Source organism: Leptolyngbya sp. UWPOB_LEPTO1 (assembly GCF_017302695.1).
GTDB lineage: Bacteria > Cyanobacteriota > Cyanobacteriia > Leptolyngbyales > Leptolyngbyaceae > Leptolyngbya > Leptolyngbya boryana.
Window position 1 is genome coordinate 1 of record NZ_JAFLCJ010000017.1, and the last position, 57,671, is coordinate 57,671.

A 57,671-nucleotide genomic window follows, 5' to 3' on the forward strand; every position below is an offset into this window, starting at 1 on the left:
TTGCCAGATTTTTAGGAGTAGGGTCGCTCAAGAGGATGCCCTCACGACAACTTTGAATAGTTTGAACTTTACTGTTATTTGCGTACTTGCCTACAATTCCTTACGATCTTTTAACCTGAGTAGTTACAAATGAACTATCCATCACGCCCAGTAAAGCCTGTTCTGGCTCGGTTGCAGCATCCATCACACTCAGATTCAAGTTCAGAAAATCGAAGTCTTTCTCAAACTGTCGGCGATACGTCTTCTCGTTCAAATTGCTGTACCGACTCAAATTGCTGAAGTTTACCTTGCCGCAAACAATCCAGATCGTCGTGAACAACGTCATGAAGAATTTCAGTTGCGGTTTGCGAAATTGCCCACTTTGGTCAGTTGGCTTTGTACAATTTCCATACAGCTATTCGTCCGGTGCGGTTTTTTCTTATCAGCACCTTAAGCGACGGGTAGCTTTCCTGTCGAGCCTCTCAAAAACTGTCCGAAGTATTGATTTAAGAAGAGATTGTGAAATGTCACCCCAAATTTGCACAGAGCACTAAGAGTAGTATCCTTGTTCAATAAAGGACAAATGGAACGAACAACAGAAGTAGCAATGTGGTAGAAAGTAGTCACGCTTAAACTGTTTGTGCTTCTGTCCGAATTGAAGGGTCATTTCAGGTCCATCGCACTGAACAAAAGTAAGCTCAGTATGAATTCAAGACTTTGTAGAGGCTCTATAACTTCCTTCATATCAAAGGCAAGCTACTTCGCTTTGATTAAATCTATCTCAACCATAAGTCCTTGCCCTCTCACGGTATCAATGCTGCCTAGAATTATCTGATATATCTCGGGACTTCTACTGAATATTTAACCTAAGCTTTACTAAAATTCTCCTATTATAAAGAGTCTATAAGCACTACTTCTCAGTATTACTAACAGTCGTAAGTCACTGTAAGATTTGAACAGACTGCACTCGGCATCTCCACAGTGCATCTATAGCGACGCTGTTGCAATGAAATTGCAAAACTTAAGATAAATCTCAGTATTGGCTTGTTCATCTTCAACTTAAGGCTTAAATCTAATTCGTCTAAGCCTTTAGCGAATCTACCCGTACACTTTATCTATCTGTGTAGACGATGAGACATCATATAGTTTTAAGTAAGCCATTTGATTTAGAGCAATTCAGCGAAGGCGCAAGACAAGGAATAAATCCACGCCATGTCTTAGCAGACTTAAGCCAGAAACTTGATGCGACGATTCACAAAACCGGAAATCACCCGATCACGTTTCTCGATCGAGTGTTTGCGAAGTTCTTCGGCACGTTACCTGAACAATGGGCAATGGCTCGATCGATAGTGCCCCAACTTAGCAATGAAGATATCGTCTTTTGCAATGGGACTGATGTTGGTTTTCCGTTAGCCATGTTGTGTAAGGTTGCAGGCAAGCGCCCGAAGCTCGCGACGCATGTGATGGTTCCCGAAAACAGACGGGTACGTTTGCTTCTGAAGTTGTTTGCGCTAGACACTCATATTGATGCTTTTCAGGTTTACAACCAGAGTCAGGGCGACTTTCTCCAATCGTTTCTCAATCTCAGCAGCGATCGTGTTAGCGTGTTCGCGCTTCACACCGATACGGATTTCTTTTCCCCCGGTGCGACTTCTCCGAGTAAATCCCGTCCTATTATTGCGAGTGCAGGCTTAGAGCAGCGAGACTATGTGACGCTTGCCGAAGCAACCCACGATCTTGATGTGGATGTGAAAATCTGTGCTGCTTCCTGTGCGGCAAAAGCAGCAGGATCGGGGGGGTTTCCGAAAGTCATTCCGGCAAACATGGAAGCGCGATATTATGATTTTGCGGAATTGCGCCAGTTGTACCGCGATGCTGACATTGTGGTGGTTCCCGTCGTGAATCATACCTATTCTGCTGGATCAACGGTTGTCTTAGAGGCAATGGCATGCTGCAAGCCTGTGATTCTCACCAGTACGCCGGGTCGTAACACAGCTTTGAGAGATGAAGGTGTGGTGAGAGGTGTGCCAGTCGGCGATGCAGCGAGTTTAAGAGCAGCGATCGTGTCTTTGCTCAACAACCCCCAAGAAGCTGCGGCTTTAGCACAACGCGGACATGAAAAAGTGCTGCGGGAACATACTACGGAAAGGCACTTGCAGTCCTTAATCTCCCTATTAACTGCCATGGAGACAGAATCAAGTGGCGATCGCGCTGTCACTGCAGAGGCTTGAGTCGTTCGATTACGGGCGCTTTGTCACTAATGCTGTTGTAGCACTTCTGACTTTGCCAGATTGAGCATATTCAGTCTGGCATTACCATTTCCTGTCTCATGCCCTGGCTACTCCCTGTAACTAGAGCCACTTGAAGGTCAAGTGACATTACAATTCTCCGAATTAACTTAATGGAGCAGTCCCAAAAGTTGCATTAAACTTACGACACCAAATTACAGTGGACTGAAAGCTTTTTAGGTCAACATTGGCTGGAATCGCATAGCTTTGAGCACCATTAAACTTTTGTAAAGGTGCGAGAACGACATATTCTCCCTCTTTCAAGGGATAGGAAGGTGGTTTTGCGGATCTCAGTACATTGTTGGAACGATGTAAAACAACAACTAAATCAGGTCCCAAACTGGAGGTTTTAAACCCTTGATCTAGTTCTAGGAAAGATTTGCCATTCTGAGTAACAATTTGCGCTTTCCCCTGGGTTGGATGTTCTCCAGACTGAAAACTGCCTGATTTTACAATGGTTGATGCTGGAGTTTTCGCCTGAGTTGCTAATTCTGGTTTTGCTGGAAGTTCCGGTTCCGTTGTCTGATTCTTAGCCATCGTTCCAACGCACCCAACAAAGATGAGAGAAGCTAGACTGAGTGAAATCCAATGGTTTACTTTCATGATTAAAGTTTGCTTGGATGAATACACCCCTGATTATGATGGTTAGGTTGAGCAGCGAAATGATGAGCGCTTAAACAGTCCAGAACAAAATGCTGATATTTCACAGAGAAAGTTTTCAGGTCATTCTCAGCGAATTCTCATCTTGAGGATTTATGGTGTTAGAGGCAGCAATACTTGAACGATCGTTCCTGTTGTCGCAGAGGATTCGATACTCAATTCACCTTCATGAGCTTCGATGATCCGTTTGACGATCGCGAGTCCTAACCCGGTACCCGCCGTTTTTGTCGTGAAGAAGGGTTTCGTTAAGTTGGGCAGACTCTCTGTAGGAATCGGTTGACCCTGATTCTGAATGTGAATGCAAGCTTGATGATTTCTAAGCGTATAGAGCTTAACCGTTACTGTCTCTCCGGTATTGCTGGCTTCATAGGCATTGATGATTAAGTTAATGAACACCTGTTTCAGCTTATCTTGATCCGCTAAAACTTGAATGGGTGCGGATGCGATGTCCACCTTTAGGTATTTCTCCGACGCAGCAGGAACGGTCTTGAGAGTATCAAGTGTTTCGGTGATCAATTGATCCAAAGCTAACTGCGATCGCTGTAAAGTTTGCGGTTTAGAATACAGCAAAATTTGGTTCAATAATCGCTGTAAACGTTCGGCTTCATCTAATGCAAGCGAAAGATATTCCTGAAACCGCTCTGTCAAATTCAGCCTTTTGAACGTATTTAGTCCCATTGAAATTGTCGTCAGCGGGTTTCGGACTTCATGCACAATCATCGCGGCTAGCTCACCAATTTCTGCGAGCCGTTCTAATGCTTTCTCGGCTTGTTTACGATCGCTAATATCACGGGTTACGCCTACAATCAGCGGTTGTCCGTTTGTATCTTGAGTCAATCCGATATTTGCAGTGAGCCAACGCCAGCCACCTTGTTTATGAGGAGCACGATATTCTGTTCCAGATTGTTTCTGTCCGGTTGAAAGCAATTGTTCGATCTCGCCAATACAAGCTTGAATATCATCGGGATGGATGAACGATGTGATCAAGTTTCCTTCCATTTCCGAAGGCTGGAATCCTAGCACATCAGCAACATTAGGAGAAACATAGGAAAATACATTGTCCGGCGTGATTGCAAAGATAATATCATTCGCATTCTCAACGATTGCTCGAAACTTTGCTTCTGCTTGTTTGAGTTCTGCTGTGCGCTGCTCAACCCGTTGTTCTAATTCAAGGTTAGCAGTCAATAACTCTGATTGGGCGGCGCGGAGTTCGAGTGTTCGTTTCATGACCTCCGCTTCTAACATTTCATTGAATTGTTGCTGCTGTTGGTAAAGCTGATAGTTATCGATCGCCGTTGCAGCCCGCTCAGCAAACAGTTCTGCTAGCTTCACTTCGTTTTCTGTAAAGCAACGGGGCTGCCGTTGGAAAGAGCAAATTGTCCCAATCACGTCACCGCTTGAGGTTCGTAAAGGCACGCCTAAATAAGCCTGATAGCCTTCTGGTGCCTGACCATAGTCCTTACAGGTACTTGCATTCTCGACGACTAACGGAGCGCCCGTTCTTACAACTGTACCAGTCAAGCTACCGTGCAGCGAATACACCTGATTTGCTGCCTCGCCCAGATCGATCGTACTTGCCAGAATCCGCTCGCTAGCCCCTTGGCAATAGGTCACAACCGACCAGTCTAACCCAATCAGTTCGCTAACTCCTTGCGCCACTTCATACAAATAGGAGCTGAGTTCGCCCGTTCGATAACTCAGGGAGGATAGAATTGCTAAGGTTCGCTGCTCCGGTCTCGAAGGAATCGTCATCATTGCTTCCGATACTCCTCAAGGAGCGATGTACATTATGATGCAATTAGTTTGATCAAGTCTGCAAGAAATGGGCATCCTTCAACTTCTGATAAAGTATCCTAAAGTTCTTTTGATGGAGATTGCTGTTCTTTCAGCAAAAATTAACCTTTCTATTAGAACTGCATCATCTATGCAATGTGACTGAATTCAGGGATACAACCAAAATTCTTAGAACTCAGTTTTTTTGAAAAACTCTGAGTTCTCGCATTGTGTAGCCTTTGCCAACGTTAGTGTACGATCGAGGGTTGTCCATAACTTGATCATTCAGCAGCAGCAGCATGGCTGCTCGTAATATCCCAGTAGAGAAGTTTTAGCCCTGAAAGGACACTGTTCGATTAGCCTTTCAACTTGGGTGAGACAGCATCGCAATGCTCCGCTTTAACCCGTCCTGATGGAAATGCTGCTTGAATCAATCGCGTAGCGTATAGCCAACTCCCCGAACAGTATGAAGGAGTCTCGGCTCTTGTTCTTCTTCTAATTTCAGACGTAAATAGCGAATGTAAACTTCAATAATATTAGAATCGCCGATGAAGTTATATCCCCAAACATGCTCAAGAATCTGATCACGAGTAAACACCTGACGCGGATGCCGCAAAAGATACTCTAGTAAATCGAATTCCTTTGCAGTGAGAGAAATCGATCGAGTGCCGCGATATACCTCGCGAGTCTTCCGATTCAGGCGTAAGGTATTGAACTGTAAAATCTCTTCATCACCGTCTTGCACTCGACGCAAATGAGCACGGACTCTTGCGAGCAGTTCCTCAATGCTAAACGGTTTCACCATGTAATCATCGGCTCCTGCATCCAGACCCGCAACGCGATCGCTTACCTCATCGCGTGCCGTTAACAGAATGACTGGAACTTTACTTCCGGTCGATCGCAATCGCCGACAGAGTTCTAAACCAGACAATCCTGGAAGCATCCAATCGAGAATCGCCAGATCGAGCGTCGCCTCGCGAGCAAGCATCAAGCCTGACATGCCATCATGCGCGACACTAACCGTATAGCCCTCACTAACCAGTTCTAGTTCGATAAAACGAGCAAGTTTAACTTCATCCTCAACTAATAGAATATGAGCACTCATGATCGGGTTCCTACTGCTGGAAGTGTTAATGTGAACGTACTGCCTTCACCGGGTTGAGATTCGACAGTAATATTGCCGCCCATCCGTTCTGCTAATGTTTTTGCGATCGTCAATCCTAAGCCAGTCCCACCAGTTGTTCGTGCTCGCGACGGATCAGTTCGGTAAAATGGCTCAAATACAAAGGCTTGTTGAGATGGGGAAATACCGCTTCCGCGATCGTGCACTTGAATAATCGCTGTGTTGCTTTCTTGGTGGAGTGTAATGATGATTGGAATATCTAAATTGGAATGTTTAATTGCATTGCTAATGAGGTGATCTAGAATTTGCATTAAATAGTCGCGATTTGTTTGGACTCGGATTGGCGTTGTGGATAATTTGGTTTCAATATTACAAGACTCAAACTGTTCGGTCATATTGACGACATCGTGAACAAAATCGTTTAAGATAACGACTTCTTCATCAATCGCGATATTAATACTTTCTATGCGCGCAAGATCAATCAAGTCTTTTAAGATGAGCGTCATTCGCTCTGCTTCTGTGATTGCCATCGCAAGTGTTTCTTTTTGCGTATCTGTCAATGTTTGATTTTGTTTTTGACTCCGCTGGAGATAGCCGTAAATTAAACTCAATGGCGATCGCAGTTCATGAGCGACCGCATTCGTAAATTGTCGCTGTTGATCTTTAACCGTTGCTAGTTGAGTAACGATCTCATTCCAACGTTGCGCTAATCCTTTGATTTCGGTCGGTGCAGGGTATAAATTGAGCGGATAGGGATCTAGTCGATGAGTTGAAGAAGTTGTCCATTGATGGAAATGTCGTAATGCTGAAAGCAATCGCCAAACTAATCCGAGCATGATCAACATCAGCACGCCAATAAAAATTAAGCTTAAGGTCGTTAACTGAGCAGCGAGCGTGAGAAATTTTGCAGTGGTTGCTGCATCAAACGAACTCATCGACAGAAAGTTTTGCACATCTCGACGACTGAGAAAAACGAAACTCACAGCAGCGATCGCAGAAAAGATCACGATACAGAAAAACAGCCGAAAATGGAGTGAGTTGGTATCGAGGTGATTCCATCTCAGTCTGAACCTTGTTCTTGAAAATCTACTCAAGCGACGCATGGAGATCACCTACTTTGACGCGGATAGCGTTCAAACTCAGTCTAGAATTATCAACGTCTAGAATTATCAACTCATTGTAGACTAGCTGGAACTCAACGAAGAAGCCAAATCGTTTCGGCTTCTTCAGGGGCACTCAATGCAGGTTAAGGTCGCGCAACTGATTGTCTACGGCATTGAGATAACCGCGATCGTCCAAAGTAGAAGCTGGCAGATGATGAGTATTCACTGCGGCCTGCACAATGTCTTTAGCGCTAACTTTGCCAGTATTATGATCTTGAATCAGGCTGCCATAGCCATTGATGCTCTGAGACTTGAAATAGCCGCGATAAGCAAAATGTGCAAGATCAGCTGGAGATAATCTGACGGTGGTTTGAGTCGTGCCTAGATTGTTGCTCGCGATCTCTTGGTTGATGCGAGGCTGAGCACTTGCGGGAACAGTTGAAGCCGTGGAGACCAGCATGAGCGAGAATGCTGTCAATAAGAAGCGTTTCATCATCACTCTCCTGAAGCTAGTAAGTGTTTGATAACAACAAGCATGACAAACTAGCCTGAATGCGTTCTGATCAACCGCTGAGAATTGACTGAGAAACTGATCTTAGGCGCATCAGCATAGTTTTCTGAGAAAATGCTGAGTTTGGCATGAGTTTTCTACACGGTTAACTTCACAGAAGGTTTAGTTTCAGTTTAGGTTCCTCTCAACGAAGACCTGCATTCTGGAATTAACTGAACTCCTCAGGAATGAACTTCATGAAACTTACTTCTTTACTCACCACAACTTTCACCACGGCTGCTTTAGTTGGCATGGTCACAATTTGGGATGCTCCACTCAAAGCCATCAATCCTCACCTCATGCAGGCATCAGCAGCTCAAGAAATGAAAGATAGTACAGGCTTAACCCCGTCGCAAAAGATCGCTAAAATTGTCCAGCATAAGGGACAGTTTGGGGGTGGTGATGAGTTACGACGCTACTTCTTTGGCGATTTAGAGCCAGTCTCCGTGCAACCTGGTGGTGCAGGTATGGTGGTCAATCTCTACAACAAAGCCAACAATACTACATTTGCTTACTGTGCAACCTATGATGTGGTTGTGGCAGTTAAGTCGGGTCGTGTTACACAATTTGCATCTAGTGAAGTGAAGTAACGGGGCTGTTTCTTCTCGTACTTGGAAAGGCTTCATCAGTGAAGAGACATGATCACCAAAGCACCATCTTACTTCTTGAATCAAATTGTGATGAACTTCAGAAAGGGAACGAGATCGCATCAAAAAGTCCCAGGGCAACTGTACCTCTGGATGGCTATTTTGATTTTCGGTGCTTCAAGTGCGGTCACGCGCAAGCTCGCCGAAATTGGTGCTATCATTCTGCTCGGACTATTCTTCAGTCAAATTGGTATTCGTCAGATCTGCCGACGGACAAAGTGCGATCGAACAATGCAGCAAGCCGAGCAAATGGGCATCGAAATGGATCTGGGCTTTAGAGGAGTCTAATCCTTTAGCTTCTTTGAATATCAGTTTGGGCTTCCTAAATCTGAGTTATTTTCTCAACAAGCTGTCTGGCATGACCTTATCGTTATCGTTTGTGCGCGACTGATGCGCCACTGTCGAGAATGGAAGACGGTGTAGTCGAAACCGTATGGCAGTGGTGCAGAGGAAAAAATCGCACAATCAAGGCTTGCGCCTATAACAGCAAGTTGGGTTGTTGTTGTAGGCGTTGTGTGTATGATTAGAAACAGAATGCTCTGTCAGTGTCAGCATTTCGATGATGCGGCGAACATTGGCGTATATGAATTTGAGCATTAAAAAAACATTTAGGGCAACTGAAGCCGAAACCGAACGCTGCTGAGGTGCATTTGGACATAACGCGATCGCAGCACCATCGTTCGTCTATAGATCTAAAACATTACCGCCCCTGTCACGCTCATTCATGTTCTCAGTCATCCATGCCAAAAATTGAAGCTCAATGGATGATTTCGCGTTGAGAAAGATTTAGAGAAGTTTGAGAATCGAAATCTTGCGCAATCGAGTGTGATATGCTTCATTGGCTTGGATTGGGAAAATCCGGTGCAAATCCGGTACTGTGGCGCAGCTGTGATGATCATCAAATCGAGTCAGAATGCCAATTCCAAGTCAGTCTTCATTCAATTCTCTGCGAACCACGGAGAAGGAGCATATGAGTGAGTTAGTGAGTGCAAACCCCTGTCCAGGGCTATTTTATGAAACGCCTGCCCAAGATGGAATCTTGATGCGAATTCGAGTTCCAGGCGGGATTTTGACTGTAGCGCAGGCAAGTGCGATCGCTGAAATTACCGATCGCTGGAAGACTTCGACGATTCAAGTGACGAATCGTGCGAATCTTCAATTTCGAGCGGTTTCATCGGCTCCAGAAATCTTTGAAATCTTGAAAAATATTGGGCTTGCGGCAAAAAATGCTCAGGTGGATCATCTGCGCAATGTGATGGCAAGCCCAACCGCAGGAATTGATCCAAGCGAATTAATCGATACGCGATCGCTCGTTCAAGACATTGATACTTACATTCAATCTACGCCAGAACTAGCAGGTCTGCCCCCAAAATTTAGTATTGGGATTGATGGCGGTGGGCAAGTGAGTATCGGAACTCGCGCTGCACAGCCCTGGCAACATCGATACAATGAGATTCAACTTTCAGCGATATCATCGAATCAGCTTCAGTTAGCTTTTGCAGCAGATAAACAACTGTATGAAACTGGAGTCGTGATTGATGCAGCGGAGTGTGTTTCTGAGATCGCAACTTTAGCCAAAGTTTATTTGAGCTATGTCCAACAATCTCAGCGTCCGAAAAAGCCAAGGATGAGAGATATGTTGAAAGATTGGGGGGTTCAAGGAATTCTCGATCGTGCAGGATTTACAACCTTCAGCACTGCAATTTCTTTAAAGTCTGGGATTGCTTCCCTTATCGGAGTTCATCCTCAAAAACAAGCTGGATTGTTTTATATCGGGATTGCATTACCTTTGGGGCAACTCTCGATCGCGCAATTTCAACACCTCATCGAACTTGCTAAAACCTACGGTTCAGGCGAAATTCGACTAACACCGTGGCAATCGATCATTCTGCCAAATATTGCCGATCCATCTACCGTATTGCAAGAGCTATCTGGTTTCTCAATTGACCCGATTCAATCCTCGATCGTTGCCTGTGCTGGCAAGCCTGGATGTGCTTCTGCTGAGACACATACGCAAGCTGATGCTCATGCTTTGACTCAGTCCTTAAAGCATCCCATTAATATTCATATTACAGGCTGTCCAAAAGGCTGTGCTCAACCGAGTCCTGCTGATATCACTTTGCTTGGAACTAGGATGAAACAGTCCGAAGCTTACTATCTTTTTGCTGGAGAGGAACTGCTGACAGAACAGCCTGTGTCAGACCTTTCTACGATCGCTCAACTTATCAATGCTCGATATGATTGATTACATTCGCAACGGTGAGGAGATTTACCGTAAATCATTTGCCATTATTCGGTCTGAAGCGAATCTCGAACGGTTGCCTGCGGATCTGGCTCACGTCACAGTGCGATTAATTCATGCTTGTGGAATGACTGATCTCGCGAATGATATTGAGGCTTCTCCAGATGCGGTTCAAGCAGGTCGTCAGGCGTTAGCCAATGGAGCCGCAATTTACTGCGATGCTCAAATGGTGGCAAATGGGGTGACTCGAAAACGTTTGCCAGTCGATAATCCTGTGATTTGCACCCTCAATGACCCAACTGTTCCAGAACTGGCGCAAAAGCTGAACAATACGCGATCGGCTGCTGCTTTAGATCTTTGGGACATGAAAGGAGCCGTGATTGCGATCGGGAATGCGCCGACTGCATTATTTAGATTGCTGGAATTGCTCGATGAAGGTGCACCAAAACCTGCATTGATTTTAGGCTTTCCCGTTGGTTTTGTTGGAGCGGCAGAATCGAAAGCCGAACTTGCAGCCAACAGTCGAGGTGTGCCGTTTATTACCTTGCATGGGCGACGAGGGGGAAGCGCGATCGCAGCAGCGGCAGTCAATGCTTTAGCAAAACAAGAGGAGATATAACTTATGACGGGTCGGCTTTATGGAATTGGAATTGGTCCTGGAGATCCAGAACTACTCACAATGAAGGCGTTTCGCGTGTTGCGATCGGCGCAGGTTGTGGCATATCCGCTCTCAGATAGTGCGTTGAAATTAGCGCGATCGATCGTGGCAGAGTACTTACACCCGGAACAAATCGAAGTTCCCATGTACTTCCCATTTAAGCTCGAAGAATCTGCACAGCCCTACTACGATAAAGCAGCAGAAACCCTTGCTGAACATCTTCAGCAAGGCCGCGATGTCGTCGTTTTGTGTGAAGGTGATCCATTCTTCTATGGCTCATTCATGTATTTGTACAGTCGGTTGTCTGATCGGTTTCCTACCGAAGTGATTCCGGGTGTATCTTGTGTCATGGCAAGTCCAGCGATGTTAGGGACACCTTTGACGTATCGCAATGATGTGTTTATGGTTGTCTCGGCAATTATGTCGGCTGAAGACTTGAAAAAAAGCCTAGCAGTTGCAGATGCAGCCGCGATCATCAAACTGGGACGGCATTTTACAAAAGTTGTGACTGTCCTGAAAGAGTTGGGATTGTACGATCGAGCAAAATACATTGAGCGAGCAACTACCTCTCAACAGCGGATTGTTCCGATTAGTGAGCTTGATCCGGCAGAAGTTCCTTATTTCTCTATGATTGTGATTCCGAGCAAATGGCAACCTTAATTGCAGTCATCGTTTTAGGTCAGGCGAGTGTGCCGATCGCGCGTCAAATTGCCGATGCTCTACCCAATGCGACTTTGTATGGGCTAGAGCATCGCACGACGGGCGTCGATGTTTCCTTTACTCAATTTGGCGAAACCGTTCGAGAGCTATTTACCCAAGGAACTGCGATCGTCGGAATTTGTGCAGCAGGGATCTTAATTCGCACGATCGCTCCCTTGCTGTCAAATAAGTGGCAAGAGCCGCCCGTAATTGCAATGGCTGAAGATGGGAGCGCAGTCGTTCCATTACTCGGTGGATTGCAGGGCGTAAATGATCTCGCTCGCCAAATTGCAACTGTCGTAGAAGTCGTACCTGCGATTACAACAACTGGAGATATTCGATTTCGCACCGCATTGCTGTCTCCGCCTAATGGCTATCGGTTAGTGAATCCCGATGATGCAAAAACATTCCTCGCTGAGCTACTGGCAGGAGCGACGGTTAAAATTGAAGGCTCTGCGCCTTGGTTAGAAAAGAGCCAGTTACCGATCGCGGATGATGCAAAGCTCACGATCAAGATTACAACAGAAGCAGTTCAAGGCAGTTCAGAATGTTTGGTTTATCAATCTTCTAAGCGGCTTGCCATCATTGGAACAGGTCCCGGATCGGCTGAATGGATGTCCCCTCAGGTCAAAGCGGTACTTCGCAATTCAACCGATTGGATTGGCTACCAAACTTACTTGAACTTAGTTGAGCCACTGCGCACCTATCAGAATTTGCATATATTTGATAATCGTGAAGAGCTAGACCGGGCAGCATTAGCACTCGATCTTGCAGCACAGGGCAGATCTGTTGTAATGGTTTCTTCGGGTGATCCGGGAATCTATGCGATGGCAGCGGCAGTGTTTGAAGTGCTAGAACGCGATGCGAAGCCAGACTGGCAGACGATCGAGATTCAAGTGTGTCCAGGGATTTCTGCCATGCAAGCAGCTGCGGCTCAAGTGGGTGCGCCGTTAGGGCATGATTTCTGCGCGATTTCACTTTCGGATATTCTCAAGCCTTGGGACACGATCGCAGATCGAATTTGTGCGGCTGCGAAAGCAGATTTTGCGATCGCATTCTACAATCCGATTTCTAACACTCGCACTTGGCAGCTTGAAAAAGCAAAAGAACTCTTGTTGAATTATCGATCGCCCAATACTCCGGTCGTGCTAGCGCGCAATTTAGGAAGACCTGGACAGCAAACGCAAGTGAAAATGCTGAAAGAGTTAGAGCCAACCGATGCAGATATGAGAACAGTTATTTTGATTGGATCAAGTCAGACCCGAATTTTCAATCAATCAGAAAGCAACGTTTGGGTCTATACGCCTCGTCACTATCGAAAAGATTAATTAAAAATTAAAAAAGTTTTCGCTTCCCCGGTATAGTAATGCTACTCAATATTTTCTCTGAGTCGATTCCTATGCCGCATCGTCGTGAAAACAAGTATCTCCGTCCACCTGTCGGTTATACGCCACCCACCGATCCGCATCAACAGGCAATTCGTCCGCCGATTGGCGGGGTCATCCCTTCTCATGATTTGATGGTGCCTCCTCCGATTGTAACGACTCCTCCTCCTGGCTATTTGAGCTATGAGATTAAGCCGCCGATCGGAGGAGTCGCGATTCAGCCATCTTATTTGCCGCCGATTGGCTCAGAACCTTCAACTTTGGTTCCAAGCGCGTCCGTTCAGCCGCCAATTGGGGCTGAACCGATTGAATGTTGTTCGTTTGCGCCGCCGATTGGCTCAGAACCTTCAACCCTGATTCCAAGCGCGCCCATTCAGCCCCCAACTGGTGCACATGCTGCAACGCTGATTCCGAGTTATCAAATTCAGCCCCCAATCGGGGGCGCACCGATGCCCTATCGAACTCCTTAGCGGATGAGGATTAGGAAGGCGGCACATCACCGCCTGCATAGGGTTTCGGCTGAACGTGCAGTTTGGGCGTGATCGTGTCAAAGAGACGATTCGCGATCGCGCGATTTGCAGTGTCTGTAAGATGAATGGCATCTTGGAAGACTTCACCCTGCGTTCCGTTCGCGATCTCAGCTAAATTCAGCGTCGAGAGCTGAGGTGAGCCTTTTTTCACCTGCTCGATCGAGCCTTGAAGCTTGGTATAACCTGATTTGATCTGCTCTGGGTACTGCGACCCCAACTGCTCTAGAATCTCTTTTTCTCGTCCGGCAGGCTTTGCGCTGCGAATCGATACTTCAGGTTGAAGTCCCACAAATAAAGGAATTTTAGCAGCAGAAGTTAGACGTGCCACTTGTTGGAGATTTTGACGATAGCGATCGGTACGTCTTTCTAGCTCTTTGGAATCTGCCGTGAGGTGATCTTGAACAGATGTATCAAATGCGGGCGGAATCATTTGATGGAAGCTAGCTTGTGGGCGTAAGACCCAATATTGGAACCCCTTAACGAGATAGAACTGATCAAAAAAGTTACGGATTCCATTGCCTAAGCCTGCCATCAAATGCCGAGGCGCACTTTCTAACATCGCGTCTGTCCCAGGCATATCTGCGCCTTCTTGGGCACTCGGAACCAAAAGGTCAGCATAGCCATTCATCAGAACGATCGCATCGGGCTGATAAGGCAAAATTTCAAACGCCAGTTGGGCTAATTCGTTCCCAGAAGCATAGCCGGGAACTGCGGCATTCACCACGCGGTAGCGGGCTTCTCGAATTCGGGGCGGGAGTTTTAGCGCTTTTTCTAGCTCATCTGCGAAGTAAGGCAGCGTATCCGGTCGAAATTTATTCGGACTCGCTTTCTGAGCCGCGACTTGTTGATTGAGTCGAGTTTCGAGTTGACCCGCGATCGTACTTTGATTGTTGGTGCTCAGTTGCCCAAACGCTGCTGACCCGCCCAAAATGAAGACTCGGACTTCATCTTTGGGTTTATCTAAGTTAATCGGCTGATCGGAGCGGAACCCTTGATCATTAATTTTCCAAGCCGAATTTTGCTGATTGCCGACTAAGCGGTAGCCCATGACAGGACTGCGTTTTGCTGCTAATTGCCCATGATCTGGCAACCCGTCAAAAGGTTGCCCTTTCGCATCTAAAAACTTCAAGCGGTAGGCTGTTAAATTCAGCGGTTCGCCTTCAAAGGCGTTCAACTCTGCGGTTTTGCCTGTAGCACTGACGACCAACCGCGTTAATAATTCCAGCCCCAGTAGAACTAGCGGAATGGAGAGTAAGATCCACCGCTTCGGCACCGCCTTCTTCTTTTGGTATAAAGAACGGCTAGACCAGGAGGACTTTCGGCTAGACCTAAAAAACATTCACAATTCCTCTTTACGATCGCGTTGGGGGTTACGAGAGTCCGTATATTACCCAGGGAGATGAAATTTGATCGAGCACCTAAAAAAGCCTCGCTGATGCGATGGGCTTCAGTCAAGTTTGTTCGATCGCACCCCTTAATATGTCAGTACTCGGTCACTCGAATCAAGCTCGTTTGCTAATCAGTACATTCTGGTTGATGTGGTTTCAAATCTTACTACTATCCGATGCAATTTGATGATTTATTTTAAATAAATTTGTTGGCATCTACTGCCCCGATTCGCTAAAACCTCGGCAACAAGAGCAATTCAGAACTAAGAAATATTCGAAAAAATAAAGAATTTTCAACGCGATCGTCATCTCTTTCCTCGTTGATTGCCCGTTGATTTTCTAAAAATGGGTTGATCGACGAGCACCGTTCATAGATTTGCTAGTAGTTCATCACAATAGATTGTGAGATTGTGATAAGGAGATAGCGAGCCATCTGAGCCTGGTTTCTCCCCACTCCAAACTCCCCACTTCCCTACGGCAAGATAATTGGGTACACAGGTGAAATGATCGGGAACGCTAGCGGTAAAGATCTAGAAGTCCCGCTATGGAAATTTCAAAATGTTACGAGGTGTTGGGATTAGAGTTGGGCGCATCGATGGAAGATGTTGACGCGGTTTATTCAGCGCGATTAATGCAAGCAATTCGGCAAGAGGCAAAAGAAGAAAAAGCGTTGCTGAAAGCTGCCTATGAACGAATTCAGGAACATATTTATCAGAGCGTCGAGACTGCCCAGACACGAGATCCCATTACTGAGTTATTGCATCGCTTGAATTTAGAACACTTTCAGGTTCGGATTCAGCAAGAAATACTGCAAATTTATATCAAAACAAATGGGAAAGCCGAGGTCGCTGATCGGTTATATCAGCACCTCACTCAATTGGAATTACCAGAAGGGGTAAGTAAGATCGTGATTTATGGAATGCGATCGTCGAAAGCTGTCCTTTGGAAAAAGCAATTTGATCTGAATGTAATTGAGAAAAATGATTTAGATCTGTATTCGTTTAAAAATCGCTATGTGCTGTTCTTAGCCTTTCCGATCGCAATGAGTTTAGCTGTTTTGCTGCATACGATCGGCTTTCACCGGGTATTCATCTTTTTGCAAATTTGGATCCATGAATTTGGACATGCCACGATCGCTTGGTTTTCAGGACGACGGGCGCTGCCTTTACCGTTTGGCTGGACAACTGTGATTCCTGAGCGATCGCTGTTTGTGTATTTTGGGGGATTGATCCTCTTAGGTTTGCTGTTTCGAGCAGGATGGCGGGAGAAAAAGCGATCGACGATGATTGTGGCGATTGTTTGTGCGGTGATTCAGTTTGGCATGACTTGGTTGTTGCCAGAAGACACCTTTGATATGTGGCTGTCTTTTGGAGGAGTGGGCGGAGAGTTTTATTTGAGTGCTTTGCTGATTGCTGGTTTTTACTTTCGGCTTCCCGATTACTTTCGATGGGATTTCTGGCGATATCCTGCAATGTTTTTGGGAGCAAATACGTTTTGGACAATTTTCTCGTTTTGGCGATCGGTAAAACAGGGAACTGAATCGATTCCGTGGGGATCGCTGATTGCTGGCGATTCAGTTGGCGATATGAATCAACTCAGTGAGGTTCATAACTGGAGCAATGCCCAAATTATCAATACTTATACGGGGTTGGGAAATCTCTGTTGGTTCGTTCTGTTGGGCTTGTACATTTTCTTTGTGATCAAACATCGACGTTGGATTTTGGAACGAATTGTGAGCAAGCCACTTTAGTCGTTATTCTGAGCTTACAAATTGAGCAGCGATCGTGCTAAGAGTACGATCGCTGTTTTTTCTGTTACGACTTGCTAGCTTTATTGAAGCAGGAAGAAAAGCTTAGCTTGGAACTTGTACCAATCGAGAAACTGATTCTCCCAATCGCGTAAAATCCTTAGCGTTCAGGGTTAGAAGCGTATCAACTTCGGCTTTCAAGGCAGCTTGAGCAATCAGCGCATCATAAACGCCTCCACCTGCACGTCCCATATTGACCATTTGAGCTATCGCAGCTTGATAATCCTCTATCGTCAATACGATCGCTTCAAATGAACTCAAAGTTTCTGTGATCAAGCGTTGTGCTTGTGCTGGACTAATCCGAGGACGAAGCGGCAAATTTGTCAAAGTCGAAAAACACTCAGCGTAAGACCGAATCGCAATCACACCTTGAATTTCACCTGACTTAACCTGCTCTAACCAAGGAAGACATTCCGAATGGCGCGGATGCACAGGCACGATCGCTGCAATGACAACAGACGTATCAAATAAAACTCTTACCAAGCTTCTAACTTCCTATCTCGTATTGCTCGATCTTGCTCAACTGCAAACTCAAGGTCTTCAGGTGTTACCCCCTCATCAAGTGTCGCTTTTACGACTAAAACTCCATTCACATACTCAAATAAATCCTCGTCTGCAACATAGTGACTCTCTGACTTATGCTGCAAATCCTGAATAAATCCCATCACCTGCACACAATCTTCTTCGCTCAGATTGGCGATCGCATTCTGCAAAGATTCCTTGATTGGCGACATGATATCTACTAATACGCATATTCTCTATTCTAACAAAATTCTCATGCGATCTCACTGCTGGTAAAGTTGAGACAATCTGGTATTTTTGCTGTCATGGACTACACACCGCAAATTCGAGAACTGATGCGATTGCGCCAAATCAAAACATTTCGCGAATTACGCGATCGCACAGGCATTTCTGAAAAACAACTCCTGAAACTTCGCAAAGGTGAACTCCAACAATTGAAGCTCGAAACCCTCACGCAGTTTGCGACAAAACTAGATTTGAGCCTAGCAGAGTTACTAGCACTGTTCGAGCTGATTCCATCATTGCAAAAAGAATACGATCGACTCAAAGCACAGCTATCTGAACAACGAGAAACTTTACTACAAGAGTTCCAACAATCGAGTCTACAAACTTTAGAACCGTGGTTACTGCAATGGTCTGCTGCTGCTTATGCGGCTCAGCAAAATCCGCAAGCACCTGCGGTGAAGCTTTTACCCTTAGTTCGTCCGATTGAACAGCTTTTACAAAACTGGGGAATTGAGCAAAGCGCGATCGTTGGTTCTGAAATTCCATACGACCCGCAGCAGCAGCAATTGATGGGCGGCATGGCTGAAGCTGGTGATTTAGTTCGAGTGAGATATGCAGGATATCGGCAAGGAGAACGCTTGCTCTATCGTGCCAAAGTCAGTCCCGTATAATAAAACTACTCTCGTTGGGAATGTCGATCGTATGATTCTGCAAACTTCAAAACGTGATTACACCCCCGAAGAATACCTGGAATTTGAAATTCACTCAGAGGAACGGCATGAGTACATTGACGGTGAGATTGTTCTAATGACAGGTGGACTTCCGAATCACAATAAAATTGCTGGAAATCTTTACATCGCATTAAGCATTGACCTCAAGCGAAAACCGTATGAGATCTACATTACGGATCAGCGACTTTGGATTCCGAAGAAACGTATCTATACCTATCCCGATGTCATGGTCATGCCGCAACCCATTCAATATCAGGAAGGTCGGCGCGATACTTTGATTAATCCTATTTTTGTTGCAGAAGTTCTATCAAAATCCACTCGGAGCTATGACCGGGAGGAAAAGTTTGAAGCTTATCAAACGATCTCACAATTCCAAGAGTACCTACTCATCGATCAGTACAAGGTTCAGATTGAGCATCGAATTAAAGACGATAACGGCATTTGGACGACCACAACTTATGAAGATGAGAATTTAGCGGTTTCGTTGAACTCTGTGCCTTGTCAGTTCGTGATTGCAGACTTATACGACAAAGTTGATTTTAGCGCTGACCAAGAATAAACCGCTCTCAAGGATGGGATTCTCGATCGCTGCCTTCTTTCCTGCGACTGATGCTGTTCTCGGTGGAATTTGGTGAACTAGTCAAGGAAACCGAAGATAAAGAGTAATTGCCATGCGTAAGATTAATATTGGTTTGTCGGATGAACAGCGTCAAGGCGTTTGTGAACTGTTGAATCGTGATTTGGCAGACATGAATCTGCTATTGATCAAAACAAAGAAATATCATTGGGATGTGACTGGTCCTGAGTTTCGATCGCTACACCAAATCTGGGAAGAGCAATATACTATTCTGAATGAATCGATCGACCAAGCGGCTGAACGGATTCGCGCTTTGGGTGAGTACCCTGTCGGAACCGCTGCTGGTTTTATTCAATATTCGTCGATCAAGGAACATACTGGCGACGTTCCTTCTTCTTCTCAAATGGTGATCAACCTAGTAGACGATCACGAGCAAATTATTCGCAATTTGCGTCAGCACATTGATCAGTGTTCCGAAGATTTCCATGATGAAGGAACGGCTGATTTTCTTACCGGATTGATGGAAGGACATGAGGAAATGGCTTGGATGTTGAGATCGTTTGTTCAAGGTAAGCGCGTTGAGTCTGATAATGAAACGCCGAACGAAGTCAAATTCCCAGCAGGTGTTGCAAAGTAGTTCGCAAATTTGAGTGAACTTCCTAGTCAAATACCCAGTGCGAGAGTGCTGGGTATTTTATTGGATTTGTTTCAAGAGGTCTAAATGTTTCCGAACTGGTGCGATCGTATTTGCGGCAATCATTCCACTTGCTGCTACCGCAGGTAATCCAATTCCCGGAAAAGTTGAATCACCACAGCAGAGCAAGCCTGAAATGGGAGTTAAAGCACTAGGAAATAATCCATCTGTTGCTCGAATTGCTGCCCCATAAGTTCCACGATGTCGGCGGAGAAATCTTTCGTGGGTTAAGGGTGTTCCAATTAGGGTCAATTCGGTTCTCGATCGAATATCGGGTATGACGCGTTCTAAAGCTTTCCACATCACCTCGGATCGCTGTTGCTTGAGTTCTGGATAAGAGTCGCACTTCTCCCAAATCTCATAGGGTTCATTTCCGGGAGTATAGACATGAATTGCATGTTTTCCAGGCGGAGCAAGCGCACGATCAAGCAAGGATGGAATTGAAATTAGAACAACATTCTGTGGTGCTGTAATGCCTAAGCTCCAATCATTGACAACGATATGATGGCAAGCTAGATGGTCTAAACTTTGTCCATCAATTCCTAAGTGCAAGTGCATGAAGCTATCACATTGCGGAGTATCTTGGCGTTGCTGAGTAAATTCAGAACTGTTGACGAGCTTCAAAGTATCCCAAATTGAGGCGTTTGAGATCACATAGCGCGATCTCAGTTCTTCTCCATTTCGCAACTTTACTCCCACTGCTTTTTGATTTTCGACTAAGACTTTCTCAACGTGAGCATTGAGGCGAATCTTGCCGCCGAACTTTTTCAATCCTCGAACTAAAGCATCGACGATCGCGCCACTTCCACCTTTTGGATAGTCAAGCTGCACATTCGGGCGATACCAATCTGCAAACATAAAAGCAACTTCAGCCGCATTCGTACTATCGGCGGGTAATCCTGATAGTAAAAAGCAAAGTAAATCCATCCAGTTGCGAATAAATGGATCACTCACAACTTTATCCATGACAGGCGAAAACGCTCCTGTAATTTGAGAAAGTCCGATCGCATTTTGCAGCATCTTAGGAAGATATTGTCCAACACTCAGTAAGGCTCCGAAATCATATCGAACAGCGGCAGGTGGAAGCGCGATTGCAGCTTTTGCCAAAGGAGCCATGACCTGCTGTAATTTTTTCCACTCAGCGACTGCATTTTCGCCTCGGAGTTGCTGTAAAACCTCACAGAACTGTTCTGCCCCGACTTGAGTATCAAACGTGCCTTCAGGCAGACAACAGCCCCAAGTGTCGTAATTCAACCATTCGATATCTTCGTCGATCGCATCTAAGACTTGCCGCAGCGGATTCGGAGATGGACTGTAGGACATGCCCGAGTAGAGCGATGGGCCTGAATCAAATCTAAATCCATTGCGCTCAAATCCGTGAGCGGCTCCCCCTGCGATCGCATGACTTTCGCAAACTAAAACGTCATAGCCATATTTTGCCAAAATCCCCGCACAGCTTAAGCCCCCGATTCCGCTTCCAATGACGATCGCATCTACCATCGTGTGATCCCAAATTTGTAACTCATTTGTAAATCAATTGTAAAAGAAGAGATCTGAGATAATTCCGTACACTAGAAACGTGTGTGCATTGCAATTTGCTATGACGTTGCCGATCGGTTCTTCCACTCCTGCTCTCTTTCAAACGCTGTCACTGGTCGCCGACCCGATCGCATTCTTCGATCGACAGTCCGCTCAGTATGGCGATACGTTCACCACAAGAGTTCTCGGCTTAAATTCCCCGCCTGTCGTGTTTCTCAGCCATCCTGATGCGATTCAGGCTGTATTCACGACTTTGGCAGATGCGTTTGAGTTTGGCAAAGTGACGGATGTATTTCGTCCTCTGGTTGGAAATGAATCGTTGATCATGCAAGAAGGCGCACGGCATCAGCGCCAAAGACAGTTATTAATGCCTGCTTTGCATCGCGAACAGTTGCACAGTCAGGGGCATTTAATTTGTCAGTTGGCGCAGAAGCGCATGATCGACTGGAATGTGGGAGACACGATCGCTCTGCGATCTGAAATGTCAGAAATTTCGCTGCAAGTGATTCTGCAAGTTGTGTTTGGACTGGTTCCTGGGGCGAGATACGAGCGGTTGAAACAGTTACTAGCTCAATTGCTCGAAGCGATTACTTCGCCACTTTATTCGACTCAGTTCTTTTTCCCTATCTTGCAGCAAAACCTGGGAGAGTGGAGTCCTTGGGGCAAATTTCTCGACCAAATGGCTCAAATTGATGAATTGATTTATGCCGAAATTCGCGATCGACGTTCTCATTCTCTACAAAATCGTACAGATATTCTCTCTGTGCTCATGACAGCACGAGACGAGCAAGGCGAATCCATGGACGATCAAGAATTGCGAGATCAGCTAATGACCTTGTTGCTGCTTGGGCATGAAACGACAGCATCGGCGTTGACGTGGGCGTTTTATTGGCTGCATCGCAATCCAAATTGTCTCGATCGCTTACGGCAAGAATTAGACGAATTGGGCGAAAATCCCGATCCGATCGCCCTTTCTCAGGCTCCTTATCTGACAGCAGTCTGTAAGGAAGCATTGCGAATTTATCCGATCGCGCTGATTTCCCAACCGCGAAAAGTCAAACGAGCGATTGAAATCGAAGGCTACACTTACGAGCCAGGAACCGTTTTGATTCCCAGCATTTATTTGGCACACCGCAGAGAAGCAACTTACGAGCAGGCGGATCAATTTAAGCCAGAGCGGTTTTTAGAGCGGAAATTTTCAGCGTATGAGTATTTGCCGTTTGGTGGAGGGAGTCGCAGTTGTGTCGGCATGGCGTTGTCGATGTTCGAGATGAAACTGGTTCTGGCAACGGTTCTATCTTGGTATGAGTTTGAATCGACGTTGAACCGAGAGATTCGACCTGCAAGACGTGGCATTACCTTCGTGCCACCGGATTCGTTCCAGTTGAAAGTGGTGCGAGATCGTGCCATCATCCCCGAATTGATTCACAATCCTTAACAGAAAAAGCGGATTTTACGTTACATAAATCATCAATTGGAAATCGGAAAACCCAAATCCCGTAAGATCGGCTTGAGCATTATAAAAGCCATGTTTGGGATAGTTTGTTATGCCTGCGATCCAGTATCAGCTTCATCCAAAACCTGATTCTAAAGATCTTTATCAATTTCTTCTCAGGTGTAAACAATCTACTCATCAAGGCGTTGCGAGTATTTCGATTAATGTTGAAGAAATTGATTTACTGGCTGTTCTCAATAGTTTTGTAAAGCCAGATCAAAAGCATTTCTATTTTGAGAATCATGGTGCAGTTTTAGCGTTTGATACTGCACTACAGTTTGAAGCCGAAGGCAGCGATCGCTTTTCTCAAATCAAATCATTTATCGAAACAACAAGGGAAAAATCCTATCAAATCGGTGATTTAGACTCCGAATTTTCTGGTATTCATTTTTTCTGTAATTTTTCATTTTTTGATCAGACGAGCGATCACCTATTTCCTGCTGCAAGTGTTTTCGTTCCGGCTTGGCAAATTTCTCGCAACAAAGGTCGATCGACGATCGTTGCCAATCTAGAAATCTCAGAATCCTTCGATCCAGCAACCGCGACAGACGAAGTTTTAAGCACGATTCAGCGAATTTGCAATGTTAAAGTGATTCGCCTTGCCCTTGATATTCCCAAACCTTTTTTCAATCAAAATCCTGTTTCAGACCGCTTTCAAAAATCCGTCACGGCTGCATTGAAGCTGATTCAATCCAAGCATTTTCAAAAAATCGTTTTAGCTGATGCGTTAGATATCACTTCACCGTTGCCTTTTAATTTAGTTTCATCCTTAAGCAATTTACGATCGCGCTATCCAAATTGTTATGTTTTCTCGGCAAGTAACGGCAAAGGTGCAACGTTTATCGGTGCGACTCCAGAGCGCCTTGTCAAAATCGAGAACGATCGCTTATTTACGGTTGCTCTCGCTGGCTCAGTTCCCCGCGGCAAAACTCGTGCCGAAGATGCTCGTCTCTCAGCGACTTTACTCAGCCGCCAAAAGGAAAAACATGAACATCAAGTGGTGATTGACTCGATCGCACAACATCTGAGAAATTTAGGACTCACGCCCCAATTTTCACCTCCAAGCCTCTTACAACTCCCAAACATTCAGCATTTACAAACTCCGATTCGTGCCACGATTCCATCCGATTTACATCTCTTAGATGCGGTCGCCGAATTACACCCAACTCCAGCCGTCGCAGGCGCACCGAAGCTAATTGCGTGTGAGCATTTGAAATCATTCGAGCCATTTGAGCGATCGTGGTATGCGGCTCCGATTGGTTGGATGGATCATCATGGCAATGGCGAATTTGCAGTTGGAATCCGGTCTTGCATTTTGCAAGGAAATCAAGCTCGACTCTTCGCAGGCGCGGGAATTGTGGCAGGATCAGATCCAGAGAAGGAATTCGCTGAAGTTCAACTCAAACTGCAAGCCTTGTTGAATGCCCTGACATGAACACTCCTTTGAGCAAACTCCCACCTTTGGAAAACGGCGATCGCTTATCCCGCCCAGAATTCGAGCGACGATACAGCGCTGATCCCCGAATCAAAAAAGCTGAACTCATCGAAGGAATTGTATACGTGGCTTCTCCCTTACGATTTGAACCTCATGCTGAACCTCATAGCGATCTGAATGGGTGGTTGTATAACTACAAAATTCTGACTCCTGGCGTTCGGCTTGGCGATACTCCTACAGTGCGGCTGGATCTCGATAACGAACCTCAACCTGATTTGATTCTATTTATTGATCAAATTTGTGGTGGTAAAGTTACGATCGAGACAGATCGCTATCTCTCCGGTGCGCCTGAACTGATCGTCGAGATTGCAGCTAGTAGTGCTTCGATCGAGACTGGAACGAAGAAACAAGTCTATCGTCGAAATGGCGTGCAAGAGTACATTGTTTGGCAATCTTTTGAAAACAAATTGGACTGGTTTGAATTGATAGATGCGGAGTATCAGCCAATTTTGCTAGATGAACAAGGAGTCATGCGATCGCGAGTTTTTCCTGGACTATGGCTCAAAGCTGATGCCCTTTTAAGCGGAGATAGGCTTGCAGTTGTTCAAACCGTTCAAGCTGGTGTGCAATCTCCAGAACATCAAGCCTTTGTAGAAGCACTGCGATCGAGATGAACTTAGATTTTCGGAATATCAATACCTTGTGGGCATCGGTGCTCGTTGAGACATTAGCTCGATCGGGATTAAAAACAGCAATTATCTGTCCCGGTTCTCGATCGACTCCTCTAACGGTTGCTTTTGCTAGACATCCAGACATTGAAGCGATTCCGATTTTAGATGAGCGATCGGCTTCTTTTTTCGCTTTAGGAATTGCTCGAAGAACGCATCAGCCTGTTGTTTTAGTCTGTACTTCTGGATCGGCAGGAGCTAACTTTTTTCCTGCTGTAGTCGAAGCAAGAGAAAGTAGAGTTCCTTTACTAATCTTGACCGCAGATCGCCCACCCGAATTGAGAAATTGCAATGCGGGGCAAGCGATCGATCAGCAAAAACTCTTCGGCTCATTCACAAATTTCTACACTGAAATTGCAATTCCAGAACTATTACTTCTTTCCTATTTACGCCAGACCGTTCTGAATGCGATCGAGCAAACTCAATATCCGATCGCGGGCGTGGTGCATTTGAACATGCCCTTCCGAGAACCCTTAGCACCGATTGAACAATCAGGAATGCCGTCTCAAGTACCTGCTAATTTCTTCGAGCATATTTCCAACTCAAAGTCCCCCAAACTTGGGGGATTTAGGGGGCTTCCCGACAACTTTGCTACCCAAAGAGGCATCATTATTGCAGGAGTCTCTCAGCCTGAAGATCCAAAGCAATATTGCCAAGCGATCGCACATCTCTCAAAATCTCTCTCCATGCCCGTTTTTGCGGAAGCGCTCTCTCCACTTCGGAACTACGCAAGCTTCAATCCGTATCTGATTTCAACTTACGACACCATTCTCAGAAACAAAGAACTCGCGAAAGCTCTTGCGCCTGAAGTTGTCATCCGAATTGGCGAAATGCCAACTAGTAAAGAGGTGCGACTCTGGCTTGAGCAAATTCAACCCTTGCAATACGTCCTTGATCCGAGCGATCGCAGTCTTGATCCGCTTCACAGCAGAACCATTCACATTCGTTTGTCGATCGAAGATCTCCAATCCGTTCAAACTCTACCCGTCACCGACTTTCTCAAAGATTGGCTCGCAGCAGAATCTAAAATGCGTCAAATCATTGACCAAAGCCTTGCTGAAGAGACGACCTTATTTGAGGGCAAATCTGCTTGGCTTCTGTCTCAAACGCTTCCGCCTGATATTCCTCTTTTTATTGCGAGCAGTATGCCTGTGCGCGATGCTGAATTCTTCTGGAAGCCTGGAGATTCGAGAATTCAACCCTTTTTCAACCGAGGCGCGAACGGTATTGATGGCACGCTGTCTACTGCCTTGGGAATTGCTCATCATCAGAGTGCCGTGATGCTCACTGGAGATTTAGCGCTCCTACATGATACGAATGGATTTTTAATTCGATCTCATTTCAAAGGACATTTAACGATCGTGCTGATCAATAACAACGGTGGCGGAATCTTCGGAATGCTTCCGATTGCACCGTTTGATCCGCCGTTTGAAGAATTTTTTGCAACGCCTCAAAACATAGATTTCTCTAAACTCTGTCAAACATACGACGTAAAACATGAAATCATCGAAACTTGGGATCAATTGCGCGATCGCTTAAATCCTCTCCCACCTGATGGTATTCGAGTTCTAGAACTCAGAACCGATCGCCATCACGATGCCAACTGGCGCAAAACCAAACTAAAACACTTTGCGAATTTACTATGACTCTGGACTGGACACCTGTTAAAGACTACGAAGATATCCTCTATCACAAAGCCGACGGCATCGCCAAAATCACCATCAATCGCCCTCACAAACGCAACGCTTTCCGCCCTAAAACGATCGTCGAACTCTACGACGCATTTGCCAATGCCCGCGAAGATTCCCGCATTGGAGTGATCCTCTTCACAGGCGCAGGACCTCACACTGATGGCAAATATGCCTTCTGTTCTGGTGGAGATCAAAGCGTTCGCGGTCATGCAGGCTATGTTGACGAAGCAGGCGTACCGAGATTAAATGTTCTCGACTTACAGCGCTTGATTCGATCGATGCCAAAAGCGATCATTGCTTTGGTTGCGGGATATGCAATCGGCGGTGGTCATGTCTTGCATTTGCTCTGTGATTTGACGATCGCGGCTGATAATGCAGTTTTTGGTCAAACAGGGCCAAAAGTGGGCAGCTTCGATGGTGGATTTGGCGCAAGCTACATGGCTCGAATTGTAGGACAGAAAAAAGCTCGCGAAATCTGGTACCTCTGCCGTCAATACAATGCTCAAGAAGCTCTAGACATGGGACTCGTCAATACTGTTGTCCCCGTTGAACAACTTGAAGCAGAAGGGATTCAGTGGGCACAGGAAATTTTGGAGAAAAGCCCGATCGCGATTCGCTGCCTGAAAGCTGCCTTAAATGCTGACTGTGACGGACAAGCTGGACTTCAAGAACTCGCTGGAAACGCAACGATGCTCTACTACATGACCGAAGAAGGCTCCGAAGGCAAACAAGCTTTTCTAGAAAAACGCAAACCTGACTTTCGCAAATATCCCTGGCTACCTTAAGCAATTCTCACCGTGATTTCAGGCATTGGTACTCAAGGTTTACAGTAGTATCCGTGCCTGCTGTAGAAATGTTGATGTCGTCTCCTCGACCAGAAACTGAAGCTAGCTATCGTTCCCAATTATCCACCGCAGACAGTTTTGAATTCTAACCAATCATCTCTTTGCGAGCGGTGTGTGTTGAGGCTTATGCCGCAGCAGTTTGTAACTGATCAGCAAGCTTAGTAATTTCATCGCGCATCGTAAGTTTTCTAAGCCAATCGATCGGGATACCCGATTCTCCGTAATACGCTCCAGCAACTTGCCCACAAATAGCAGCGGTTGTATCTGCATCATCGCCCAAGTTAGTCGCTGTAAGGATTGCTTGTTCATAAGTTTCTGTTGTCCAGAAACACCAAAGTGCAGCTTCTAAACTCTCGACAACATATCCTGTGCCACGTATATCATTGACTTGTTTACTTTGATACTCCCCACGAGCAATCGATTGAATGGATGGAGATGTAATTGTTTCTCGATTATTCCCAAAAAGAATCTCTGTTTTGCTAGCTCCTGAGAGTGCGCGGAACAGGATGTCTCCAAACAAACGACTTGCCTCAATACACTCTGGTGCACCATGTGTTGTTCGAGAACTCTCACCGGAAAAATGTAGAATGCGATCGCGGTCTGAGAAATAAAACATAGGGATAGGTGCAAGTCTCATCAAACACCCATTTCCGGCAGACCGTGGACTCGTGGAACCGCTAAATGGATTGCCAGAGGTTTTGTATTGATGTAAGGCTTGACAGACTGTGTTACCAATGTCAAAGCAGTCACCAGTACTGCTCAGATAACCGTTCTCATACCAATTGCAGTAACGATGCATTTGATCGATCGCATCAAATGCACCAACCTCGACGAGACTAGTCGCCAGGCATAACGCCATTGATGTATCGTCAGTCCATTGACCAGGCTTGAGGTTAAATGGGCCTCCGCCGACCATATCTGTTACAGGAGAGAAAGAGCCACGACGCTGAAATTCAACCGTTGTGCCTACAGCATCGCCTGCAGCTAGTCCTAACAGACACCCTCGAAATCGTTCTGATCGATTCATAGAAATTTACTGTGTTTTATAGTCTGCGACCAGACTCATATCTGATGATTCTAACCGAGAGATTTAATTTCATATCCCTACTGGTTACCTCGTGCTGGATCGAGATCGCAGTTTCTAGCCCATGTAGAGATCATGCTCGTTTTTTGAATCAGAGCTTATCTACAATGAGAAGAGAATGAGCTTAGAAGTCTAATGGCAAAAGATCGATTTCATCAAGTTGTAAGAACTGCCCTAGAAAAGGAAGGGTGGAACATTACAGATGATCCTTACGAGATCAATGTGGATGATGTCGATTTTGAAATTGATTTAGCTGCCGAACAACTCCTTGCCGCAGAACGAGAAGGACAAAAGATTGCAGTAGAAGTCAAAAGTTTCATCAGTCCATCCAATGTTGGAGAGTTTCATACTGCTTTGGGGCAGTTTCTGAATTATCGGGACGCACTGACACAAATTGAACCCGATCGACGGCTTTACCTTGCGGTACGCGAGCCAGTTTACACCACTTTCTTTCAGAGAAAATTTATCGTTTCAGCAGTTGAACGGTATCAACTTCGCTTGGTAATTTATGACGTACAACAGGAGGTCTTTACACAATGGCTGTAGAGCAATATCGCCAATACATTCGTCAGTTACTTTCTGAACGTCGATCGCGTGCTTCTCGACCTCGAAATGCTCAGGAGTACGAAGTCCAAACTTTATTTGATACAGAACAGGATCACTATCAACTGCTCTATGTGGGTTGGCGGGGTACACGTCGAGATTTTGGCTGCATTCTACATCTAGATATTAAAGATGGAAAGATTTGGATTCAGCATGATGGAACAGAGGAAGGAATTGCAAATCGACTGGTCGAGCTAGGTGTTCCAAAGCAAGATATCATCCTGGCGTTTCATGAACCTGAAATTCGTCAATATACGGATTTTGGAACAGGTGAGGCTGTGGCTTAAGAGACTCTCTCGTTTTCATCAGCTACAGCCACAAAGATGTTGCTTTCCGCACTTCTCAACTTCCGATTCCTAAAAGCCCTTGCGATTGCAATAAATTAATAAAAAAGGTCGATCCTAAGACCGACCTCAACTCGATTAATCCTCAGCAAAGATGTACTTATAAAGTTCACTCGGATCAGGTTCAGGACTCTCTAACCCAAACTTCACCGCATCCTCGACAACAGCTTGTACCTTCTTCTCGATGTCCTTCAATTCCGACTGCGTCACCAAACTCTGCTCAATCAGATAAGCCGAAAGCTTCTTCAACGGATCACGCGCTAACCAAGCTTCTTTCTCTTCTTTCGATCGCAGTTCATCCGGATCAGCCAGCGAGTGTCCTCTAAATCGATATGTCAAACACTCAATCAAAGTCGGCCCTTCTCCAGCCCGTGCCCGTCTCACCGCTTCTTGAGCCACGCCCCGAACCGCTAGCACATCCATGCCATCGACTTCGTAACCCGGCATCCCAAAGACACTCGCCTTTTTGTAAATCTCAGTCTGAGAACTGGCTCGATCGTGTGCCATGCCGATCGCCCACTTATTATTCTCGACCACAAAAATAATCGGCAACTTCCACAACGCTGCCATATTCAGACATTCAAAGAACTGACCATTATTCGTTGTGCCATCGCCGAAAAAGCAAGCCGTAACCTGATCGGCACTCTCATCGCCCATCACTTCGCGCCGATATTTCGACTGGAATGCTGCTCCAGTCGCGACGGGAATCCCTTCTCCGATAAATGCAAATCCGCCGAGTAATCGATGCTCTGCTGAAAACAAGTGCATCGAACCGCCCCGACCCTTACTACAGCCCGTCGCCTTGCCAAACAGCTCCGCCATCACCTCGCGAGCCGGAACTCCGCAGCTGAGTGCATGAACGTGATCCCGGTATGTACTACAGACATAGTCCTCACTCTGGCGCATCGCTCGGATTACACCCGTCGAAACCGCCTCTTGTCCGTTATATAAGTGAACGAACCCGAACATCTTGCCGCGATAGTACATTTCGGCGCACTTATCTTCAAAGAAGCGACCGAGAACCATATCTTCATATAGCATCAAGCCTTCCTCGCGAGTCACTTGCGCGGGAACGGTCTGGAATGCGGGAAATGCTCTTTCTTGAACCATGAGAATCCATTAACCTCGCTGCAATACTCGACCCGAAAGTAATTGAAAACTGCGCCTAAGATTGCGCGCCATTCTGAATAATCTAATCTAAAATACCTTCCTGATGTATCAAAGATCAAATGCTCAAACCGGAAACGTATCAGACACAGAGGCAGATTTTAACAAATTTCAAGAATTATTTAACTTGAAGTGGTTCCATCTCTCTATAGATGAGATTATTGTTAGGATCACCTTTTAAAGTTACGCACCCGGAAGCTACCGACTTTGCATCTACAGGGTATGATGGCTGTCAACTTGAACGTCATCTTCTCAATCTTTACTCGATACCACTGCTGGGGACGTGAACCGTGCGTATACCGCTCGACTACTACCGAATTTTAGGTCTGCCGATGCAAGCGACGGCAGACCAACTGAAGCAAGCTCATCGCGATCGCACTTTACAACTCCCGCGCCGCGAGTACTCGGAAGCTGCCATTGCCACGCGCCGCAGCCTTTTAGATCAAGCTTATGCGGTGTTGTCTGATCCAGAGCAGCGTAAACAAGTAGACGAAACGCTACTCAGTACTCAGTACGAATCAGACAGCGATGCGATCACGATCGAGATTGACGATCAGCAACTCATTGGTGGATTGCTGATTCTCCAAGAGCTGGGTGAATATGAATTAGTTCTGAAGATCGGTCGTCCTTACCTCAGTAGCGGAACCGCAACGATTAAAGATGGGCGCTTTGGTGATCCCCGGATTGTATTGTCGGATATTGTATTGACGATCGCGCTTGCGTGTCTCGAACTGGGTCGGGAGCAATGGCAACAAGGACAGTATGAAAGTGCCGCCGAAGCGCTGGAAACTGGGCAAGAATTGCTGTTACGAGAAGGCTTATTTGCGGGAGTGCGGGGTGAGATTCAGTCTGATTTGTATAAACTGCGACCCTACCGGATTTTGGAACTCTTAGCGCTGCCGGAAAGTGAGGCGAACGATCGTCAGCACGGGTTGCGCTTACTGAAAGACATGCTGCGAGAACGGGGCGGCATTGATGGAACCGGAAACGATCAGTCTGGGTTAAGCATTGATGACTTTTTGCGGTTTATTCAACAATTGCGCGGTTACTTGAGCGCGGAAGAACAACAAGCCCTGTTTGAAGAAGAATCGCGTCGTCCTTCAGCTGTCGCAACTTATCTAGCCGTATACTCGCTGTTAGCCAGAGGATTTGCTGAGCATCAGCCTGCCTTGATTCGCCGTGCCAAAGGGATGTTATCGCGGCTAGGCAGTCGGCAAGATGTCCATTTAGAGCAATCGGTCTGTGCCTTACTGCTCGGTCAAACTGAAGAAGCGAGCCGAGTCCTCGAACTGTCTCAAGAATATGAGCCGCTCGCCTTTATTCGTGAAAATTCCCAGGGTGCTCCGGATCTATTGCCCGGATTGTGCCTTTATTCTGAACGGTGGCTTCAAGATGAAGTCTTTCCCCATTTCCGCGATCTAGCGAAACGCGAAGCCTTGCTGAAAGAGTATTTTGCAGATGAGCAAGTGCAAGCTTATCTCGAAGAACTGCCCGCAGACGGTGAAGTTGTGGCGGATTGGTCTTTAGGAGAGCGCGGACTCCATCGCGAATTGATCTCAAGCGTTAGCCGCAATGGTCGATCGCGCAGTCAAACCTTCGTGACTGAAGAGAACTTGGGGGGCTATCGTTCTGCAACGGCAACGCTGACCGCTGAAACCGCTCCGCTGCCTGCGGCGGAAAGGTCTGCAAAACTTGGTTCAAATGGCGCAAGAACAAAGCCGCGATCGGAACGTCCTCGAAATGGTCGTCCTCGTCCGGCTCAAGCGCGCTTTCAAGCACCGGATCACGATGAACCCACTGCACCTCCTAGAGAAAGCCGTCGATCGCGCTGGTTGCTCCTTTTACTGGGAGTGGCGATGGCGATGGGGTTAGGGTTCCTGATGATTCGCGCACTCAGAGCCATTCTAAGTCCTGGCGCTCCGGCAGTTGATCCGCTGCTCGTACAGCTTGATCAGCCCATTGTGAACTTAAAACCCGCAGAACAGCCCGTTTCACTCACGGGAGAGATGAATGTCGCTCTGGCACAAACCGCGATCGAAACTTGGCTCAACGCAAAAAAAGCGGCAATGGGAAGCAATCATGACCCTAGCAAACTGACGCAAGTTTTAGCCGAGCCGAAGCTTGCAGAATGGCAACGTGCATCTGACGAAGCAAAACGCGAAAACCAGCACATTGAATACGATCATGCGGTGAAAGTAGACACGGTAGAGGTCAGCCCGACTGATCCGACTCAAGCGATCGCTAAAGCAACAGTGACAGAAGTTCGTAAATATTTTTCGCCGGGTCAGCCTGCCGAGACTCAGACCGATCGCGATATGACAGTCAGCTACACCCTTGTTCGTCAAGACAATCAGTGGAGAATTAAAACCTGGCAGTAATTTTTTGCCAAAAATGTCTCTCTTCTGACTGTACTAATTCCTTTCATGATCCGTTACGATAGCCATGGGAGTAGCGCCCAGTGGCGGAAAGGGCATGATCGGAAGTTTGGTTCACGCTTACACCCCCTTAATCCTTTGGACAGGGGTGGGAGCATTGTTGTTTCGTTTTTTACCAGAATCGTTTCCAAGATTCTTAGGTCGAAGTCTTTACTGGGTCGGTGTTCCTTGGCAGATCTTTGCCCTGGTACGAGAAACAGATTTTTCATCCAATATTGGGATTGTTCCCGCAGTGACGATCGCCACCCTCGGCACAGGGTTAACGATCGCGTGGCTTGCTTTGCGAATTTTGATTTGGCTCAAAACTCAAGTCAAACCCGCTTGGCTCGATAAAATTGAACCCTGGTTTCCGCCGCTTGACCGCGCTTCTCAAGGGACATTTGTGATCGCAGCGACGATCGGCAATACTGGGTTTGTTGGGTTAGGACTTATTCCGGCTTTGATTGGCGATGGAGATCTCAGTTGGGCTGTATTTTTTAGCGTGACGCAAAATCTTGTGGGAACCTTTGGCGTTGGCGTTTTAGTCGCGAGTCACTATGGGCGATCGGAAACTCAAAGTACGCCTTTAACCTTGCTGCGTGACATTTTGACGGTTCCGACGTTATGGGCATTTGCGGCTGCTTATTTTACTCAGTCGATCGCATTTCCCAACTGGGCAGAAACGCTCTGCCAATCGTCGTTATTGTTTGTGATTCCTGCTTCTTTCCTGCTGATGGGGATGCGCTTGATTCAACTGAATGGAATTGATAGTCTGAAAGCAGCGGCTGTCCCGGTTGCCTTGAAAGCAGTCATTTTGCCAAGTTTAGTTGCGATCGCCGTTACCTTATTAGGACTGAATCACGATGCCCGGCTATCGTTAATCATCATGGCAGGCGTTCCCAGTGCCTTTGCCAGCTTGATTTTGGCAGAAGAGTACAACTTAGATCACAACCTGGCAGCGAGTAGCATCGCCCTCAGTACGATCGCCATTCTGGTGACAATTCCGATCTGGCTGGTAATCAGTTATTAGAATCATAAAAAACTGTATAAATCCATACTAGATTCTGGATCAATGGTAGAATTTTGCCGACAAGTCGAGATGCACTTTATATGCCGACCCCGATTCTGACCGAATCCGCACCCATCTCACCCAAGCTTACGCTCGGACGCATTTTGGTTGTCGAAGACGAAGATTTAATTCGAGATACGATCGCGCTCACCCTTTCTGATGAAGGCTACGAAGTAACGACTGCTGTAGATGGGCAACAAGCATTAGCGCGATTACAAGCGGCGATGAATGCAGACCGTAGCAGCGAGACGGCTCTGCCTGACTTGATTATTTTGGATTTAATGCTGCCTTATATCAACGGATTAGATATTTGTCGTTGGATGCGACGCGAAGGCAGCAGCGTTCCCATTCTCATCCTCAGTGCCAAAGGCAGCGAGATGGATCGCGTTGTCGGACTCGAAGTCGGCGCGGATGACTATCTGACCAAGCCTTTTGGCATGCGGGAATTAGTCGCGCGCTGCCGTGCGCTCCTGCGTCGTCACCAGCAATTTCAGCCCGCTCAGACTGAGCCGACTCTGCAATATCAGGAAGTCACAATCTATCCGCAGGAATGCCGGGTGACCGTGCGTGGTGAAGTCGTGAACTTCTCTCCCAAAGAATTCAAACTACTCGAACTGTTTCTGCGTCACCCCAAACGAGTTTGGTCACGAGATCAACTGCTCGAAAAAATCTGGGGACACGATTTTATTGGGGAAAGTAAAACAGTTGATGTTCATATTCGTTGGATTAGAGAAAAGCTAGAAATTGATCCGAGTAATCCGCAGTATTTAATCACAGTCAGAGGCTTTGGGTATCGATTCGGTTAAGCTAGGAGTCATGAGCACAACGCTCATAGTGAACTCTCGCCCCCTGTTTTGCCTGTGTCTGTTTTCTGGTTTCTGGCTGGACTTGCGATCGGAATTCTGCCACTGACGATTTACCGGAGTCATCTTAGTTCTCGCATTGACCAGTTGGCAAAGACGCTGCCGCCGGATGAGGCAAGCGTGGACTTATCGATCATGTCTCGATTGTCCATGCGGCTTGCACATGATCAAGCTCAGACGGAACAACTCGAACGCAAACTGGAAGTTTGGAAGCAGATTCTTTACCTGGCTCCCATCGGCTACTTGCAAGTCGATGAAGAGAATCAGTTGATTTGGTGCAATTCTGCGGCTGTGCAACTGTTGGGGATCAATCAGGGCGATGACTATGCTCCACGGCTCTTGTTGGAGTTAGTGCGATCGTATGAACTGGATGCTCTGATCGAAAAAGCGCGGGAAAAAGGTCACCCCCATCAGCGCGAATGGCGATTTTATCCGGCTTCTGCCGATGCTGAAAACCTCTCTCAAGCGCGCTCAACTCCGCTGCGAGGGCTGGCTTTTCCACTTCAAGGTGGAGAAGTGGGTGTTTTCTTAGAAGACCGCCAAGAAGCGGTTACTCTATCGCAACAACGCGATCGCTGGACTTCTGATGTCGCCCATGAGCTTAAAACTCCCCTGACTTCGATTCGACTGGTTGCCGAAACCCTGCAATCTCGCATCGATCCCCCAAATCGTCAGTGGGTGGATCGCCTGCTCAATGAAACCTTGCGCTTAAGTCGTTTAGTTCAAGACTTGCTGGATCTGAGCCAACTGGATCTCAATCCGGCGCAGCGATTGAAGTTAAAGCAAACGGATCTCGTCACACTGATCAATGCTGCTTGGCAAAGCTTAGAACCGATCGCAAGTGAAAAACAAGTACAATTTTATTACAGTGGTCTAGCATCTGTGATCGTTCGCGCAGATGAGGCTCGAATGCACCGCGTTTTTCTCAACTTGCTGGATAACAGCCTCAAGTACAGCCCAAACAAAGGGATCATTCGGATCGAAACCAGTGTAAACGACCAATCAGTTTCCCCTCAGATTCAAGTCGATCTCGTTGATGCTGGCGCAGGATTTCCTGAAGACGCTATCCCTCATATCTTTGAACGCTTTTATCGAGCTGATCCTTCCCGAGTTCGTTCGACTCAAGGGCGAGAAGCAATGCAGCCAACCAGCGGCAGTGGTTTGGGACTTGCGATTGTCCGACAAATCATTGAAGCCCATCAAGGCACTGTGCGTGCACAAAACCATCCTGAAACGGGAGGGGCATGGGTACAAGTCATTCTGCCCTATGAGCGAACTTCATAAATACTTATCGCTAAGTCGCAGCGGATTACGAATTCCGAACGATTCAATTCTTCCGCCATTTTACTGAATACAGGCTGATGTAATATTTGTACATATTAGTTTTGATGCATATAGTTACGGTGATGTTTCGGTATTATTCCTCTTGCCCACTCTTGTCATGACCGAAAGAGTACAAAAAATTCTTTCACAATGGGGAATCGCCTCCCGACGGCAGGCGGAACAGATGATTCTCGAAGGACGAGTTCGGCTGAATGGCGCGATCGCCGAATTGGGACAAAAAGCTGACCCTGACCTAGACCAAGTCGAAGTCGATGGGCAAGTGATTTACCCCCAAGATCGCCCCGAATTTCTCTATTTACTCCTCAATAAACCTGTAGGAGTGGTCACGACCTGCCACGATCCGCAAGACCGCCGTACTGTTCTTGAGCTTCTCCCTGAAGACTTACGACAGGGGCAAGGTCTTCACCCGATAGGGCGGTTAGATGTAGAATCGACCGGAGCGCTTTTATTGACCAACGATGGCGCATTGACTCATTATCTGACTCATCCGCGCCATCACATTGCGAAAACCTATGATGTCGAAGTGGTGGGACAATTGTCTAGTTCCGCTCTGCGGCAATGGCGAGAAGGCATAATGTTAGACGATCGAAAGACTTTGCCTGCAACTGTGAACATTCTAAACCGGAATTCCTCTGGTACACTATTGCGAGTTGTCTTACGAGAAGGTCGAAATCGGCAAATTCGGCGCATTGCTGAGCAGTTAGGTTATCCTGTTGTTCGGCTTCACCGAATCGCGATTGGGGATGTTTTACTCCAGCCACCGAGCAAATCTACCTTGCGCCCAGGACAATATCGCTCACTCGAAAAGTTTGAAATTCGCTTGTTGAAGCAGGGAATGACCCTCCCAGAGAGGTTGCCAGCACAGATGAAGGAGCAGCGCAGATGAGACAGCAAACCCTCCAAACGAATCGAGAACAAGCCGAACGGCTCGCTGAATTGGGTGCTCGACTCCGCGATCGCCGTCAAGCACAAGAGATTCCCCTCGAACGGGTGGCAGGCACGACTTGTATTCAGCCCCGATTGTTACGTGCGATCGAACAGGGCAAGATTGACGAGTTGCCTGAGCCTGTTTATATCCATAGTTTTATCCGCCAATATGCCGATGCGATCGGGCTAAATGGTGTGCAATTTGCCAGCGAGTTTCCGACGACTGGTGTGATGGCACTCCCTCAGATCCGTGCGCCTTGGAGAAGTCTGCCCGGAGCACAGTTGCGCCCGGTGCATCTGTATCTGCTCTATCTGCTGCTGATTGTTGGGGCAGTGAATGGCTTATCGTATTTTCTCAATCGATCGGTTCAGTCGGCAGTGGCAACGATTGAGATGCAAAAGCCTCCCACGGTTCCGATGGGACCGATGTTCCCGGCGAAGCAGGAGACAGGGGCTAAGAAAGTTGCTCCATCTTCGAATAAGCCTGTGCGGGTTGGCATGACCTTGACTGCGGAGTCTTGGGTGCGAGTGACCGCAGATGACCAAGTTGCCTACGAAGGAGCGTTGCCGAAGGGGACGCAGCGGACTTGGACAGCAGACAAGCAGGTCGTGGTCACGGCAGGAGATGCAGGGAGCGTGATTGTTTCTTATAACGAGAGCGCGGGGCAGCCTTTAGGCTCACCGGGAGAGGTGGAAGAGAAAGTGTTTCCACCAACTCCGGCTATGGCAAATGCAAATCTGCCGTAGAGGGTAGAAAATTCGAGAGAAATGGGGTGAGTCTCGCCCCATTTTTTTTCGTCCCATGGTTTTTGGGAGTGGGGAGTGGGGGGTAGCAGGAGCTTTCGATCCCCTCTAGGCAAGCGTAGCGCCAAGATGTAAACTCAATCCGTTAAACGCCAATTGATTCTCATGTCTTTCCACGCAACTCTAGAGCAGATTATTTCAGTCCTTGAGGCATCTTTTCAGAATTTACCTGATCGGTCATGCACGGCAACTTCCATCACAACAGATAGCCGTGCTGTCAAACCGGGTGAAATCTTTCTGGCGTTACGAGGTGAAAAATTTGACGGACATGATTTTGTAGAATCTGAGATCGCGCAAGGGGCAATTGCCGCGATCGTGGATGCTCAATTTGATGCAGGTGATCTTCCTGTCCTGATCGTTCCAGATACCTTGGTTGCGTATCAAGCGATCGGGCATTGGTGGCGGACTCAATTTAAGATTCCAATTATTGCGATTACTGGGTCAGTTGGAAAGACGACGACAAAAGAATTGATTGCAGCAGTTTTATCGAAATACGGCAAAGTTCATAAGACGCAAGCAAATTACAACAATGAGATCGGAGTTCCGAAAACACTTTTGGAATTAAATCAAGATCATGATTTTGCAGTGATTGAAATGGGAATGAGAGCGCTCGGAGAAATTGCGCTGCTGTCTCAGATTGCAAGTCCTGATATTAGTGTGATTACCAATGTGGGAACAGCGCATATTGGAATTTTGGGATCGAGAGAAGCGATCGCTCAAGCCAAATGTGAGTTACTGGCTGAGATGCCGAAAGATTCAGTGGCAATTTTGAACTATGAAAATCCGCTTTTACTAGAAACAGCAAAAACAGTTTGGCAAGGCAAGTCCATCACTTACGGGCTGAGCGGTGGTGATGTGCAGGGACACTTGATCAATCCTGAAACTCTGAAAGTAGAGGATCTAGCGTTTCCTCTACCTTTGCTAGGAGAACACAATGCACTGAATTTTTTAGCAGCTTTGGCAGTGGTGAAAGCTTTGAATCTGGATGCATCGAAGCTGACCGAGGGAATTGAAGTTGATTTACCGAGCGGTCGAGCAAAACGCTATGAACTCTCAAACGATGTCGTCATTTTAGATGAGAGCTACAACGCTGGATTGGAGTCAATGCTAGCGTCTTTGAAATTGCTAGCACAGACCGAAGGAGAACGGAGAATTGCTGTGCTTGGAACCATGAAAGAACTGGGCGACTGGTCAATTCAATATCATCGGCAAGTTGGAGAACAAGTCAAGAATTTGAAACTCGATCGACTGTTGATTTTGGCTGATCCCGGGGAAGCTGAGGCAATGGCAACGGCAGCGGCTCCTGTTCTAGCCGAAAAGTTTGAAAATCACGAGGCAGTTGTTGCTCGACTGAATCAATTGATGCAATCAGGCGATCGCTTATTGTTTAAGGCTTCTAGAGCGGTAGGTCTCGATCGCGTCGTCGCTCAACTCCTCCCATAGGATCGACCTTCTCCTCCTTTGAGAAGACCCCCCCTCTCACCTGAGAAAGATGCTTAGAACCCGTACACTCAGCGATTCTAGCGTCAAAGGTAGTGTTTCAAAATTGCAGCCTCACTGACACAGATGTTGTGTTAGGCGAAGTCTGATGAGGGAATTTCTATGAGTCAAGTAACAAATTTAACATTGGAACTCGGTCAGAGTTTTCTGGCGCAGGTTCCGATCGACGGACGGGTGTCAACACCAGAGCAAGCTGCATTGGTGTTTTCAGGTCCTCGATTCTTTGTCGCTCTAATTTCAGGCATTGTATTAGCGTTTGCATTTCAATTACTGTTTACAAATCTTTCTGTCGCGGCTGGGATTTCGTATCTCGGACGATCTTCAGATGATGATGATCATCATGCTTCTGGCAATGGTGGCGGAACGATTCGCAAAATCGGATTCGCAGTGGGCATGTGGACGCTGATTACAGTGTCCATTTCATTGTTCATTGCTTGCTTATTAGCTGTGAAATTGAGCTTGTTGACCACTGCTAGTCTGGGTGCGATCATTGGTGTTGTCATCTGGGCTGCCTACTTTACCCTATTGGTTTGGGTCAGTTCGACGACAGTTGGATCATTGATCGGTTCTGTCGTTAATACGGCAACTTCAGGCTTCCAAGCGATCGTTGGAACTGCAACCGCAGCACTGGGAGCAAGAGCGGTGAATCAGCAGGTTGTTTCGACTGCTGAAGCCGCTGCCGCCGCCGTGCGACGAGAATTGGGATCTGGGCTTGATCCAGCAAGTGTGCGCGATTCATTAGAAGACTATCTAGAGCGGATTCGTCCGCAACAGTTGGATTTTCGCAATATTCGAGGCGAGTTGGAAAAGCTGGTGCATGACCCTGAACTCCAGAATATTGTGGGTACAGGATCGCCTGCTGATGTGATCGATCGATTGCGCAGTGTTGATCGCAATACGTTTGTGAATTTGATCAGCAACCGGACAGATCTCTCGAAAAGAGACGCGGCTCGATTGGTTGATCAATTAGATTCAGTTTGGAAAGACACGATCGGACGCTATCAACCTCGCCAAGACCCAACTCAAGAACTCGTTGAGTATCTGAAAACGGTTCAATCGGGGCAAGTCGATACGAATGAACTCAGTCGCCGCTTGGATCAACTGACTGAAGAAGTGCGCCGTCAAGGTCAAATCTTGCAGAACACTCAGCAAGATCAAGTTTCGGGAATGCGCGATACTTTATCTTCGTTGGCACAATCGAATAAAGCAGAGCAACCGAGCTTAGTTGATCGTGCGATGCAGTTCGGGTTCTCAACGTTGATGGGAACGGTCATGGGACGGACGGATCTCTCTGATCTCGATGTTGAAAAGATCATGGGACAGCTTCAAAGTGCAAGAGACAAGATTACTCAAGGCGCACAGAATGTCGCTGAGAAAGCAACTTCTGGCTTCAGTCCGATTAAAGCTGACGTTGAGAACTATCTGTTAAATAGCTATGCTTGGCACTTTAATCGTGAGACTTTAGAGACTGAATTTCGTGAAGTTCTCTATGATCCAGAAGCTGATCCGGCTGTGGTGAGACGCGAATTAGAACGCCTCAATCGTGGTGATTTTGTCAACCTGCTAACGCAACGCGGCGACTTACCTGTGGCACGAGTTGCGGAAATTGCCGATCAGCTTGAAGTCATTCGCTCAACTGTGCTGAGTACAGTTCAGCAGGCAGAAGAACAGTCCGAATCGACGGATCTCAGAAGTCGGGTTGAGCACTATCTGCGCAATACCAACAAAGATGAGTTGAATCCTGATGCGATCGAGCGTGAAGTTGCGCTTCTGCTCGATGATCCGGAAGCGGGTTATGACGCGCTGAGAACTCGGTTGAGCCATTTCGATCGCGATACTTTGGTGCAATTGCTCAGCCAGCGCCAAGATTTGACTCCTGAAGAAGCGGATAACATTGTGGGTCGATTTGAATCGACTCGCGATCGCGTGCTGAATTCTGCTCAAGACGTTCAGAACAGAGTGCGTTCTGAAGCAGAAGCCCTACGATTGAGAGTGGAATCTTACCTGCGCAATACAGATAAGAGCGAATTGAATCCTGAAGGCATCAAGCGCGATTTCCGATTGTTGCTCGATGATCCACAGGCTGGAGCTTCGGCACTACGAGGACGGTTAAGCCAGTTTGATCGCGATACCTTGGTGCAACTGCTCGGTCAGCGTCAAGACTTGACTCCTGAAGAAGCCGATCGCATCGTTCGCCAGCTTGAAGACGTTCGCCATAACATTCTTCATGCGCCTCAAATTGCCGTTAGTAAAGCGAAAGATCAAGTTGATAGTGTCACGACGACGATTGAAACTTATCTTCGTAATACGAATCTCTCTGAGCTTGATCCAGAAGGGATTAAGCGCGATTTGACGATCTTACTCAATGATCCGAAAACAGGCGCGTATCGCTTAGGTCGGCGATTATCGCAAGTGGATCGAGACACGATCGTCAAACTGCTTGCTCAGCGCCCTGATTTAACAGAAGAACAAGCAAACCGCATGGTCGATCAAGTTCAAACTTCGATTCGTAGCATCGTGCGTGCTCCTCGTCGCTTGGCTTCTCGAACTCAGCATCGCGTGCAAGACTTCCAATCGACCTTTGAGAACTATCTGCGGAACACGGACAAAGAAGAACTCAATCCTGATGGAATTAAGCGCGATTTAACGATTTTGCTGAGAGATCCGAGAACTGGATTCGGTCTGCTCGGAGATCGCTTATCTCACATCGATCGAGCAACGATGATTGCGTTGCTCGCGCAGCGTCAGGACATGACCGAGGAAGAAGCAAGCCGCGTGGTTGATCAAGTTCTCTCGGTTCGTGATCAATTCACCGCTCAAATTCAAGCGATTCAAACGCGGATTCAGAGCGTGATTGATGGCATTCTCAATCGCATTCGGGATTACCTGAATTCGATGGATCGCCCCGAATTGAACTATGACGGCATCAGCGATGATCTCCGCACCTTGTTCCACGATCCGAAGGCAGGTTTTGAGGCATTGCGCGATCGCTTAGGCAGCTTTAATCGCGATACGCTCGTCGCCTTGCTGTCTTCCCGCGATGACATTTCCGAAGCCGAGGCGAATCGGATTATCGATCGCGTTGAAAATACTCGGAATACGGTTTTACGCCGAGCTGAGCGGTTCCAGACCGAAGCTCAGATGCGGTTAGAAGAAGTGAAACGCCAAGCGAAAAAGCAGACCGAAGAAACCCGCAAAGCCGCAGAAACAGCAGCTTGGTGGTTGTTCGGCACAGCTCTTGTTTCAGCAGGTGCATCAGCCTTAGCAGGTGCGATCGCCGTTGGCATCTAAGTATTGAGATGAACTCTCTCTAATTAGCTCCTATCCCCAAATTGCCATCGCGCAGTTTGGGGATAGCTATAGATTCAGAGTTGAAATGGGTTCTCCAGTCCTAAATCAGATCGCTACATATCTTGACCCTACATTTCTCTGTAACCCTGCCATCAGTGCTAGGCTTAGTCATGCTTTCTTTTGATTAACCCTCAGTCACCGTGTTCAAACAGATTTTCTTGCGATTTCTGATTCTGTGCTTCGGAGGATGGATTCTTCTGGATGTCATAGCGCGCTTCGGAGCAGAACTTCTCTGGTTTCAGGAAGTCAGCTATCTCCCAGTCTTTCTGCTCCGACTTACGACTCAAGGATTACTGTGGCTTGGGGTGACAGCTATTACGATCGCATATTTTCGCTGGAATCTGAAACGAGCCAATCAACTCAAACATCCATCTCCTCAAGCGGACACCCTCGAACTTCGCAAACCTCCGCTCTCGATTCTGCCCCTGCGCTTAAGAACCCTGTTGCCGCTCACATTCGGACTCAGTTTGCTGCTTGCGTTAATCCTCATTCACTACGGGCAAATCGCAGTGCAGTACTGGCAGATTGGAGAGGTCAACCTACCAATGCCCATTTCGATGTTTAATCTCTTCGCAATTTGGCAAGTTGGACAGCAGATTAGTACACAGGTAGGGTATACATCTGGAGCAATTTTGGCAGCGATCGCTGTACTCGTTTATCCGCAGTTTACGTTGAGTGCGATCGCAGTTGTTTTTGCGGCTCTGCTCGGATTTATTGCTGCACAACACTGGGCAACGGTCTTACAGTATCTTCAACCTACAGCATTTAATGCAACTGAACCGCTATTCAATCGCGACATCGGGTTTTATATTTTTACACTGCCTTTTATTGAGCTTTTAGTTCTTTGGTGGATTGGACTTACACTCTATGGATTTATTGCCGTTGCTTTAACTTATCTCACATCTGGACATAGTTTAAGTGAAGGTAGATTTCTTGGATTTTCGCCTCCACAGCAACGTCATCTGTTCGGTGTGAGTGCTGGAGTGATTGGAACAATCACAATTGGCTATTGGCTCAGTTGCTATGAATTGCTATATTCCAGAAGAGGCGCATCTTTCGGAGCTAGCTATACCGATGTCGTCGCCCAACTCCCGGCTTATATTGCCCTAGGAACAACTGCGAGTGTAATTGCACTTTACCTTTTGGGACGCTGTATCTTTTGGCAGCCCCAATCCAAACGGCGGCGTTGGGTTGGAATTGGCTTAGTGGTGTATGGAGTATTAGCGATCGCAGGGATTTTCATTCCTGAACTTGTGCAATCGGTGGCAGTTCAGCCGAATGAACTGGTTCGAGAGCGTCCCTATATCGAGCGAACGATCGCGCTAACTCGGCAAGCGTTTGGATTGAATGATATTGATATTCAAACGTTTAACCCACAGGGACAGTTGAGTGAAGCGGATCTGCGAAACAATCCCCTCACGATTCGCAATATTCGCCTTTGGGATCAACGTCCACTTTTAGACACAAACCGTCAGCTTCAGCAGATCCGGCTGTACTACCGATTTCCAGATGCAGACATCGATCGCTATACCCTACGGACAGAACCCACTGCGCCGCGAGAACAGCGGCAAGTCCTGATTGCTGCGAGAGAATTAGATTACAACGCGGTGCCGCAAGAAGCTCAAACTTGGGTAAATCGCCATTTAATCTATACTCATGGCTATGGCTTTACGGTCAGTCCAGTAAATACCGTAGCTGCTGGAGGACTTCCCGAATACTTTGTTAGAGATATTGGCAATGAGGGAGAAGGGGCGCTAGTCACGTCAAGTCCATCGATTCGAGAAAGTATTCCGATCGAACGACCTCGCATCTACTATGGCGAAATTACAGATCCTTATGTCATGACGGGAACTCGCCAACGAGAGCTAGATTTTCCGAGCGGAAGTGACAATACCTATAATTCCTATGATGGACGCGGCGGAATTGCATTAAATTCGCTCTGGCAACGGGCATTGTTTGCCGTATATCTCAAAGATTGGCGAGTCCTTGTCACGCGAGAATTTACTCCACAGACCAAACTCCTGTTTCGCCGAAATATCAATCAGCGAATTCGAGAGATCGCACCTTTTTTGATGTACGATCGCGATCCTTACTTAGTTGCTGCTGATAGTAGCACTGCTCCGGCTCAGAACAATCTTTACTGGATTGTTGATGCTTACACCACGAGCAATCACTATCCTTATTCCGACCTAGTAGAAGGAATCAATTACATTCGGAATTCTGTGAAAGTTGTGATTGATGCTTATCACGGGTTTGTTACTTTCTACGTCGCAGATCCCACTGATCCGATGATTCAAACTTGGTCTAGGATTTTTCCCAGTTTATTTAAGCCATTGAGCGCGATGCCAGCAGCACTCCGGCAACATATTCGCTATCCTGTTGACTTCTTCAATTTGCAATCCGATCGCTTGATGACCTATCACATGACTGATCCGCAAGTGTTCTACAATCGAGAGGATCAATGGCAAATTCCGAATGAAGTGTACGGCAGCGAAACGCGCCCTGTTGAGCCGTACTATCTGATTACGAGTTTACCAAATGTTCCATTTGAAGAGTTTATTTTACTGCTTCCCTATACTCCTCGCCAGCGAACAAATTTAGTCGCTTGGCTAGCAGCCCGTGCTGATGGTGAAAATTATGGTCGCTTGCTACTCTATACCTTTCCGAAAGAGCGGCTAATTTTTGGAACTGAACAGATTGAAGCCCGAATTAATCAAGATCCAGTCATCTCTCAGCAAATCTCTCTATGGAACCGCCAAGGCTCAAAAGCAATTCAAGGGAACTTACTAGTTATTCCGATCGAACAATCGCTGCTGTATGTTGAACCACTTTATCTAGAAGCTGATCAAAACAGTTTACCGACCTTAGTTCGAGTGATTGTTGCTTATGAAAATCGCATTGTGATGGCTGAAACCTTAGAGCAAGCTTTGCAGGCTATTTTCCGTGCCGAACCCACGCCTGAACCGATCGTTCGTCCCGTTGAAGCACCTACGCCCTAGTCGAAGACAACTTAACTTAAAGGAATCGCTGCATTCACAAGCGTCGTCAACACTCCGGTTTGTTCTTGTCCGCTCGTCGAAAGGTCGCTGTAGCACAAGAATAAGCGCTCCTCAGCACGGGCTAGTAGATCGAGTAAAATGCGTCGTAATCGTTGTTCATTCATCATCTGAGTATCTTCTACATCCCAGACTCGCCCTGACCAATCTTGCAAAAATAACGGAGCCGCAAATAGTGAATCGACTCCACTTAACCAACGTGACGAGCCTGCATCTAGCCAAAACTGCCACCGATGCGATCGCCGAGTGGAACGATATTGAAACACAGTTGCCAATGTCACCGCATTCGGCTCAATCAACCGGACTGGGAATGGATTTGCAGTGACCGCTCCACTTCTGAGCAGTTGAATAAAATTTCGCACCGTCAGCGATTGAGGTGCATCACTGAGATCGCTCCGGCGCAATCGATCGTCTACTTCCCAATAATGCTGAGCCGTCTCGATCAATTCTCGCAGTCCAGCCAGTTGATCAAAAGGCAGATGACTTCCCCCAAAAAAGAATCGCTGAATTGCTCGATCGAGCATGACGACCGGGCTAGCAATCAAACGATGGTCTAACTGCGATCGTTGTGACTCAATCCAGCGCACAATTCCCTCATAGGCTTCAGAGGCTTGATACCCTAAACGATCCCAGCGAGGAAACGTATTTGCAGCAAGTAAACGCGGTTGGTCTGGATGTGGCTCGAAACAATGATCAGCAAGTAATCCAGCCCGAACCGGATCAATCACATAGGTTGTTGTCAATTCAGTTTTTTGACTGAGAATGACTAACATTTCAGCGATCGTATCTTGATTTGTCGCTCTGCCTAAGCCTGGATAGATCAGCGTCAGTAAAGTGAGCAGCGATCGCACAATCGGGCTACTGGCTAAAGGGCGCTGATCGTTGAGCAACTCGACTGGAATATTTTGGCGGGTCAGAATTTCTCGTAACGCGTAGCGAGAAATCGGATCAATCCCAGGTCCAATTAAAGCAATCTCGCGCGGTTCGACTTGCCCGGATTGCACGCCTTTAATGATCACTTCTGCGGTGTGGCGAATCAATTGTGCCTGAGTCGTGGTCTGAAGCGTTTGAATCGACTCTGGCAAACTCGCAAAAAAGATCGGATCACTGACGAGATCTAAAATCGATTCTCCTAATTGATCGATCAAACAAGGATGAGTACGATCGCTCAGTTCCACGACTGTACAGCGATCGCTTAACTGTGCTAAGTAAGCTGGATCGGCTCCCAAGCCTAATCGCACCGCTCCATTCGGGTTAAAGCTAAACGCGCAAGGGATGTTTCGATCAAGCAAAAAATCAAACAGCGATCGCACAATTGCCGGATACTCATCGAGATCATCTGCGACGACCGCCTGAAACCGCTCTAACAAATGCTGCTGATATACCGGATCATGGAGTAAATAACGTCCGTACAAATCTGTGATCAAGCTATAAGTCAACAATCCTCGCCGCAAGCACCAGGCTCGCCAACGCTGCATCATTTCTCCAATTGTTTCTGGCGACAAAGCTAATTCTGAAATTTTTCCTTCAACTTTTAGTAAGCCTTGATGGAGCAATGCTGGAATTTCCTCGATCGACAAACCACTTAAGGCTGCAAGCTGCATCAAATCTAGAACTCGCCGCACTAATCTAGCTTCAGGAATGCCAGCTTCAGCGATTGCGTGATCTAATTCCACTCGCCAAAGTTTGGTCGCGAGTTCCTGTTCATTCTCAGGGCGCAACCTCAGCGGAAACTGAGCTTTCAGATCTAAGCGTTGCACCAGCAAAGCCCAAAAAAGCGTCACTTCATCCTCAAAGAATCCGAGCGGCGTTGTCGCGCGAAACGGAAATTTTCCTTGCGTTGCTTCGCTAATGCGATCGCTCAATGCCAGACGATTATCTCCGATCGCTGCCAGCACTAAAATTCCAGAGCGCTTCATTTTCATCCATTCGCAAGCTTGTGCCACCAATCGATCTGTTTTGCCGCTGCGAGTGGCTCCTGTAATCCAGACAGATTGAACTGTTTGCTTTTGCACGGAATCGCCTCAACACAATTTGCTAGGATGTTGCTCACCTTTAATGATAAAGATGTTCTTGTATTCTAGATCTTCTGAAAAAGCAGTTTTAGAATAGAGCGATCATTGCAGTTTGCCTCTGCTTCTCCACTGATGTTTGATCTTGCACTTGCTACGTCTTGAGCTATGAACAATAATTCGCTGTTGTCACAATTGAGAAACTACGTTCGGCGTGCTGAACAATGGTATCTCGAAACCCCAGATCGAGCGCTAGATCAGGCTTATGATGCGGCTCTTAAAATTAGAGCGATCGAGAATGAGCATTTCGGCGGACAGAAAATTTCGCCTCGTGCGACTCAGCTTCGAGGGAATGCACTCGCTTATTTTGAAAAAGATTTGCAGAAGTATCTGCGAAACATTCGGATGAGATTGACCGAGTTTCATCGCAGTCGTTCAGCCTTGGCGATTACCAATCCCAATCAAACGGCGGATACATTACGGACGATCGAAACTACTGAGGTAGGAACTGATCGATTTGTGCCGACTGTCCAGGATAAACCCTCCATCACGCTCGAAAAGCTGCGATTTATTGATGAAGTGTTGATGCGATATGCAGAGGAGCAACTGACGTTAGAAGCAGTTTCAGCTTCGATGCTTGCAGTTGAAATGAATGGAAGTCCCGATAAAACAACCAAACCTGACAAAAAGAATTCTGAACCCAATCTTACCGTTGCGGATACTCAAAACATTCCAGCGAATGCAGCCGAAAAGTCCGAAGATTTTGAAAGCCTTTCTGATAAAACTGGGTTACTGCCTCGATCGATTCTCACGACGCTCAATCGGCTGAGGCGAGATCTCGATCCCAAATCCGAAGCCGAAGTGCTACAAAATTACAGAGTTTCAAAGGTCAAAACTTTATTAGCAGTTCGATTCGTTCTCATTTTGATTTTGGTGCCGTTGCTCGTGCAGCAAGGGGTTCGCAATATTGCATTATCGAACTATCTGATTCCGGGTGCGTGGATTACGCAGAATTTCAAAGTTGAAAACCCCGATCGTATTTTTCTCAATGGTGAAATGGCAGAGGAAGCTCTGAGAGAATTGCAGGGCTTCGAGGAACGTCTGAAATTTGAAAATCTGCTCAGAGAGACGTTTGAACGAGAAACCTTGCCTGCTGAAGAACGCGAAGCCAGAGTCAAAGAGCGATCAGAACAAGTTGAGGTGCGAGTTCGAGAAAAAGCGACTGAAATTGCAGCAAGTTTTTCGACTCAAAGTGCGAATGCAATTAAAAATTGGATTGCTGATATCGCAGGCACGATCGCATTTGTCTTAATTTTGCTGAATGGTAAACGCGAGATCGACATTCTCAAATCGTTTATGGATGAGACGGTTTACGGACTCAGTGACAGTGCTAAGGCATTTATCATCATTTTGTTTACCGATGTCTTTGTCGGCTTTCACTCTCCCCACGGGTGGGAAATCATTCTTGAAAGCGTTTCAAAACATTTCGGCTTACCTGCTAATCGCGATTTCATTTTCTTATTTATCGCAACGTTCCCAGTGATTCTAGATACGATTTTCAAGTATTGGATTTTCCGGTATCTAAACCGTGTCTCGCCGTCTGCGGTGGCGACGTATCGGGAGATGAATGAGTAGAAGGAGTAGAGGGGTAGGGAGTGGGGAGAAACGCTCTTACCTTCAATGAAAACTCGAAAGGCTTTTCCTACTTCCCTACTCCCCACTCCCCACTTTTCCTAGCTCGCCAAATACTCCCCCATATCCCCTTTCCGCTTCCGCAATTTCGTCAACGCTTCGCGCTCAATCTGACGGACTCGCTCTCGGCTAATATTTAAGCGATCGCCAATTTTCGCCAGGGTCAACGCCTTGCCATCTTCTAAGCCAAAACGCAACGCTAAGACTTCACGTTGCTGCGGAGTCAAATCTGACATCAACGCATCTAAATCTAGCTTTAGCGAAGTCTGCGCTGTAAATTCTTCGGGCGACATGCCTGGATCTTCTAGCAGTTCCCCTAATTCTGTATCCTGATTATCCCCAACTCGCAGATCGAGCGATAAGGGTACTCGTGCGCGTTCTAGATAATCGCGAATTTGTGCGATCGGCAATTCTAATTCGGTGGCGAGTTCTCCTAGCGTTGCTGCTCGACCTAAGCGTTGAGACAGGCTACGCTGTGCTTTTTTAATCTTATTGAGCTTCTCGGTAATATGAATCGGTAAGCGAATCGTTCGCCCCTTTTCTGCGATCGCTCGGGTAATTGCCTGCCGAATCCACCAGTACGCATAGGTTGAGAATCGATAGCCTTTGGTGGGATCAAATTTTTCGACCCCCCGCTGCATCCCAATCGTTCCTTCTTGGATTAAATCCATCAGTTCGACATTGCGCTTGGTATACTTCTTCGCCACAGAGACGACTAACCGCAAATTTGCCTCAACCATGCGACGTTTTGCGAGTTCTCCCTCCGCTAAAATCTGTCGCAACTCGGTTTCTGAAACTTCAGCCGCCTGTGCCCAAGTCGAGTCATCAGGGCTTGTCCCTAACTTCTCGATTAAGGCATTTTTGACCGAATTGACGATCGCCAATCGCTGTACCTGTTTTCCATAGAGCACTTCTTGTTCATGGGTCAGCAGTGGGACGCGACCAATTTCGCGGAGATAAGCACGGACGGAATCAGTTGGAGTCTGAGCGGTTTTCATATCAAGATCAGAAAGCGATGGGTGTGGGCAATTGGGTGAAATGTCAGACGCTCGAACGCGCGTAAATTCAGAAATCTAAATGAAGGCGGACACGGCTAGAAAATGGTTGCTATGAAGTGCGCTAAGCTTGGGCTGAAAACAGCCTCGCTAGGAAATGGTTACATAGCCATGTGTCAAAGACATGGCGAAAACTCGTAAACTCTGTGTGCCGCTTTTGACCTTTATTAGATTTGTCTAGGTGAATGGTTATATTAAGATTATCTCTTATTATGTTAAGTCTTGTAAAGTTACTGAGAAAAAAATCTTGCTAAAGGAGGATTAGATGCCAATCGGCTCAGCGAAGCACGCCTTAGCCAATACGGTATCAGAAACGAACTTTACGAATGTCTTATCTGTAACAGAATTGAGGAGTTTAGCCAAGTTTCTGCCCCCGATCGAATATGACAATCTGACTGAGGAAACCTTTAAATATTATTAAGAGCACAGTTGAGAAATGAAGGGCGATCGCGGTTAGATTTATATCCGGGTTTGCCGCAAATCGTTATATAGGCATACGCGATCGCTCTTAGAATAGGCATCTATCTTTTGGCAGAAGATTAGAGTGGGAGGTTGGGAAATCGTATCAAGCCTAATGGCTTTCTATTCCCCCCTTCCCCGCTCTGTTCTCGCTCATCGACGTAAATAATCCTGCAAAGCCGTTACAGTCAAAGCTTCAGCCTGCATTGATCGAATCGCCGCTGCCGTCGCTTTTGCCCCTGCGATCGTGGTAATCATTGGAATCTTGTACGTCAATGCTGTTCGTCGGATTAAGCGATCGTCTTCGTGCGCCTCTTGTCCTGCAGGAGTATTGATAATCAACTGAATCTGCTCATTTTTGATAGAGTCCAGCACATGCGGTCTGCCTTCATGCAGTTTGAGTACGAGTTCGACATCTAGCCCATGTTCTTTTAGCGTTTTGCAAGTTCCAGCAGTTGCAACGACTTTAAAGCCAAGCTCCATCAACTCTTTGACTGCCGGAACAACTGCTGTTTTTTCACGATCGTTCATCGACACAAACACGGTGCCTTGACGCGGCAAACGCTGACTGGCAGCGAGTTCTGCTTTGGCATAGGCTTTCCCAAAATCAGAATCGATCCCCATAACTTCGCCCGTCGATCGCATTTCTGGACCCAAAATTGTATCGGTTCCAGGGAATTTCTCGAAGGGGAGAACGGCTTCTTTGACTGAGATGTGCTGTGGAATGATTTCCTGCGTAAAGTTCAAATCAGCCAGGGTTTTGCCGGACATGATTCGCGCTGCCATTTTTGCCAGTGGCACCCCGATCGCTTTCGACACAAACGGCACCGTTCGAGAGGCACGCGGATTCGCTTCAATGATATAGACTTGATCCCCTTGCACCGCAAACTGAATGTTCATCAAGCCAACCACTTTCAAGGCTTTCGCAAGTTGAACTGTCCAAGTCCGAATCTGATCGAGAACGGCTGGTTTTAAAGTGACAGGTGGGATCGAACAGGCTGAGTCCCCAGAGTGAATTCCAGCTTGTTCGATGTGTTCCATAATGCCCCCAATCACGACATGACCGGTCTGATCGGTGATTGCATCCACATCGACTTCGATCGCATTTTCGAGAAACCGATCAACCAAAATCGGATGATCCGGCTCCACTTGAACTGCATACGTCATGTACCGTTCTAACTCAGTGTCCGAGTAAACGATCTCCATCGCTCGCCCACCTAAGACGTAGCTTGGGCGCACGACGACCGGATAACCAATCTCACGCGCGACTTTCTTCGCACCGGAATAATCCCGTGCAAGCCCGTTTGCAGGTTGTTGAATGTTCAACTCGCGCAGGATTTGTTCAAAGCGTTCGCGATCTTCAGCCGTGTCGATCGAGTCCGGCGACGTTCCCCAAATTTTGGTCGAAACTGTGCCTTGTTTGAGGAATGCAGCGAGGGGAACCGCTAATTTCAAAGGCGTTTGTCCTCCGAATTGAATAATCACCCCTTCCGGCTGTTCCATTTCGATGATGTTCAACACATCTTCTTTGGTTAGCGGCTCGAAATATAAGCGATCGCTGGTGTCGTAGTCGGTCGAAACGGTTTCAGGGTTGGAATTGACCATAATAGTTTCAAACCCGTCTTCTCGCAACGCAAAAGACGCATGACAACAGCAGTAATCGAACTCGATCCCCTGTCCGATGCGGTTCGGCCCGCCTCCTAAAATCATCACTTTCCGTCGAGTTGAGGGGGCAACCTCATTCTCTGCATCGTAGGTGGAGTAGTAGTAGGGAGTGAAGGCTTCAAATTCAGCTGCGCAAGTATCGACGGTTTTGTAAACCGGAGTCACATTCAAGGATTTGCGGTAAGCCCGAACTTCGTCTTCAGTCGATTTTGTAGCATACGCAATTTGACGATCGCTAAACCCTTGTTGCTTAATCGCAAGCATTTTCTCTTGCGTCAACTCTTTGAGCGTCAACCGCTTCAGGGTTTTCTCAGTTTCAAGCAAGTCAGACAACTTATCGAGAAACCAGGGATCAATGTTCGTCAATTCATAGATTTCATCGTTCTGCATTCCCATCAGCATGGCATGACGCACGGTGAAAATTCGATCGGGATTCGGCGTTCTCAATCCGGCGCGAATTTGTTCTAAGCTCGGCAGTTTTTCCGGCTTATCACAGCCCCAACCTGCGCGACCCGTTTCGAGCGATCGCAACGCTTTTTGGAACGATTCTTGGAAGGTTCGACCCATTGCCATTGCCTCACCCACCGACTTCATTTGCGTCGTCAAATACGGTTGAGATCCTGGGAATTTCTCAAAGGCAAAGCGGGGGATTTTGGTGACGACATAATCGATCGTCGGCTCAAAACTCGCAGGGGTTTTCTTGGTAATGTCATTCGGAATTTCATCCAGGGAATATCCGACAGCGAGTTTGGCTGCCATTTTTGCGATCGGAAATCCTGTCGCTTTAGAAGCCAATGCCGAACTACGAGAAACGCGCGGATTCATTTCAATCACAACGACTTCACCCGTCACCGGATTGACTGCGAATTGAATGTTTGATCCGCCTGTTTCGACTCCAATCTCGCGAATAATTTTGATCGAGGCATCTCTGAGCCGTTGATATTCTTTATCAGTCAAGGTCTGAGCCGGGGCAACGGTGATCGAATCTCCGGTATGAATCCCCATCGGATCTAAGTTTTCGATCGAGCAAATAATCACCACGTTGTCGGCGAGATCGCGCATGACTTCGAGTTCATACTCTTTCCAACCGAGCAGCGATTTTTCGATGAGAATCTGCGAAACCGGACTTGCATCCAGCCCCGACTGAGCAATTTCCTCGAATTCTTGCTGGTTATAGGCGATGCCGCCGCCTGATCCGCCGAGTGTGAACGCAGGACGAATAATCAGGGGATATGATCCAATCTGATGCCCGATCACTTTTGCTTCTTCGAGCGTTTCTGCGAGTCCGGATGGGCAGACCCCGACTCCGATCCGCTCCATTGCTTCTTTGAATAATTTGCGATCTTCCGCCATCTCGATCGCAGGTAACTTTGCTCCGATCAATTCGACGTTATATTTTTCCAACACGCCGCTTTTTGCCAGCGAGACGGCAAGATTGAGCGCAGTCTGACCGCCCATCGTCGGCAATAGTGCATCCGGGCGTTCTTTAATAATGATTTGCTCGACTAACTCAGGAGTCAGGGGTTCAATATAAGTGCGATCGGCGGTTTCGGGATCGGTCATAATTGTCGCCGGATTTGAGTTCACTAGAACCACCTCAAATCCTTCGTCTCGCAGTGCTTTACAGGCTTGAGTCCCAGAGTAATCAAACTCGGAGGCTTGCCCGATGACGATCGGACCGGAACCAATGAGCAAAATTTTGTGCAGATCTTGGCGACGGGGCATAGTAAATTTACGCTCTTCTTTCTAAATCCAAACCATTCTAGAGGCTTTCGATTCGATTTCTGTACTGCCTTTATCTAATCCCAAGGATCAGTGCGCTTTTTCTTGTACCCATGCCATTAATGGACGCAATTGGGCAGGCATATTCGTCTCACTAACTTGGATCGTGTGCGATCGTTCATCAGTTTCGATCGATAACTGATATCCAAACCGATCGGGCTGAGGAGCGCGATCGATGACCGAATTCAGTTGAAAAAAATCTGCGTCTTTGACTAATTGTTCTAGTTCTTGCGCTTCAGACAGGGAAAGATCCTGAGTATCGATGGTTCTCATGATCATTAACCCCGCGAACCCGCCACTCTGCTCTAGCGTGACTTTCATCTTTCCCTCTGAAATTTAAATCACTCCAACGGTTCTCCAAGCATTTTGAACGGCTTGTTGCTCTGTGCTATCTATGCCGTATAACTCAGATGCGATCGTTTCGGTTGCCCGCGCTGCGTCTTGGAAATTCGATGAAGTCCGTAACCGCTCGGTCAAGGCAATGTACCAAATCTTGCCCGCTTTTTCCCAGGCATATCCGCCTAAGGCAGATGCTACTAGGTAGAAGGCGCGATTGGGAATTCCAGAATTGATATGCACTCCGCCATTGTCTGCTGTTCCTTTGTAGAGATTTTTCATCTCTGCAGGCTGGGGATCTTTGCCGAGCACTCGATCGTCATAAGCTGTTCCGGGAGCTTTCATCGATCGCAATGCCTCGCCATTGACTTTAGCAGTCAGCAATCCGGCTCCAATCAGCCAATCAGCCTGATCTGCCGTCTGATTCAAAACTTTCTGCTTGACTAAAACGCCAAATACATCCGAAAAAGACTCATTCAAGGCCCCTGACTGTCCTTGATAAACCAGTCCTGCTTCAGTTTGGGTAATGCCGTGTGTCAATTCATGAGCAATCACATCCAGCGAAATCGTAAAGCGATTAAACAATTCCCCATCGCCATCGCCATAGACCATCTGGCTACCGTTCCAGAAGGCGTTATTGTAGCGCTGCCCGTAATGAACTGTCGAATTGAGGCGCATTCCATAGTCATCGATCGAGTCACGCTCATAGACCTCTTTGAAAAAGTCATAGACGGCTCCTGACCCATCAAATGCCTCGTTAACTGCAACATCGGATACGGCTGGAGATGTTTCTCCCCGTACGATTCTCCCAGGCAACCTTGTTCTATTTGCTGCGTTATAAATTGTTCGACGTTTTTCATTTGCAGCGACAAGGAAAGGCTGGATGGCTGCACCTATGACTTCCCGCCGTCCTCGAAACTGTTCTGAAACCCGAAGATTTTGTAATGCCCAATCGCGCTGAGTCTCAGTTCCATTGATAATGATGCGATCGGTGATATGAGGCGGCACGATGCAACAGATTGTACAAATATGCTGATCTCTACGGCGGCAGCGAGATTGACGACGGTTTCTCATATGTAGATTGCTCCTAGTCTCTTTCAAAGTGAAGAATCTGACTTGCCTGTAGCGCTCATCCACTTTAAATCGCTCTGAGACAGAGTTCGGCTCTAACTACATTTTCTTCAGAAAGTCGCGATCGTAACTTGCTTAAGAGTTGTTTGAGTAAGTTCCGGCGTAGCCGATAAATCCTTTTAGCGTACGATTGATGCGGATTCCAGATCCACCTTCGTGGTGAATCTCAACAGTTTCAGCTGGGTCAAGATTAAATGTCTGTGCGAGCAATAAATTCAGTGTGATGGCTTGAAATGCAACTGTGGCACAGTCGCTCAGATGCCGGGTGATCGTAATTGGGATTCCCGATGGGTCGAATGTGCCAATACAGACTGAAATTGTTGTGTTGTCTTCCATATTTTTAGGAATCTGTGAGTGCTTTGATCCAATTATTCACCTGAGATCGCACTCGATTACCCGAAATCTCAGATTCTGGGATCAAATTCAGCGCCCGGCGATAATCAGCCATCGCGAAATTCCAATCGCCTACTAAATGGTGCGCTCTTCCTCGGGCTGCATAAATGTGGGCTTCCAATATCGAATTGTCGTCGAGATTAATCGACATTAATTCTTTGATTTGCAGAGCGTGTTCAAAATTTTCGATCGCGTCTACGTATAATCCCAAATCCCGAAAGGTAATGCCTTGATTTAACCAAGCTCGAATATTGGTAGGGTCAAGATCGACTGCCATGTCATAATCTGCGATCGCGGCTTCTAATTCTCCTTGAGCCGCATAATAATTGGCGCGATTATTATAAGCCCCTGCGAGTCGAGGATTGAGTTGGATCGCTTTGTTGTAGTCTTCGAGCGCGGCATCTTGATCACCGCATTGAAAATGGACTAAACCTCGATTGTTATAATCCAGCGCATTTTCAGGATTGCGATCGATCAAAATGGTCAATCCCGCGATCGCTTCTACATAATTGCCTTGTCGAGCTTCTGAGAGTGATCGCCGCCGAAGTAGGCGATCTTGAGCAGAAGCGTCAAGCCAAGTCGTTGGACGCGAAGAACGCTGAGCGTTGAACCGGGTAGGATTGGACGATCGACGGCTCGGAGCCGCAGCACGCCCAGAAATGACTGCACGGTTCTTTTGAGTATTTAGGGAACTACCATTTAGAGATGTACGAGCGTTCATGCCATCCTCACATGTCTATGAACTAAAGTTACCGACTCGCTAACTGAATTCTTTCTGCCCTAGTGCCACAAATGAATACGTCTACGGTCAGAGATTGGATGTTCTCAAACAGCAGAGCATAGATTTTCTGCATTTTAGGGGTCAGAACTCACTACACGAGAGTCCGATTCCATTTCTGAAACGAGCCATTTCATAGCCGTCAAAAAAACACCAGAACTTTAGACATCAACAGGAAGGGATAGCGGTTAAAGGTTTCCGTAACTTTGCGGAATCTTCGCACCAGCTTTGCACAGTCTTAAAGTTCCCACTCAGTATTATTTTGTCTCAAATCATCCAGAGTTTTAGTAAGAATACGGAGGCTGTTTTGGATTTTGCAGCGATTCGGCGATCGACACGGCAGCCAACTGTGGGATTTTACAATACGAATGCGAACTCGCAGCGTTGCTTCATACTGTGCAGCCAATGACGACTTCGGACTACTATTGACTTGACTCTATAGTGAACCGCTAAGATATGTTTCACATTTTCTCCAAGCATTTAGTATTCTGAAGTCTGCGACCCTCTTCAATTTTTGATTTTTTCATC

General features: G+C 46.9%; 49 protein-coding genes. 30 read left to right on the top strand and 19 right to left on the bottom strand.

All coding sequences use genetic code 11. From position 1 onward, the window contains the following. Window positions 1-100: 100 nt before the first annotated feature. Window positions 101-325, bottom strand: coding sequence for a hypothetical protein (locus J0L70_RS22475; RefSeq protein WP_287455918.1), 225 nt, complete (start codon window positions 323-325; stop codon window positions 101-103). A 784-nt stretch (window positions 326-1,109) separates the two neighbouring features. Between J0L70_RS22475 and J0L70_RS22480 the strand changes: the two genes are divergently transcribed. Continuing rightward, on the top strand, window positions 1,110-2,210 hold the full coding sequence (locus tag J0L70_RS22480) for a glycosyltransferase family 4 protein (RefSeq protein WP_287455919.1): 1,101 nt from the start codon (window positions 1,110-1,112) through the stop codon (window positions 2,208-2,210). Between the two features lie 162 nt (window positions 2,211-2,372). Here the strand turns inward: J0L70_RS22480 and J0L70_RS22485 are convergent, their stop codons facing one another. The 5 genes from J0L70_RS22485 to J0L70_RS22505 form a co-directional block, all read right to left on the bottom strand. Beyond that, on the bottom strand, window positions 2,373-2,804 hold the full coding sequence (locus tag J0L70_RS22485) for a DM13 domain-containing protein (RefSeq protein ID WP_287455920.1): 432 nt from the start codon (window positions 2,802-2,804) through the stop codon (window positions 2,373-2,375). A gap of 216 nt (window positions 2,805-3,020) precedes the next feature. After that, window positions 3,021-4,682 carry a GAF domain-containing sensor histidine kinase gene (locus tag J0L70_RS22490; protein WP_287455921.1) on the bottom strand — a complete coding sequence of 554 codons (1,662 nt, stop codon included), beginning with the start codon at window positions 4,680-4,682 and terminating at the stop codon, window positions 3,021-3,023. 448 nt (window positions 4,683-5,130) lie between these two features. After that, entirely contained in the window at window positions 5,131-5,805 is a 675-nt protein-coding gene (locus J0L70_RS22495) for a response regulator transcription factor (protein ID WP_017285780.1), read from the bottom strand. After that, the gene (locus J0L70_RS22500; RefSeq protein WP_287455922.1) at window positions 5,802-6,806 is read right to left on the bottom strand and encodes a sensor histidine kinase; all 1,005 of its coding nucleotides are present in this window, start codon (window positions 6,804-6,806) and stop codon (window positions 5,802-5,804) included. The genes J0L70_RS22495 and J0L70_RS22500 overlap by 4 nt, the downstream gene beginning before the upstream one ends. 253 nt (window positions 6,807-7,059) lie before the next feature. Beyond that, entirely contained in the window at window positions 7,060-7,419 is a 360-nt protein-coding gene (locus J0L70_RS22505; protein WP_287455923.1) for a hypothetical protein, read from the bottom strand. 254 nt (window positions 7,420-7,673) lie between these two features. Between J0L70_RS22505 and J0L70_RS22510 the strand changes: the two genes are divergently transcribed. The 7 genes from J0L70_RS22510 to J0L70_RS22540 all read left to right on the top strand — a co-directional run bounded on the left by J0L70_RS22510 (window position 7,674) and on the right by J0L70_RS22540 (window position 13,577). After that, window positions 7,674-8,066, top strand: a complete 393-nt coding sequence (locus tag J0L70_RS22510; protein ID WP_287455924.1) for a hypothetical protein — start codon at window positions 7,674-7,676, stop codon at window positions 8,064-8,066. A 48-nt stretch (window positions 8,067-8,114) separates the two neighbouring features. Beyond that, window positions 8,115-8,411, top strand: a complete 297-nt coding sequence (locus J0L70_RS22515) for a hypothetical protein (protein WP_017285776.1) — start codon at window positions 8,115-8,117, stop codon at window positions 8,409-8,411. Between the two features lie 682 nt (window positions 8,412-9,093). Further along, a complete protein-coding gene (gene cobG, locus J0L70_RS22520; protein ID WP_287455925.1) occupies window positions 9,094-10,368 on the top strand; it encodes a precorrin-3B synthase in 1,275 nt (424 codons plus the stop codon). After that, window positions 10,361-10,984, top strand: a complete 624-nt coding sequence (locus tag J0L70_RS22525; protein WP_287455926.1) for a precorrin-8X methylmutase — start codon at window positions 10,361-10,363, stop codon at window positions 10,982-10,984. Before cobG ends, J0L70_RS22525 begins: the two co-directional genes overlap by 8 nt. Window positions 10,985-10,987: 3 nt before the next feature. After that, complete coding sequence (locus J0L70_RS22530) at window positions 10,988-11,683, top strand: precorrin-2 C(20)-methyltransferase (RefSeq protein ID WP_017285772.1); 696 nt, start codon at window positions 10,988-10,990, stop codon at window positions 11,681-11,683. After that, window positions 11,671-13,050 carry a precorrin-3B C(17)-methyltransferase gene (gene cobJ, locus J0L70_RS22535; RefSeq protein WP_287455927.1) on the top strand — a complete coding sequence of 460 codons (1,380 nt, stop codon included), beginning with the start codon at window positions 11,671-11,673 and terminating at the stop codon, window positions 13,048-13,050. Before J0L70_RS22530 ends, cobJ begins: the two co-directional genes overlap by 13 nt. Before the next feature lie 71 nt (window positions 13,051-13,121). Next, a complete protein-coding gene (locus J0L70_RS22540) occupies window positions 13,122-13,577 on the top strand; it encodes a hypothetical protein (RefSeq protein ID WP_190651008.1) in 456 nt (151 codons plus the stop codon). Window positions 13,578-13,587: 10 nt separating this feature from the next. Here the strand turns inward: J0L70_RS22540 and J0L70_RS22545 are convergent, their stop codons facing one another. Then, window positions 13,588-14,910: an SGNH/GDSL hydrolase family protein gene (locus tag J0L70_RS22545; RefSeq protein WP_190651005.1), complete on the bottom strand. Its 1,323-nt coding sequence runs from the start codon at window positions 14,908-14,910 to the stop codon at window positions 13,588-13,590. Window positions 14,911-15,569: 659 nt separating this feature from the next. Between J0L70_RS22545 and J0L70_RS22550 the strand changes: the two genes are divergently transcribed. Beyond that, window positions 15,570-16,775 (top strand): hypothetical protein, encoded by a 1,206-nt coding sequence (locus tag J0L70_RS22550; protein WP_287455928.1) that lies wholly within the window; start codon window positions 15,570-15,572, stop codon window positions 16,773-16,775. A gap of 102 nt (window positions 16,776-16,877) precedes the next feature. On the opposite strand, the gene J0L70_RS22555 is transcribed toward J0L70_RS22550, so the two are convergent. After that, a complete protein-coding gene (locus J0L70_RS22555; RefSeq protein ID WP_017285767.1) occupies window positions 16,878-17,315 on the bottom strand; it encodes a type II toxin-antitoxin system VapC family toxin in 438 nt (145 codons plus the stop codon). Further along, window positions 17,309-17,566 carry a hypothetical protein gene (locus J0L70_RS22560; protein ID WP_287455929.1) on the bottom strand — a complete coding sequence of 86 codons (258 nt, stop codon included), beginning with the start codon at window positions 17,564-17,566 and terminating at the stop codon, window positions 17,309-17,311. Before J0L70_RS22560 ends, J0L70_RS22555 begins: the two co-directional genes overlap by 7 nt. Window positions 17,567-17,659: 93 nt before the next feature. Here J0L70_RS22560 and J0L70_RS22565 point away from each other — a divergent pair, with 93 nt between their 5' ends. The 3 genes from J0L70_RS22565 (at window position 17,660) to J0L70_RS22575 (ending at window position 19,524) form a co-directional block, all read left to right on the top strand. After that, window positions 17,660-18,250, top strand: a complete 591-nt coding sequence (locus tag J0L70_RS22565) for a helix-turn-helix domain-containing protein (RefSeq protein ID WP_287455930.1) — start codon at window positions 17,660-17,662, stop codon at window positions 18,248-18,250. Further along, window positions 18,228-18,869 (top strand): Uma2 family endonuclease, encoded by a 642-nt coding sequence (locus J0L70_RS22570; protein ID WP_353736656.1) that lies wholly within the window; start codon window positions 18,228-18,230, stop codon window positions 18,867-18,869. Before J0L70_RS22565 ends, J0L70_RS22570 begins: the two co-directional genes overlap by 23 nt. 112 nt (window positions 18,870-18,981) lie before the next feature. Then, window positions 18,982-19,524 (top strand): Dps family protein, encoded by a 543-nt coding sequence (locus tag J0L70_RS22575; RefSeq protein ID WP_017285763.1) that lies wholly within the window; start codon window positions 18,982-18,984, stop codon window positions 19,522-19,524. A gap of 57 nt (window positions 19,525-19,581) precedes the next feature. Here J0L70_RS22575 and J0L70_RS22580 read toward each other — a convergent pair whose 3' ends face one another. Beyond that, window positions 19,582-21,081 carry a phytoene desaturase family protein gene (locus J0L70_RS22580; protein WP_287455931.1) on the bottom strand — a complete coding sequence of 500 codons (1,500 nt, stop codon included), beginning with the start codon at window positions 21,079-21,081 and terminating at the stop codon, window positions 19,582-19,584. A gap of 100 nt (window positions 21,082-21,181) precedes the next feature. Here J0L70_RS22580 and J0L70_RS22585 point away from each other — a divergent pair, with 100 nt between their 5' ends. From J0L70_RS22585 to menB, 5 genes are all read left to right on the top strand, one after another. Next, a complete protein-coding gene (locus tag J0L70_RS22585; protein WP_287455932.1) occupies window positions 21,182-22,558 on the top strand; it encodes a cytochrome P450 in 1,377 nt (458 codons plus the stop codon). Between the two features lie 109 nt (window positions 22,559-22,667). Continuing rightward, window positions 22,668-24,050 (top strand): isochorismate synthase, encoded by a 1,383-nt coding sequence (locus tag J0L70_RS22590; RefSeq protein WP_287455933.1) that lies wholly within the window; start codon window positions 22,668-22,670, stop codon window positions 24,048-24,050. Next, window positions 24,047-24,724 carry a Uma2 family endonuclease gene (locus tag J0L70_RS22595; RefSeq protein ID WP_287455934.1) on the top strand — a complete coding sequence of 226 codons (678 nt, stop codon included), beginning with the start codon at window positions 24,047-24,049 and terminating at the stop codon, window positions 24,722-24,724. The genes J0L70_RS22590 and J0L70_RS22595 overlap by 4 nt, the downstream gene beginning before the upstream one ends. Beyond that, window positions 24,721-26,424, top strand: a complete 1,704-nt coding sequence (gene menD, locus J0L70_RS22600; RefSeq protein ID WP_287455935.1) for a 2-succinyl-5-enolpyruvyl-6-hydroxy-3-cyclohexene-1-carboxylic-acid synthase — start codon at window positions 24,721-24,723, stop codon at window positions 26,422-26,424. Before J0L70_RS22595 ends, menD begins: the two co-directional genes overlap by 4 nt. After that, complete coding sequence (gene menB, locus J0L70_RS22605) at window positions 26,421-27,254, top strand: 1,4-dihydroxy-2-naphthoyl-CoA synthase (RefSeq protein ID WP_017285750.1); 834 nt, start codon at window positions 26,421-26,423, stop codon at window positions 27,252-27,254. Before menD ends, menB begins: the two co-directional genes overlap by 4 nt. 184 nt (window positions 27,255-27,438) lie before the next feature. Here menB and J0L70_RS22610 read toward each other — a convergent pair whose 3' ends face one another. Continuing rightward, window positions 27,439-28,341 (bottom strand): ADP-ribosylglycohydrolase family protein, encoded by a 903-nt coding sequence (locus J0L70_RS22610; protein ID WP_017285749.1) that lies wholly within the window; start codon window positions 28,339-28,341, stop codon window positions 27,439-27,441. Between the two features lie 192 nt (window positions 28,342-28,533). On the opposite strand from J0L70_RS22610, the gene J0L70_RS22615 reads away from it, so the two are divergent. Together J0L70_RS22615 and J0L70_RS22620 are read left to right on the top strand one after the other, a co-directional pair. Continuing rightward, the gene (locus tag J0L70_RS22615) at window positions 28,534-28,944 is read left to right on the top strand and encodes a XisH family protein (protein ID WP_287455936.1); all 411 of its coding nucleotides are present in this window, start codon (window positions 28,534-28,536) and stop codon (window positions 28,942-28,944) included. Next, the gene (locus tag J0L70_RS22620) at window positions 28,935-29,288 is read left to right on the top strand and encodes a XisI protein (protein ID WP_017285747.1); all 354 of its coding nucleotides are present in this window, start codon (window positions 28,935-28,937) and stop codon (window positions 29,286-29,288) included. The genes J0L70_RS22615 and J0L70_RS22620 overlap by 10 nt, the downstream gene beginning before the upstream one ends. A gap of 135 nt (window positions 29,289-29,423) precedes the next feature. Here the strand turns inward: J0L70_RS22620 and pdhA are convergent, their stop codons facing one another. Continuing rightward, on the bottom strand, window positions 29,424-30,455 hold the full coding sequence (gene pdhA, locus J0L70_RS22625) for a pyruvate dehydrogenase (acetyl-transferring) E1 component subunit alpha (protein WP_017285746.1): 1,032 nt from the start codon (window positions 30,453-30,455) through the stop codon (window positions 29,424-29,426). A gap of 347 nt (window positions 30,456-30,802) precedes the next feature. Here pdhA and J0L70_RS22630 point away from each other — a divergent pair, with 347 nt between their 5' ends. The 9 genes from J0L70_RS22630 (at window position 30,803) to J0L70_RS22670 (ending at window position 45,783) form a co-directional block, all read left to right on the top strand. Further along, window positions 30,803-32,890 (top strand): IMS domain-containing protein, encoded by a 2,088-nt coding sequence (locus J0L70_RS22630; protein ID WP_287455937.1) that lies wholly within the window; start codon window positions 30,803-30,805, stop codon window positions 32,888-32,890. Between the two features lie 64 nt (window positions 32,891-32,954). After that, window positions 32,955-33,956, top strand: a complete 1,002-nt coding sequence (locus tag J0L70_RS22635; RefSeq protein ID WP_017285744.1) for an AEC family transporter — start codon at window positions 32,955-32,957, stop codon at window positions 33,954-33,956. A gap of 80 nt (window positions 33,957-34,036) precedes the next feature. Further along, window positions 34,037-34,801: a response regulator transcription factor gene (locus tag J0L70_RS22640; protein WP_017285743.1), complete on the top strand. Its 765-nt coding sequence runs from the start codon at window positions 34,037-34,039 to the stop codon at window positions 34,799-34,801. 54 nt (window positions 34,802-34,855) lie between these two features. Continuing rightward, window positions 34,856-36,142, top strand: coding sequence for a PAS domain-containing sensor histidine kinase (locus J0L70_RS22645; RefSeq protein WP_287455938.1), 1,287 nt, complete (start codon window positions 34,856-34,858; stop codon window positions 36,140-36,142). Between the two features lie 157 nt (window positions 36,143-36,299). Further along, the gene (locus J0L70_RS22650) at window positions 36,300-37,088 is read left to right on the top strand and encodes a pseudouridine synthase (protein ID WP_287455939.1); all 789 of its coding nucleotides are present in this window, start codon (window positions 36,300-36,302) and stop codon (window positions 37,086-37,088) included. Then, the gene (locus tag J0L70_RS22655; RefSeq protein WP_190650962.1) at window positions 37,085-37,876 is read left to right on the top strand and encodes a helix-turn-helix domain-containing protein; all 792 of its coding nucleotides are present in this window, start codon (window positions 37,085-37,087) and stop codon (window positions 37,874-37,876) included. The genes J0L70_RS22650 and J0L70_RS22655 overlap by 4 nt, the downstream gene beginning before the upstream one ends. Window positions 37,877-38,038: 162 nt before the next feature. After that, window positions 38,039-39,376 carry a UDP-N-acetylmuramoyl-tripeptide--D-alanyl-D-alanine ligase gene (locus J0L70_RS22660; protein WP_287455940.1) on the top strand — a complete coding sequence of 446 codons (1,338 nt, stop codon included), beginning with the start codon at window positions 38,039-38,041 and terminating at the stop codon, window positions 39,374-39,376. 159 nt (window positions 39,377-39,535) lie between these two features. Further along, window positions 39,536-42,724: an MFS transporter gene (locus J0L70_RS22665; RefSeq protein ID WP_287455941.1), complete on the top strand. Its 3,189-nt coding sequence runs from the start codon at window positions 39,536-39,538 to the stop codon at window positions 42,722-42,724. A gap of 200 nt (window positions 42,725-42,924) precedes the next feature. After that, window positions 42,925-45,783: a UPF0182 family protein gene (locus J0L70_RS22670; RefSeq protein WP_287455942.1), complete on the top strand. Its 2,859-nt coding sequence runs from the start codon at window positions 42,925-42,927 to the stop codon at window positions 45,781-45,783. Between the two features lie 11 nt (window positions 45,784-45,794). Here the strand turns inward: J0L70_RS22670 and J0L70_RS22675 are convergent, their stop codons facing one another. Then, window positions 45,795-47,855 (bottom strand): recombinase family protein, encoded by a 2,061-nt coding sequence (locus tag J0L70_RS22675; protein ID WP_287455943.1) that lies wholly within the window; start codon window positions 47,853-47,855, stop codon window positions 45,795-45,797. Between the two features lie 165 nt (window positions 47,856-48,020). On the opposite strand from J0L70_RS22675, the gene J0L70_RS22680 reads away from it, so the two are divergent. Then, entirely contained in the window at window positions 48,021-49,487 is a 1,467-nt protein-coding gene (locus J0L70_RS22680) for a proton extrusion protein PcxA (RefSeq protein WP_287455944.1), read from the top strand. Between the two features lie 98 nt (window positions 49,488-49,585). Here J0L70_RS22680 and J0L70_RS22685 read toward each other — a convergent pair whose 3' ends face one another. Beyond that, window positions 49,586-50,542 (bottom strand): RNA polymerase sigma factor, RpoD/SigA family, encoded by a 957-nt coding sequence (locus tag J0L70_RS22685; RefSeq protein ID WP_287455945.1) that lies wholly within the window; start codon window positions 50,540-50,542, stop codon window positions 49,586-49,588. Window positions 50,543-50,864: 322 nt separating this feature from the next. On the opposite strand from J0L70_RS22685, the gene J0L70_RS22690 reads away from it, so the two are divergent. Then, window positions 50,865-51,020, top strand: coding sequence for a hypothetical protein (locus tag J0L70_RS22690; RefSeq protein ID WP_154660818.1), 156 nt, complete (start codon window positions 50,865-50,867; stop codon window positions 51,018-51,020). A gap of 191 nt (window positions 51,021-51,211) precedes the next feature. Here J0L70_RS22690 and carB read toward each other — a convergent pair whose 3' ends face one another. The 5 genes from carB to J0L70_RS22715 all read right to left on the bottom strand — a co-directional run bounded on the left by carB (window position 51,212) and on the right by J0L70_RS22715 (window position 57,086). Further along, the gene (gene carB, locus J0L70_RS22695; protein WP_017285733.1) at window positions 51,212-54,448 is read right to left on the bottom strand and encodes a carbamoyl-phosphate synthase large subunit; all 3,237 of its coding nucleotides are present in this window, start codon (window positions 54,446-54,448) and stop codon (window positions 51,212-51,214) included. A gap of 87 nt (window positions 54,449-54,535) precedes the next feature. Further along, a complete protein-coding gene (locus tag J0L70_RS22700) occupies window positions 54,536-54,826 on the bottom strand; it encodes a protealysin inhibitor emfourin (RefSeq protein WP_268182296.1) in 291 nt (96 codons plus the stop codon). A 15-nt stretch (window positions 54,827-54,841) separates the two neighbouring features. Continuing rightward, complete coding sequence (locus J0L70_RS22705; protein ID WP_287455946.1) at window positions 54,842-55,915, bottom strand: M4 family metallopeptidase; 1,074 nt, start codon at window positions 55,913-55,915, stop codon at window positions 54,842-54,844. Between the two features lie 132 nt (window positions 55,916-56,047). Then, on the bottom strand, window positions 56,048-56,308 hold the full coding sequence (locus J0L70_RS22710; RefSeq protein WP_017285730.1) for a hypothetical protein: 261 nt from the start codon (window positions 56,306-56,308) through the stop codon (window positions 56,048-56,050). A 4-nt stretch (window positions 56,309-56,312) separates the two neighbouring features. Continuing rightward, complete coding sequence (locus J0L70_RS22715; RefSeq protein ID WP_287455947.1) at window positions 56,313-57,086, bottom strand: tetratricopeptide repeat protein; 774 nt, start codon at window positions 57,084-57,086, stop codon at window positions 56,313-56,315. Window positions 57,087-57,671: the final 585 nt, after the last annotated feature.

Coding starts and splice junctions, on each gene's coding strand:
- J0L70_RS22640 (WP_017285743.1), top strand. CDS start 34,037: ATGCCGACCCCGATTCTGACCGAATCCGCACCCATCTCACCCAAGCTT.
- J0L70_RS22690 (WP_154660818.1), top strand. CDS start 50,865: ATGCCAATCGGCTCAGCGAAGCACGCCTTAGCCAATACGGTATCAGAA.
- J0L70_RS22480 (WP_287455919.1), top strand. CDS start 1,110: ATGAGACATCATATAGTTTTAAGTAAGCCATTTGATTTAGAGCAATTC.
- carB (WP_017285733.1), bottom strand. CDS start 54,448: ATGCCCCGTCGCCAAGATCTGCACAAAATTTTGCTCATTGGTTCCGGT.
- J0L70_RS22580 (WP_287455931.1), bottom strand. CDS start 21,081: ATGGTAGATGCGATCGTCATTGGAAGCGGAATCGGGGGCTTAAGCTGT.
- J0L70_RS22705 (WP_287455946.1), bottom strand. CDS start 55,915: ATGAGAAACCGTCGTCAATCTCGCTGCCGCCGTAGAGATCAGCATATT.
- J0L70_RS22700 (WP_268182296.1), bottom strand. CDS start 54,826: ATGAAAGTCACGCTAGAGCAGAGTGGCGGGTTCGCGGGGTTAATGATC.
- J0L70_RS22505 (WP_287455923.1), bottom strand. CDS start 7,419: ATGAAACGCTTCTTATTGACAGCATTCTCGCTCATGCTGGTCTCCACG.
- J0L70_RS22495 (WP_017285780.1), bottom strand. CDS start 5,805: ATGAGTGCTCATATTCTATTAGTTGAGGATGAAGTTAAACTTGCTCGT.
- J0L70_RS22665 (WP_287455941.1), top strand. CDS start 39,536: ATGAGTCAAGTAACAAATTTAACATTGGAACTCGGTCAGAGTTTTCTG.
- J0L70_RS22485 (WP_287455920.1), bottom strand. CDS start 2,804: ATGGCTAAGAATCAGACAACGGAACCGGAACTTCCAGCAAAACCAGAA.
- pdhA (WP_017285746.1), bottom strand. CDS start 30,455: ATGGTTCAAGAAAGAGCATTTCCCGCATTCCAGACCGTTCCCGCGCAA.
- J0L70_RS22530 (WP_017285772.1), top strand. CDS start 10,988: ATGACGGGTCGGCTTTATGGAATTGGAATTGGTCCTGGAGATCCAGAA.
- J0L70_RS22590 (WP_287455933.1), top strand. CDS start 22,668: ATGCCTGCGATCCAGTATCAGCTTCATCCAAAACCTGATTCTAAAGAT.
- J0L70_RS22620 (WP_017285747.1), top strand. CDS start 28,935: ATGGCTGTAGAGCAATATCGCCAATACATTCGTCAGTTACTTTCTGAA.
- J0L70_RS22615 (WP_287455936.1), top strand. CDS start 28,534: ATGGCAAAAGATCGATTTCATCAAGTTGTAAGAACTGCCCTAGAAAAG.
- cobG (WP_287455925.1), top strand. CDS start 9,094: ATGAGTGAGTTAGTGAGTGCAAACCCCTGTCCAGGGCTATTTTATGAA.
- J0L70_RS22560 (WP_287455929.1), bottom strand. CDS start 17,566: ATGTCGCCAATCAAGGAATCTTTGCAGAATGCGATCGCCAATCTGAGC.
- menD (WP_287455935.1), top strand. CDS start 24,721: ATGAACTTAGATTTTCGGAATATCAATACCTTGTGGGCATCGGTGCTC.
- J0L70_RS22525 (WP_287455926.1), top strand. CDS start 10,361: ATGATTGATTACATTCGCAACGGTGAGGAGATTTACCGTAAATCATTT.
- J0L70_RS22595 (WP_287455934.1), top strand. CDS start 24,047: ATGAACACTCCTTTGAGCAAACTCCCACCTTTGGAAAACGGCGATCGC.
- J0L70_RS22655 (WP_190650962.1), top strand. CDS start 37,085: ATGAGACAGCAAACCCTCCAAACGAATCGAGAACAAGCCGAACGGCTC.
- J0L70_RS22650 (WP_287455939.1), top strand. CDS start 36,300: ATGACCGAAAGAGTACAAAAAATTCTTTCACAATGGGGAATCGCCTCC.
- J0L70_RS22585 (WP_287455932.1), top strand. CDS start 21,182: ATGACGTTGCCGATCGGTTCTTCCACTCCTGCTCTCTTTCAAACGCTG.
- J0L70_RS22680 (WP_287455944.1), top strand. CDS start 48,021: ATGAACAATAATTCGCTGTTGTCACAATTGAGAAACTACGTTCGGCGT.
- J0L70_RS22510 (WP_287455924.1), top strand. CDS start 7,674: ATGAAACTTACTTCTTTACTCACCACAACTTTCACCACGGCTGCTTTA.
- J0L70_RS22710 (WP_017285730.1), bottom strand. CDS start 56,308: ATGGAAGACAACACAACAATTTCAGTCTGTATTGGCACATTCGACCCA.
- J0L70_RS22685 (WP_287455945.1), bottom strand. CDS start 50,542: ATGAAAACCGCTCAGACTCCAACTGATTCCGTCCGTGCTTATCTCCGC.
- J0L70_RS22550 (WP_287455928.1), top strand. CDS start 15,570: ATGGAAATTTCAAAATGTTACGAGGTGTTGGGATTAGAGTTGGGCGCA.
- J0L70_RS22635 (WP_017285744.1), top strand. CDS start 32,955: ATGGGAGTAGCGCCCAGTGGCGGAAAGGGCATGATCGGAAGTTTGGTT.
- J0L70_RS22715 (WP_287455947.1), bottom strand. CDS start 57,086: ATGAACGCTCGTACATCTCTAAATGGTAGTTCCCTAAATACTCAAAAG.
- J0L70_RS22490 (WP_287455921.1), bottom strand. CDS start 4,682: ATGATGACGATTCCTTCGAGACCGGAGCAGCGAACCTTAGCAATTCTA.
- J0L70_RS22565 (WP_287455930.1), top strand. CDS start 17,660: ATGGACTACACACCGCAAATTCGAGAACTGATGCGATTGCGCCAAATC.
- J0L70_RS22660 (WP_287455940.1), top strand. CDS start 38,039: ATGTCTTTCCACGCAACTCTAGAGCAGATTATTTCAGTCCTTGAGGCA.
- J0L70_RS22540 (WP_190651008.1), top strand. CDS start 13,122: ATGCCGCATCGTCGTGAAAACAAGTATCTCCGTCCACCTGTCGGTTAT.
- menB (WP_017285750.1), top strand. CDS start 26,421: ATGACTCTGGACTGGACACCTGTTAAAGACTACGAAGATATCCTCTAT.
- J0L70_RS22575 (WP_017285763.1), top strand. CDS start 18,982: ATGCGTAAGATTAATATTGGTTTGTCGGATGAACAGCGTCAAGGCGTT.
- cobJ (WP_287455927.1), top strand. CDS start 11,671: ATGGCAACCTTAATTGCAGTCATCGTTTTAGGTCAGGCGAGTGTGCCG.
- J0L70_RS22610 (WP_017285749.1), bottom strand. CDS start 28,341: ATGAATCGATCAGAACGATTTCGAGGGTGTCTGTTAGGACTAGCTGCA.
- J0L70_RS22475 (WP_287455918.1), bottom strand. CDS start 325: ATGACGTTGTTCACGACGATCTGGATTGTTTGCGGCAAGGTAAACTTC.
- J0L70_RS22515 (WP_017285776.1), top strand. CDS start 8,115: ATGATCACCAAAGCACCATCTTACTTCTTGAATCAAATTGTGATGAAC.